Origin of the sequence: Allobosea sp. RCC_152_1, assembly GCF_041360765.1 — a bacterium.
GTDB lineage: Bacteria > Pseudomonadota > Alphaproteobacteria > Rhizobiales > Beijerinckiaceae > Allobosea > Allobosea spartocytisi.
In genome coordinates this window covers 449372-505056 of the sequence record NZ_JBFUPU010000001.1, presented here as the reverse complement: position 1 = coordinate 505056, position 55685 = coordinate 449372, and the positions used below count along the sequence as shown (strand labels likewise).

The following is a 55685-nucleotide window of genomic DNA, read 5'->3' as shown; positions in this document are numbered from 1 at the left end:
ACCTCGTCGTCGTCGATGGCGATCCGCTGCAGGATCTGTCGCTCCTCACGCGGCAGGGGCGACACATGCCGCTGATCATGAAGGGCGGCGATTTCATCAAGCGGACGAGCCTGAACTGAGCGGGGTCGTGGCCGGCTTCTCCCGGGAGACCGGCCGTCGACACGCGCTTGAGGGCATGCGCACTATTTCAGAATACCGGCCGCATCGCTCGGCCGGCCGGCGTGACGGGAGGCGGATATGACGGCGCTGCATTTCAAGAACTTCGCCCTGCTCGAACCGGAATTCGGCGAGCTGCGGCGCGGCTACGAGCTCCTCGTCGAGGGCGACACGATCCGCGAACTGTCGGAAAAGCCGCTGAAGGCTGCGAAGGCCGACGTGATCGATTGCGGCGGGCGCACATTGATGCCCGGCCTCATCGACAGCCACGTCCATGTCTTTCTCTCCGAGATCTATATCCGCAGCATGGAAAGCATGCCGCTGACGCTGATGACGGCGCGTGCCGTCCGGCTGATGAAGGGCATGCTCGACCGCGGCTTTACCACCGTGCGCGACACCGGCGGCGCCGATTGGGGCATCAAGGAAGCGGTCGAGAAAGGCGATGTCGCCGGTCCGCGGCTCTTCATCGCCGGCGCGGCGATCGGCCCGACCGGCGGCCACAGCGACCCGCGCCGGCGCACCGATTTCGGCGGGCGCTGCCATTGCTGCAACGCCATGGCCTATACGATGAACGTGTCGGACGGCGTGTCGTCCGTGCGCAAATCGGCCCGCGAGCAGATGCGGCTCGGTGCCGACCACATCAAGATCATGATGTCGGGTGGTGTCGCCAGCCCCTATGACCCGCTGGATTCGATGCAGTTCAGCGTCGATGAGGTGAAGGCCGCGGTCGAGGAGGCGAAGGCCTTCGGCCGCTATGTCTGTGCCCATGCCTATACGCCGGAGGCGATCACCCGGGCGGCGGAATGCGGCGTGCGCGCGATCGAGCACGGCAATCTGATCGACGACGCTTCGGCCAAGCTGATGGCGCAGAACGGCATGTTCCTGACCGCCAACCTCGTCGCCTATTACGCGATGAAGGAGCGCGCCGCCGAATTCGGCATGACCGGCGACATGCTGGCCAAGAACGACCTCGTCATCGACGGAGGCCTGCGCTCGCTGGAGATCTGCAAGCGCGCCGGCGTGCCGGTCGCCTTCGGCTCGGACCTGCTCGGTCAGCTCCAGGTCGAACAGTCCCGCGAGTTCCTGCTGCGGCGGGAAGTGCTCTCGCCGATCGAGATCATCCGCTCGGCGACGACGGTCGGTGCCCAAATCCTGCGCATGGAGGGCAAGCTCGGCACGTTGAAGGCCGGCGCCTATGCCGATCTCATCCTTGTCGACGGCGATCCGCTCAAGGATCTCGGCCTGTTTCAGGAGCAGGGGAAGCATCTGGCCGCGATCATCAAGGGCGGAGTCTTCCACAAGAACACGCTGCACTGAACGACGCCTGCTTGCCTCCCTCTTGGTCACGACATGGATAAGAAACCGGCTTGACTGTTTGTAACTTGTTGCCCAGCTTCGCGGCCTTAGAGATGGATCAGGGGTACTGTCAGTGGTGAAGGCGATCGGGCGGCGCGACGGCGGCCGGCACTGCGGAACCGCCCGATGACGGGGAGCGGCTCGCTGAAATGGGGCCGCTATGCGCTCAACGGCGCGGCCGCGCTCGCGCTCGGCTTCATCCTGCTGCCGCTGATCTTCGTCACCTGGCTCGCCTTCTTCAGGCAGGAGATCCCCTCCTTTCCGCCGGAGGGCTATTCGCTGCAGTGGTTCACGGCAGCGGCGAACAACAAACCCTTCATCGACGGCTTCATCCTCAGCCTCCAGGTCGCGGTCGCTTCGACGCTGATCGGGCTCGCGCTCGGCGTGCCGGCGAGCCTCGCCCTCGTTCGCCATCGCATTCCGTTCGGGCCGGGCGTCTCGACCTTGTTGCTGCTGCCGCTGGTGATGCCGGGCATCGTGCTGGGCACCGCGACCTATGTCTTCCAGATCGAGGTCGAGATCGCGACTGAGATTCCGGTCATGGGCTCGCTCGGCGGCCTGATCGCGGCGCATACGCTCGTCGTCGTCCCCTGGGTGGTCCGGCTGGTGACGGCGAGCCTCGCAGGCTTCGATCGCTCGATCGAGGAGGCGGCGCAGAATCTGGGCGCGGGACCGTTCACGACCTTCTGGCGCGTGACGCTGCCGAGCATCCGGCCAGGCCTCGTCGCCGCCGCGCTGTTCGGCTTCGTCACCTCCTTCGGCAACCTCGAGATGAGCCTGTTCCTGGTCGGGCCGGGCCGCACGACGCTGCCGATCGCGATCCTGCAATATCTCGAATGGAAGATCGATCCGACCGTGGCGGCCGCCTCGCTGATCCAGATCGTCCTGATCGGCACGGCGATGCTCGTGACCGACCGCTATGTCAAACTGAGCCGGGTGGTGTGAACGGATGGCAGATCTTCTGTAATGGCACGCCTCTCGATCTCGCATCTCAAGAAGCGCTATGGCGAGCTGACGGTCGTCGACAATGTCGACATCGCGGTCGCCGACGGCGAATTCCTCGTCCTGCTCGGACCGTCCGGCTGCGGCAAGACCACGACCTTGCGCATGGTCGCGGGCTTCATCCCGCCGAGCGCCGGGCAGATCACCATCGGCGAGCGCGACGTCACGAATCTTCCGCCCTGGAAGCGGCATTGCGGCCTCGTCTTCCAGAGCTACGCGCTCTTTCCGCATATGAGCGTGGCGCAGAACGTCGCCTTCGGGCTGGAGATGCACAAGGTACCGGCTGCCGAACGCGGCCCGCGCGTCGCGGAGGCGTTGCGGCTGGTTCAGCTCGGCGGCTTCGACGAGCGCTATCCGCGCCAGCTGTCCGGCGGCCAGCAGCAGCGCGTGGCGCTGGCGCGCGCGCTCGCCATGGAGCCGCAGGTGCTGCTGCTCGACGAGCCGCTCTCCAATCTCGATGCGAAGCTGCGGCTGGAAGTGCGCGTCGAGATCCGCGAATTGCAGCGCAAGCTCGGCCTCACCACGATCATGGTGACGCATGACCAGGAGGAGGCGCTGACCATGGCCGATCGCCTCGTGGTGATGGACCGCGGCAAAGTCCGCCAGATCGGCACGCAGCGCGAGCTCTACGAGAAGCCGGCCGACCGCTTCGTCGCAGGCTTCATCGGCCGCAGCGCCTTTCTCGACGGCGAGGTGACGGCGCCTGGCCGCTTCCGCACGGCAGGCGGGCGCGAGATCGCCTGCGCCGCCGCGGGGGCAAGCGGCCCGGCCACGCTGGCGCTGCGGCCCGAGCGCATTGCGATCGGCAGCGGGGCGGACGGGTTGCCCAACCGCTTCGCGACGCAGATCGTGCATGCCTCCTATCTCGGCGCGCAGCTCGACGTGCAGGTCGCGCTCGACGGGCAGGAGCGCATGCTGCTGCAGATTCCGAACCGACCGGGCCTGTCCGAGCCGCGACCGGGCGACACGATCACGATAGGCTGGGCCGAAGATGCCGGGCTCGTTTATCCGCGCGAGGCATGAGCTTCGTTCGGGGTTCAAAAAGAAGGGGATAGGACCATGACCGCATTCGACAGGCGCGAACTTCTGAAGGGCGCGGGCGTTGTCGCGCTCGCCGCCGCGGCCGGCACGCCCGCTCTGGCGCAATCGGGCGGACGCGTCGTCGTCGGCACCTGGGGCGGCGACTATGCCCGGCTGCTGACCAAGAACATCGAGGACCCGATCCTCAAGGCCAAGGGCATCGAGGTGATCCAGGACCAGGCCGGCGACGCGCCGCGCCGGGCCAAGATGGTCGCGGAGAAGCGCCTGCCGCGCGGCACGGTCGACATCCAGGGCTTCTCGGCCGCGAACATGTTCGAGATGAGCGAGGCCGGGGTCACCGAGGCACTCGACTATTCCAAGCTGCCGAACGCGAAGAACCTGCTGCCCTCGATGAAATATCCCTACGGCATCGGGCAGATCTATTCCGGCAACGTCGTCATCTACAATCCCAAGCTGATTTCTCCGGCCCCGACCGGCTTCAAGGACTGGCTCGACCCGAAATGGGGTTCGAAGATCGGCTTCATCGACATCCAGTACCAGTCGATCTTCATCGCGGCCTCGCTGGCCGCGACCGGCGGCAAGGATATGAACGACCTCGACAAGGCCAAGGAGGTCCTGATGGCCGTGAAGAAGGCCGGCGGGCGCGTCTATCCGACCAACGAGGCCTTCGCCCAGGCGATGAAGAACGAGGAGGTCGGCATCAGCGCGATCTGGAAGGCGCGCGTGGTGCAGTGGCAGAATGCCGGCATCCCCTGCGAGGCGGTTTCGCCGGTCGAGGGTATCCCGATCTATGTCTCCGGCTTCGTCATCGCCAAGAACGCGCCGAACAAGGAGAACGCCTACGCTTATATGGATGCCATGCTCGCCAAGCCGCCGCAGGAGGCCTTTGCCGTCGACATGGGCTATAACGGCACGGTCTCCGGGCTTGCCGTCGATCCGGCCCTGCAGAAGCGCATCGGCTTTACGCCCGAGGAGGAGAAGCGCCTGCGGGACCTCGACTACGCCTTCCTCGCCAAGAACGATTCCGCGATGAAGGAGTGGTGGGACAAGGTCTTCAAGGCCTGACATGGCTTGTCCGCTCGATCATTGCGGCCGCCTGACTCGGGGGCGAAGCCGATGACTTCCGCCCCCGAAGCCGTCGCCGGCGCCCGCAAGAACCTCGCAGGCCTGCTCGTCCTGCCGGCGACGCTTTTCGTGGCCGTCGCGCTGATCGGCCCGCTCACGATCCTGTTCCGCTATTCGCTCAACAAATTCGTGCCCGGCCAGTTCATGGTCGATGCGCTGGTGATCGAGAACTACGTCAAGTTCTTCACCGACGCCTATTACCTCAACGTGCTGGCCCGCACCGTGCGCGTCGCGGTGATCTGCACGCTCGCCTGCCTGGTGATGGGATTTCCGCTGGCCTATGTGCTGGCCCGCACCCAGAGCCGTTTCAAGAACCTGATGGTCATCGCGGTGGTGCTGCCGCTTTTCGTCGGCAATGCGGTGCGCGCCGCCGGCTGGATGACCGCTTTCGGCAGCCGCGGCGCGCTCAACGCCTCGCTGATGGGAATGGGCCTGATCGACCAGCCGCTCGAGATCATGTTCACCGAGACGGCGGTGCTGATCGGCATCGTGGCGGTCAACCTGCCCTTCATGGTGCTGTCGCTGCAGAGCGTGATCGAGGGCATTCCGCGCAATGTCGAGGAAGCGGCGTTCAGCCTCGGCGCAGGCCCCGGCGCGATGTTTCGCCGGGTGCTCTGGCCCCTGGCGTTGCCGGGCGTGCTGGCCGGCACGATCCTGACCTTCATCCTGGCGATGAATGCCTATGCCACGCCAGTTCTGCTCGGCGGCCCGAAATTCCAGATGATGGGCCCGCTGGTCTACGGGCAGTTTGCTCAGCAGAACAATTGGCCGTTCGGCGGCGCGATCTCCTTCATCCTGATGACGGCGACGATCCTGTTGACCGCGCTGGCGCACCTGATCGTCCAGGGGCGTTATCGCGCGAACCGACCCGCGGAATGAGCCTCCATCCCTGCCGCTATGCAGGATTCGCCACCGGCAAGAAGGCCCCCGCTCTCCGAGATGGCAACGACAGCGGGGCAAGCCATTGCGCCGAATGAGCCGGAGCGGTCGCGGCTCAACCGGCAGGCGCAGCAAGCCAGATCCGCACCGGCCTCCGGTCCGGATCCGAATTCCGGTCGAATCCGGAGGGATAAGCGCCCTGCCCTGCTATCGCGGCGGACGTGCTTCGGCCTTGCGCAGAACCGCTCGATCAGATGGCTCTCTCGGGAGAGCATCCTCCTGAAGCAGGGCTTCCAGCTTCGATTCCTCTCGGGCGGGATCGGGCGAGCCCCTGGCTTTCAGCCATTCGGCAAAGAGCCATTATTTGTAATAATTATAAACTAGACGATAATAATTGACAGTTTTGGCGCATGAGAATCTAACGCCGGCCTCACCTCTTGATCTGCATCGGCAGGAGAAGGCCGCATGACGTCATACTCGTTTCTTGCTCTTCGGGTCGGCGTGCTCGCCATCTCGCTCGCCGCGGCGGCCACGGTGCGCGCCGAGGACGGCATCACGGTCTACAACGCGCAGCATGCCAGCCTGACCCAGGCCTGGGCCGACGACTTCACCAAGGAGACCGGCATCAAGGTGACGATCCGCAAGGGGTCGGACACCGAGCTCGCCAACCAGATCGTCCAGGAAGGCGCGTCTTCCCCGGCCGACGTCTTCGTCACCGAGAATTCTCCGGCCATGGTGCTGGTCGAGAAGGCCGGGCTGTTCGAGACCCTGCCCAAGGACATTCTCGATCAGGTTCCGGCCCAGTTCCGTCCCGCGAGCGGGCGCTGGATGGGTGTCGCAGCGCGCAGCACCGTCTTCGCCTATGACAAGCGCAAGCTGAAGGAGGCCGATCTTCCGAAGTCGATGCTGGACCTCGCCGACCCCAAGTGGAAGGGGCGCTGGGCCGCCTCGCCGTCGGGCGCCGACTTCCAGGCGATCGTCGGCGCGCTCCTCGTCCTCAAGGGGGAGAAGGTCACGGCCGACTGGCTCAAGGCGATGAAGGATAACTCCAGCGCCTATCGCGGCAACAGCGTCGCCATGAAGGCGGTCAATGCCGGCGAGGTCGAAGGCGCAGTGATCTATCACTACTACTACTTCGGAGACCAGGCGAAGACGGCCGAGAACAGCAACAACGTCGCGCTGCACTATTTCCGCGGGCAGGATCCCGGCGCCTTCCTGAGCACCTCGGGCGCAGGCGTGCTCGAATCCAGCAAGCACAAGAAGGAGGCGGAAACCTTCGTGAAGTGGATGAGCGGCAAGCATGGCCAGGCCGTCCTGCGCGAGGGCGACTCGTTCGAATACGCCATCGGCAACGGTGAGGCTTCCAACCCGAAGCTGGAGCCGATCGCCAAGCTCGACGCACCGAAGGTCGAGCCCTCGCAACTCGACAGCAAGAAGGTCACCGAGCTGATGACCGCCGCCGGCCTGCTCTGACCCGGTTGCGTCGGCTCATGGCGCGTGCGAGAGGCCCCGCACGCGCATTTTGCCCATGACCGTTTCACTTTCCATCGCGATGCCGGCCCTGCCGGATTTGCCGCTCAGGCGGCAACGCAATCTCGCGAGCCGGGCCATGCTCCTGCTCGCCGGGGGCGTCTCCCTCTGCGCCCTGCTGCCGCTGGGATTCATCGCCTGGATCGCGATCGAGACGGGTTGGCAGACCGCGTTCTCGCTGATCTGGCGGCCGCGCGTCGGCGAATTGCTCGTCAACACGCTGCTGCTCGAATTGTGCACGCTGCCGCCTGCGATCCTGCTGGCGGTCGCGCTGGCCTGGCTGACCGAGCGCAGCGACATGCCCGGCGCGAAATTCCTCTCCTGGCTTGCGGTCGCGCCGCTCGCCGTGCCCGCTTTCGTCCAGTCCTATGCCTGGGTCAGCCTCCTGCCGCGCTTCCACGGGCTGCCGGCCGCGGTGCTGGTTTCGGTCCTCGCCTATCTGCCTTTCCTCTATCTGCCCGTCGCCGCGCAGATCCGCCGGCTCGACCCCGAGCTCGAGCATGTCGCCGCTTCGCTCGGGCAGACGCCTCCGCGCGTGTTCCTGCGGGTGGTCCTGCCGCAGCTGCGGCTTGCGATCTGCGGCGGCAGCCTGCTGGTCGGGCTGCACCTGCTCGCCGAATACGGCCTCTACGCGATGATCCGCTTCGACACCTTCACCACCGCGATCATCGATCAGTTCCAGTCGAGCTATAACGGCCCGGCGGCGAACATGCTCGCCGGTGTGCTGGTGCTGAGCTGCTTCGGGCTCATCGCACTCGAATGGCTGCTGCGGGGCAGCGCACGCTATGCCCGGCTCGGCTCGGGCGCGCCCCGCCCTGCCCCGCGCCAGCGCCTGGGAAACTGGCGGCTGCCGGCGCTTGCACTGCCGTTCGCCTTCGCAGTTCTCAGCCTCGGCGTACCCGCGCTGACGCTCACGCATTGGCTCCTGGCCTCGGGAGACGATGTCTGGCGGCAGGGTGCGCTGGCCGCGTCCCTGGCGGAAACGCTGGGCTATGCGGCTGCCGGCGCCCTGGCCACTGCGGCGGTAGCGTTGCCGATGGCCTGGCTGTCGGTGCGCGCGCCCGGCCGGGCAACCCGTTTCCTGGAAAGCTGCCACAGCTATCTCGGCGCGCTCCCGGGCGTCGTGATCGCGCTCGCTCTCGTCACCGTGACGGTGCGCGTCGCCTTGCCGCTCTACCAGACGGTGGCAACCGTGGTCTTCGCCTATGTGCTGATGTTTCTGCCGCGCGCGCTCGTCGGGCTGCGGGCCGGCATCGCGCAGGTCCCGGTCGAGCTGGAACGTGCCGCGGCGGCGCTCGGCCGCAGCCCGGCCCGTGCGCTTCTTGCCGTCACGCTGCCGCTCGCGGCGCCCGGCGTCGCCGCCGCGATGGCGCTTGTCGCGATGGGCGTGGCGACAGAGCTGACCGCGACATTGCTGCTCGCCCCCAACGGCACGCGGACGCTGGCCACCGAGTTCTGGGCGCTCACCAGCGAACTCGACTATGCGAAGGCCGCGCCCTATGCCGTGCTGATGATCCTTCTCTCCTTGCCGATGACCGCGCTGCTGCACGCTCAGGCCCGCAGATCCCTCGGCTCATGACTCAGCTCGTCATCTCGGACGTCGCGAAGCGCTATGGCGCGACAGCGGCGCTGGATCGCGTATCCCTTGCCGTGGAGGCGGGCAGCCGCGTTGCCATCGTCGGGCCGTCCGGCTCGGGCAAGACGACGCTGCTGCGCGTCATCGCCGGCTTCGAGGCTCCCGACTCGGGAACGGTGACGCTCGACGGGCAGGTGTTGGCCGACGGGTTGGCGATCGCCCCCGCGCATCGACGCCGGATCGGCTATGTCGCCCAGGACGGGGCGCTGTTCCCGCATCTCGATGTCGCCGGCAATCTCGGTTTCGGCATCCCGCGAAACGAGCCGGACCGCGCTGCCCGCCTGCGCGAGCTGATGGAACTCGTCGAGCTCGATGCCGCGATGCTGACCCGCAGGCCGCACGAGCTCTCCGGAGGGCAGCAGCAGCGCGTCGCGCTGGCCCGCGCGCTCGCCCGCAAGCCGGCCCTGATGCTGCTCGACGAGCCGTTCTCGGCGCTCGATACCGGGCTGCGCGAGAGTGTCCGGCAAGCTGTCGCGCGCGTGCTGGCCAAGGCCGGCATCACCACCATTCTGGTCACCCACGACCAGGGCGAGGCGCTGTCCTTCGCCGATCAACTCGCGGTGATGCGGGAGGGGCGACTGGTGCAAACGGGCCGGCCAGCCGAGCTTTACTGGCGCCCTGCCGATGTCGAAACGGCTCTGTTCCTTGGCAATGCCGCCCTGTTCAAGGCCGACATCGCGGAGGGGATCGTCTCCTGCGGGCTGGGCGAGTTCGAAGCCGAAACCGGCCGCCGCCGCGGACATGGAACCATCATGCTCAGGCCGGAGCAGTTCCAACTGTCATCGGTGGGGCCTGGCCTGGAGGCGATCGTCGAGGACGTCGCCTTCCGGGGCGGGCAATATGCGGTGACGCTGCGGACAAAGCATGATGGCGCCGAAGCACGCTTCACGGCCCATGTTTCGAGCACCGAGCAGCCACAGCTCGGCAGCACCGTCTTCGTATCGGTCAAAGGCGGCCCGTTCCTGCTGCCCGACATCGTCGCGTGAAGGTGAGCGTCCGGACAGGAAGCAAACGGCGACGGCAAGCGCCGGGCACTGTCCGCCATTCGCTGCTCCGGAAAATCTGCTAGGGCCGCCCCGCCGGACAGAGCATTTCGGCCAAATCGGCCAGGAGGTCGTCGGGATGCTCCAGCCCGACCGAGAGCCGCACCAAACCGGGAGGACAATCGGACTGCTCCCCTTCGGTGCTGCGCCTGTGTTCGATCAGGCTCTCGGGCGATCCAAGCGAGGTCGAGCGGCGGAAGATCCGCGCCCGGGCACAGAGATCGATGGCCTCTGCCGCGTCGCCGAGTTCGAAGGAGAGCATGCCGCCGAAGCCGTCCCGGAATTGTCGGCAGGCCAGTTCGTGCTGCGGATGCTGCGGCAACCCCGGATAATGCACCTTGCCGACGCGCGGATGCTGGGCAAGCCAGCCGGCGAGCGTCTGCGCGGTCGCCGACACGCGCTCCATCCTCAGCGCCAGGGAGCGCATGCCTCGCAGCAGGAGCCAGGCCTCGAAGGGCGGCAGGATGCTGCCATGCATCTCGCGCGCGGTCAGCATCTCCCGCCACCACGCATCTTCTTCCGCCGCAACGAGCACGCCGGCGACCACATCGCCATGGCCGTTGAGATATTTCGTCGCCGAGTGCAGCACGAGGTCGGCACCCAGCGTCAGCGGCCGGCAATGGACCGGCGTGGCCGCCGTCGCATCGACCAGCAGACGCGCACCGTGCCGATGAGCGAGCGCCGCCAAGGCGGCGAGATCCGGCACGCGCCAGAGCGGGTTGCTCGGGCATTCGGCCCAAACGAGTCGCGTGGCCGCGACACCCATGCTGCGGGCGACGCCCTCCAGATCGCATAGATCGACCCGCACCATGTCCAGGCCGAAGCGTTCGGCGAAGGCCCAGATCATCCGTCCGAACTCGTAGTAGAGGCCTGTGTCGACCAGCACCCGGTCGCCGGGCTGCAAGCTCGCCAGCACGGCCTGCGCCACAGCCGCTCCGGCGCCGAAGGCCGCCGCCGCCGCACCCTTCTCCAGCTGGCACAGAATGCTCTCGACGAGCGCGGCGCCGCTGTTGCCCGAGCGGGCGTAACCCGCCGCGATCGCGCTGCCCGGCCGGGCATGGGTCACGCCCGGATGGATCGACGGCACCAGCCCGCCAGTTGAGGGATCGGTGACATGATCGAGCTGGGCCAGGATGGTCGCGGCGTGCATGAGAACAACATTCTGAAGCGGGCCCGCATTTTAGTAAGCTATTGTCGATTGTCGATCCTCGGTCCGATTGCGAGGGCTAAGGATCTGTGCGAGGTTCCGGCGCCGCTTATCGTCCGTCAGAGCTTCTTATGTCTCCCGACCGCCCGAACGACCCCACTCTCGACATCGAGCGCCATGTCGCGGCGATCGAACCGCAATTGATCGCCATCCGCCGCGACATCCATGCCCATCCGGAAATCGGGTTCGAGACCGTCAGGACCGCGGAAATCGTCGCGCAGGAGCTGGAGCGGATCGGGCTCTCGCCGCGGCGCGGCGTCGGGCGCACCGGCGTCGTGGCCGAGATCGCAGGCGGCGCTCCGGGCCCCTGCCTGCTGATCCGCGCCGACATGGATGCGCTGCCGATGGAGGAGCTGACGGGGCTGCCCTTCGCCAGCACCATCCCCGGGACGATGCATGCCTGCGGCCATGACATTCACACCGCCACGCTGCTCGGTGTCGGCTCTGTCCTGCAGGCCATGGCGCCCAAGCTGCGCGGCAGCGTCAGGCTGGTGTTCCAGCCGGCCGAGGAAACAGTGGAGAGCGGCGCCGCCGCGATGGTCGCGGACGGCGCTGCCGATGGTGCCGCCATCGCGCTGGCCTTCCACAACCGGCCCGAGATGGCGGTGGGGCGCTTCGGCTATGTCCGGGGGGCCTCCACGGCATCGAGCGACGAATTCGACGTGATCGTGCGTGGAAAATCGGGCCATGCGGCGCGCCCGCATTCCGCGCTCGATCCGATCGTCGCCGCTTCCGCGATGATCATGCAGCTGCAGACGGCGATTTCGCGCGTCATGGACCCGTCGCGATCTGCGGTGCTCACCGTCGGCCACATCCAGGGCGGCTCGACGCACAACATCATCCCCGACAGCTGTCTGTTCCAGGGCACGGTCCGCTGCCGCTCGCCCGAGAGCCGCGACACGATGGAAGCCAGCTTCCGGCGGATCTGCGACGGCGTCGCCGCGGCGATGGGCGTCACCTGCGAGATCAACTACAAGCGCGGGGCGCCCGCCCTGATCAACGATGACGGCGTCGTCGATGCGGTGATCCGGTCGGTGTCCGAGCAATTCGGCGCCGACAAGGTCGAGCAGCTCGAAGGGCGCTTCGGCGCCGAGGATTTCTCCTATTTCTCGGAGCGCATTCCGTCCTGCCAATTGCTGGTCGGCTCGTCGCAGCCCGGCCGCGACGACCGGGTCCACAATTCTGACTACCAGCCGGACGAGCGCAGCATCGGCCTGGGCGTCGCCGCGCTCGCCCGCACCGCTCTCGACATCCTGTCCTGATCCCGCCCGCATTCGCTACGGCACCGGAGATTCGCCATGACGATCACCCGCTCTGACTTCCTGAAGCTCGGCCTCGGCGCCGCAGCCGGCCTCGCTCTGGGCGCAGCGCCCCGTTCCGCCACGGCCAAGGAATGGAAGCTCATCCGCGTCGCCACCGAAGGCGCGTTTCCTCCCTACAACATGCACGCTCCCGACGGCCGCCTGATCGGCTTCGAGCCCGACCTCCTGCAGGAGCTGTCGACCCGCATGGGCGTCAAGTGCGAGATGATCGCGCAGGCCTGGGACGGCATGATCGCCGGGCTCACCGACGGCAAATACGACGCCATCATGGACGCCGTTTCGATCACGCCGAAGCGCGAGGAGGTCATCGCCTTCTCCCGCCCCTACGCCTCGGCCGGCTCGGGCTTCGCGATCATGAAGGAGGGCAGCATCAAGTCGCTGCCCGGAACGGGCGCGCCACGTGTCCCCTTCACGGATGAGGCCGCCGCCAAGACGGCGATCGACGAACTGGCGAAAGCGCTGACCGGCAAGACCGTCGCGGTACAGGTCGCCACGATCCAGAACGACGTCCTCAACCGCTATTTCAAGGACGTGGTGACCGTCCGCACCTATCCGTCCGGGCCGGATACCTTCCTGGACCTGAAGAGCGGCCGCGTCGATGCGGTGATGGCCTCCCAGATCAACATCCAGGCGAGCGCGAAGAAGTCGAATGGCGAGATGATCCAGTCCGGCTATCTTTTCACGGGCGGCCTTCTGGGCGTCGGATCCGCGGTCGGCCTGCGCAAGGGCGATCCGGAGCTGAAGGAGATGTTCGACAAGGCGCTGAAGTCGACCATCGACGACGGCACGCTCAAGAAGCTGGCGCTGAAGTGGTTCGAGATGGACATCACGCCCGCGAGCTGACGCGGGCGAGCCGAACGGGATGGACGACAGCCTGACATTGCTGGGCTTCGGCCCGGAGGGCTGGGGGCACGCGCTGCTGAACGGCGGGCTGATGACGCTCGCCGTATCGGCCTGCGCCTTCGCGCTCGGGCTCGGCCTGGGCACGCTCTGCGCCTGGGCGCGGATCGCCGGCTCCGCGCCGATCCGGCGCCTCGCGCAGGGCTATGGCGTGGTGATGCGCGGCATTCCCGACCTGCTCGTCATCTACCTGTTCTATTTCGGCGGCCGGCAGATCGCCTCGGTGGTCGCCAAGCAATTCGGGCATGTCGGCCCCGTCGAGATCAGCGGCTTCGCGGCGGGCTGCCTGGCGATCGGCCTGCTCTCCGGCGCCACGCAGGCGGAAGTCCTGCGCGGCGCCTTCCATGCCATCGCGCCCGGAACGCTCGAGGCGGCGCGCGTCACCGGCATGGGCCGCTGGACGATGTTCCGGCGCATCATCGCGCCGCTGGCCCTGCGTACCGCGCTGCCCGGCCTCGGCAACCAATGGCAGTCGGTCATCAAGGAATCCGCGCTGGTCTCGGTCACCGGGCTGGTCGAGACGTTGCGCGCCGTCACGGTGGCGGCGAACTCGACCGAATTGCCCTTCCTGTTCTTCCTCGCCGGCGGTGCGATCTATCTCGCCATCACGACGATCTCCGGGTTCCTCTTCCGCATCGCCGAATGGCGCTCCATGCGGGGGCAGGCCGCGGCGAGAACCGGGAGCTAGCGATGGATCTCGCCTTCATCGCCCAGATCTTTCCCAAGCTGCTCGCCGGCCTGCCGCTGACATTGCTGCTGGCGGTCCTGTCGTTGCTCGGCGGCGGCCTGATCGCGCTCGGGCTGTCGGGCCTGCGCGCCACCTCCTGGCTCGGGGCGCGGGTCGCCGATTTCTACGTCTACATCTTCCGCGGCACGCCGCTGCTGATCCAGATCTTCCTGATCTATTACGGGCTCGCCCAGTTCTCGGCGGTGCGCCACTCGCTGCTCTGGCCGCTGCTGCGCGAGCCTTATGTCTGCGCCGTCCTCGCCCTGATGCTGAACGATGCGGCCTACACTTCGGAAATCCTGCGCGGCGGTCTTCGCGCGGTGCCTTCCGGGGCGATCGAGGCGGCTCGCGTTTCCGGCATGACGCGGCTGACCATGCTGCGCCGGATCGTGCTGCCCCTCGCCTTCCGGCAGGCGCTGCCCGCCTATGGCGCGGAGATCACGAGCATGGTCAAGGCGACCTCGCTCGCCAGCGTCGTGACGCTGATGGAGATCACCGGCATCGCGCGTGCGGAGGTCTCCGAAACCTACCGCGCCATCGAGATCTTCCTGTGCGCGGCAGCGATCTATCTCGTCCTGGTGACGGTGATCGCGCGGGCGGTGGATCTGCTCGAGCAGCATCTCTCCCCCTATCGCCGACCGACCGACGCACGGAGCGTGGCATGACGCCGATCACGGTCAAGCTGACCGACATCCGAAAGAGCTTTGGCGGCCAGGAGGTGCTGCGCGGGATCGATCTCGCCGCCCGGGACGGCGACGTGATCGCCATCATCGGTGCCAGCGGCTCGGGCAAGAGCACGCTGCTGCGCTGCATCCCCCTGCTGGAGATCCCGGACCAGGGCGAGGTCAGCGTCGGCGATGCGCAGATCCGCATCAGGGATGCGGGGCATCGCTTCTCCCGTGCGGAGCGGCAGACCGTCCGCAGGCTGCGCGGCCAGCTCGGCTTCGTCTTCCAGAGCTTCAATCTCTGGCCCCATATGACGGCGCTGCAGAACGTCATGGAGGTGCCGCTCCACGTCCAGGGGCGGCTGCGCGCGGAATGCCGCGAGGAGGCTGAGGCGATGCTCGCCAAGGTCGGGCTCGCCGACAAGTTCGACGCCTGGCCCGCCCATCTCTCCGGCGGCCAGCAGCAGCGCGTCGCGATTGCGCGCGCGCTTGCGATGCGGCCGCGCGCGCTGCTCTTCGACGAGCCGACCTCGGCTCTCGACCCGGAACTGGTCGGCGAGGTGCTGCGCGTCATCCGCGCGCTGGCCGAGGAAGGCCGCACGATGCTGATCGTGACCCATGAGATGACCTTCGCGCGCGAGGTCTCGAACCACGCCATCTATCTCCAGGATGGTCGCGTCGAGGAACAGGGCCCACCCGAGCAGGTTTTTCTCGACCCGCAATCCGAGCGCTGCCGCCGCTTCGTCGGCATGCAACGCGGCGGACAATGAGGACCGCACCGTGCCCCTGACGGACGACCAGCAACCGATCGAACGGCTCAGCCTCGCCGACATGGCGATGCGGCGCCTGCGCGACGAGATCGTCCGCGGCCGCCTGGCCCCCGACGAGGTGCTGACGGAAATCGCGCTGGCAGGGCGGCTCGGCGTCGGGCGCGGGACGGTGCGCACCGCGCTGTTCGCTCTCGAGGCCGACGAGCTGGTGGTCCGGGCGCCCTATTCGAACTGGCGCGTCCCCAGCCTCAACGCCCAGGTGATCTGGGAGATCTATACCTTGCGCGAGGCGATGGAAGGTCTGGCGGCCCGCATTCTCGCCGAGCGCGGCGAGGCGCAGCCCAAAAGCCTGATTGCCGCCGCCTTCGCGCGGCTGGCGCCGGCGGAAACCGGGTCGGTCGATGATCGCGTCGCGGCCGATCTCGGCTTCCACAGGGCGATTGTCGATGCGACGGGCCATCGCCACCTGATCAAGCGCTACAACGCCCTGTCGACGAAGATGGAGTGGCTCTACCGCTGGTCCGAGACGCATTGGCCCGCGCGCTTTCCGCTGGAAGCCGATCATCGCGGGCTGTTCGAGGGCGTGATGCACGGTAGCCCGGATGAGGCCGAGCGTGCCGTGCGTGCGCATATCGCGCCCAGCCTCGCCGCCGATCTGGAGGGGCAGCATGCCCTGGTCGCGGCGAGCGGCGCAGGGGCCGAAGACGAATTCAAGAAGAGCGATCAGGCATGACGGACAAGGTGGTCGTCCTCGACGGCGGCATGGGGCGCGAGCTGAAGCGGATGGGTGCGCCCTTCCGGCAGCCGGAATGGTCGGCGCTGGCGCTGATGGAGGCGCCGGAGACCGTGCTGGCAGCGCACCGCGCCTTCATCGAGGCGGGTGCCGAAGTCATCACCACCAACAGCTATGCGGTGGTGCCGTTCCATATCGGCGAGGAGCGCTTCGCGCAGGACGGCGCGAGGCTTGCCGCCCTGTCGGGCGAATTGGCGCGCCGCGCCGCGGACGAGGAGGCGCAGCGCAGCGGCCGCAAGATCACCGTGGCAGGATCGCTACCGCCGCTGTTCGGCTCCTACCGCCCCGATCTGTTCGATCCCGCGCGGGCCCCGGCCATGCTGGCGGTGCTGGTGGATGCCCTGCTGCCATCCGTCGACCATTTCCTCGCCGAAACACAAAGCTGCATCGCCGAGGCGCTCGCGGCTTGCGCGGCCGTGCGCCCAACCGGCAAGCCGATCTGGGTTTCCTTCACACTGCAGGACGATGGCACTGCCGGAGAGGCCCCCGCCCTCCGTTCGGGCGAAGGCGTCGCCGAGGCCGTCGCGGCGGTCCGCGCTGCCGGCGCCGCCGCCGTGCTGTTCAATTGCAGCCAGCCGGAGGTGATGGGACCGGCCGTCGCGCTCGCACATGACGTTCTTGGAGAGGGTGGAATCCCGATCGGCGTCTACGCCAACGCCTTCCCCGAGAAGACCGGGGAAGCTGCAGCAAATGAGGGGCTGAGCGACCTGCGCGAGGATATCGTGCCGCTTCGCTATCGCGACTTCGGGCGGGACTGGCACCGCCGCGGCGCCCGGATCATCGGCGGGTGCTGCGGCATCGGACCGGATTCCATTTGCGAGCTCCACCGCGCGTTCCGCGCCGATTGAGCTTCCATGCGGTGAGCGGTGTTCCACAGCACGCGCGACGGGAGAAATTCCCCACTGCTGCGCGAATGATGGCTTTCCGACCGAATTCGCGGACAGGGGCTACGGGATCGGCTGCGTGGCGCCCGCGCCGAGCGAGCGCTGCATCATGACGCTGTCGGCCCAGCGACCATAGCGATAGGCGACGCCCGGCAACAGGCCGACCCGGGTGAAGCCGAAGCGCTCGTGCAATGCCAGCGACGTGCTGTTCTCCGCGTCGATATAGCCGATCATCTGGCGGAAGCCGGCGGCGGCGCAGGCGTCGATCAGCGCCTGCATCAGCAGCCGCCCGATGCCGTGCCCGAGATGCTCGTGGTGGACGTAGATCGAGTGCTTCACCGTGAAGCGGTAGGCCGGCCGCTTGCGGAACAGCACGACATAGGCATAGCCCACGACCTCGCCGCCGCGGGTCGCCACCAGATGCGGCAGCTTGCGGTTGCGCAGGTTCTTGCGCCGGTCGCGCAGATCGTCCGGCTGCGGCGTGCCGGTATCCTCGACGCCGGCCTCGATGCCGTGGCGGATATGCCGGCGATAAATCGCCAGCATGGGCTCGACATCGTCGTCGCGCGAGGGGCGGATGATGACGGGGCGGTCGGTTTCCATGCGTCGTCGCGATCCTCAGCCCTGCGCCTGCTCGCTGACGACATAGGTATGGAGCCGCACCTGCCCGGCGGCATCGACCTCGCGGTAGATGCCCTGGATCTCGACCTCGAAGCCGGGGAAGGCATTGAAGCAGGCTTCGAACATCTTGAGATAATCGATCATCGGCTTGGCCCGCTCGGTCAGCCGCTCGCCCGGCACGATGGTAGCGATGCCGGGCGGGTAGACGACGAAGGGCGTCGTCGCGATCCGCCCGGCGATGGCGTCGATGGGGAGATAGTCGACATCGTTGCGCGTCAGGCAGCGCGCCGCGTCATGCGGTGACATCGCCATCTCCGGCAGGTGCTCGGGCGAGAACTGTCGGCTCTGCAGCCCGCTGACGTCATGGTCGCGGAAGAAGCGATGCATATCGCCGCAGAGATCGCGCAGCCGCACGTTGCCATAGCGGCCGGGCCGGCGCCGGTAGAATTCCGGAATCGCGTCTTCCAGCAGGGCGTTGTCGTCATGCAGCTTCTTGAAGGCGACGAGCCCGCTGATCAGCGTGCCGGCCTTGCTGGCCTCGACGCCGGGCGTGAGTAAGAAAAGCAGCGAGTTCAGATCGTTCTTCTCGGCGACGATCCGATTCTCGCGCAGGAACTGCGCGACGATCGGCGCGGGGATGCCATGCTCGGCATAGGCGCCGGTCTCGCGGTCGAAGCCGGGGGTCAGCAAGGTCAGCTTGTTGGGGTCCGTCATGGCGAAGCCCGGCTCCATCCGCGTGAAGCCGTGCCAGCTCGCATCCGCCGCGAGCTGCCAATAGGCAGGATTGCTGGCGAGCTGGTCGGTAGAGACCATCTCCCAGGCGACGTCGTGGACAGCACCCTCGCGCGCAGCATCGGCGATGCTGACCCGATCCGGCACGAAGGGCTCGAAGAACCAGCGCCGCTCGGGCCGGACCTCTTTCTCCTCGAATTCGCGTCGCACGGCCCGGATCTTCTTGCGCAGCTCGATGCCGAGCCGGATCGTATCGTCCCAAAGCACCTCGCCGGAGCGGCCCTTCATCATCTGCGCACCGACATCGAGCGAGGCGAACAGTGGATAGAAGGGCGAGGTCGAGGCGTATTGCATGAAGCTCTCATTGAAGCGTCGATGCTCGACCCGACGCTTCTGGCCCTTGATGTGCCTGTCCTTGATATGGATCTGCGAGGCCTGGCTGAAGCTCGCGAGCTGCTTGTGGGTCGATTGCGTCGCGATGATGCCGGGCGACTCCGGCCCCAGCCCCGTCAGCCCCATGGCGAAGCGACCGGCATAGAGCGGGTGGAACTTCATGAAGCCGGCCCAGGCCTCGTCGAAGAGGATGTACTCGCAGAGATGCCCGATCTTATCGAGGATCATCTGCGCGCTGTGGATCGTGCCGTCATAGGTGCATTGCTCGACCACGGCGACGCGGAACGGGCGCGGCTTCTTCCAGGCATCCGGATCCTTGACCAGCGGATTGGTGCGGATGCGCTCGCGCAGCGCCTCCTCGTCGAAGCTCTCCCAGCGCATCGGGCCGATCAGCCCCCAGGCATTGCGCACTGTGGGGATGTAGACCGGAATGCCGCCGGCGATCAGCAGCGCGCCGTGATGGGCGGCCTTGTGGTTGTTGCGGTCGAACAGGACGAGGTCGCCATCGGTGACCAGCGCGGCGAGCGCGACCTTGTTCGAGGTCGAGGTACCGTTGAGGACAAAATAGGTCTTCTCCGCCCCGAAGATCTGGGCCGCTTCCTTCTGCGCCTTGAGCGCCGGGCCTTCATGGGTCAGGAGGTCGCCGAGATCGAGCACGGAATTGTCGAGATCGTCGCGGAAGACCGCCTCGCCGAGATGCTCCATGAACACCCGGCCGATCGGGCTGCGGCTGTAGAACACGCCGCCATTATGGCCCGGGCAGGTCCAGAGATGGTTCCCCTCCTCGGCATAATCGACGAGAGCGCCGAAAAACGGCGTCTTCAGCGTGTCGGCATATTGCTTCAGCCGGCTGATCAGGCTCTTGGCGATGAAGGGCGGGGTTTCCTCCGAAAGAAAGATATAGCCGTCGATGAAGTCGAGCACCTCGACCGGCACGTCCTCGAAGCGCTTGCGGCGGATCAGCAGGATGATGGGGAAGTCGAGGCCGCGCCGGCGCATCAGGTTGATCAGCGCGGCCGTCTTGCCCTCCAGCCCCTTCTTGCCCCAGTCGACCACCATGCAGCCGATGGCGGCATCGGTCTGGACCGCGATCTCGGCATCTTCGAGCTTTCGCGCCTTGACGACCTCGAAGCCCGATCGCTCGATCTCCTCGACGATCTGATGGAAGCGGATCCCTTCGAGATCCTCGGCATCGAAGTTCGGCGTTGCGAACAGGAAGGTGAAGCGCCTGAAATAGTCCATACCGGCTCCGCTGAGCATGAACCCGCAGCATTGGGTGAGTTTTACGACAATTCGGCGACTGCCGCTCCGGCCAAAGCCGCAGCGGGCGGGCGCCCCGCGGGCCGGAGAACGAGTTTCCAGGATGGGCGTCTCGATGCCGCCAGAACAGTTTGCCGCGGGACCGATCCGGACGACTAGAACCGCTTGGTCGAGAGCACGTCGAAGGTCTTGCCGATCGTCGCGACGGCCTTGTCATAATCGGCCAGCGACAGGCAGGCGATCAGGGCGTCGATGATGGCGAGCTGGGCGATGCGGCTCGTCATCGCCTCGGTGCGGAACTGGGTCTCGCGCGCCATGGTGTTGAGGACGATGTCGGCATAGGCGAGCAGCGGCGACTTGCCGAAATTGGTGATGCAGATCGTCATCGCCCCGGCTTCTCGCGCGAGCCTGGTCGCGGTGACGGTCTCGTGCGTCGAGCCCGAATGCGAGATCGTGATCGTCGCGACATCGGGGCCGGTCAGCGAGGCACTGATCGCCTGCACATGCGAATCGACCACGACCTTGGATTCGACGCCGACGCGCAGGAGCCGGTAATTGGCGTCCTCCGCGATCGGGCGGCGCTGCCGATGCCGTAGAGCTCGACGCGGCGCGCCTTGCGGATCGCCGCGACCGCGCGCTCCATCGCCCCCTGTCGAGCACCTTCATGGTGTCGTGCAGCGCCTGCAGATCGCTGCGGAAGACCTTCTCGATCACCGTCCCGGTGTCGTCGGTGCGGGCGAGATCCTCGTGGATGAACTGCACCGGCTGCACCAGGTCGCGCGCCAATGCGATCTTAACCTGCTGGAAGCCGCGCGCGCCGAGCTGGCGGCAGAGCGAGATCACGCTGCCCTCGCTCGCCTCCGCCCGTTCGGCCACTTCCGTGACTGACATGGCGGTCAGGTCATTGCCGCAAGGCCCATTCATAGGGCGAACCCATGCGATGGGCCGCGCGCATCATGGTGGCGTCCGCCCGCAGGCCCAGCATCAGGCTGAACGAGGCATTCCTTCCTGGAAGGCATCACGGCGTTGGAAGGTTCTTCGTCTTTGCGTTGTATCTTAAAAAGAACATTCGTTTGACTTAACAAACGATCCTTTTGCAAGATTTGGGGAGTCCGGCGCTGGTCGCCGACGACCGTGAATTTGCAGAAGGTGACGACCATGGCCGGCACGACGGGGCACTCCAAGCACTTCGAAGCGAGCCGCCGCGCGCTGCTGAAGCTGTCGCTGCTGCTGCCGTTCATTCCCTCTGCCGCTCGCGACGCAGCGGCTCAGGGGGCGCTTCCCCAGCAGATCCCCGCCGGGACGAAGCTGGTGGCGGCCGATCAGAACGAGGCGCTGCAGACGCTGATCCGCGCCTCGGGCGTGCAGGCGAAGCTCTCGAGCAACGTAACCTATGCCAATTTCCTCGGCGGTCCGGCGATCCTCGAAGCCTTCCGGGCCGGCGCGCTCGACCTCGCCACCGTCGGCAACACGCCGCCGATCCAGGCGCATGCCGCCGGCGAGAAGATCCCGATCATCGCCGCGCGCGTCTCCTCCGAGACCGATTACTTCCTCGCCGTCCGTCCCGGCCTGAAGATCGACAGCCTGGAAGAGCTGAAGGGCAAGAGCATCGCCTATGGCGAGGGCACCGGACGCCAGCCCTTCGTGCTGAATGCGCTCAAGCTCGCCGGGCTGACACGCAAGGACGTCAAGCTCGTGCCGCTTCGGGCCGCCGACTTCCCCGATGCGATCAGGACTGGCCAGGTCGACGTCGCGGCGCTCAACGAGCCGCATTTCTCGCGCTATCTCGCCGACTTCGCCGATCGCGGCGCAAGCGCGCTGCCGAAGGCTCAGAACGACCGGCTGCCCAAGAGCCTGACCTATCTCTACGCCAGCCAGAAGGCCCTCGACGACCCGGCGAAGGCGGCGGCGATCCGTGAATTCGTGGCGGGCTGGATCGATGCCAGCCGCTGGTCGCACCAGAACGTCGATGCCTGGGTCGAGGCCTACTACGTCAAGCGCCAGAACCTGAAACCGGCCGATGCCCGCAAGATCGTCGAGTCCGAAGGCGAGTTCCAGTTTCCGCTGCTGGCCAGCCTGATCGCGAAACAGCAATCGTTGATCGACGTGATCCACGAGGCCGGCGACCTGCCGAAGCGACTCGATGCGCGCGAGGAATTCGATCTGCGCTTCGACGAGATCATCGCCGCCAAGACCAACTGACACCCTGGCCGAGACGGATGGACGCCATGAGTCTCATCACCTATGCCACCGGCTTCCAGCCCAGCGCGGAAACCGAAAGGCATCCTGTCGGAACGCAAGCAGCGCGGCCGCCGCAACTGGCGCCGTCGCGCCTGCCGCGGGGCGGCATCCTGTTCGGGCCGGTCGCATTGGTCGCGATCTGGGAACTCGCCTCGAGGATCGGCTGGCTCTCGCCAAAATTCCTGGCGGCGCCGTCGACGGCCGTCCTGACCGGCATCGAGCTCCTGAGCAACGGCACGCTGGCCGACCATTTCCTCGCCTCGGCCCAGCGGGCCTATCTCGGCCTCGGCATCGGCGTCGCGCTCGGCCTTGGGATGGCGCTCGCCGCCGGTCTCAGCCGCATCGGCGAAGCCTCGCTCGACGGGCTCGTCCAGATCAAGCGGGCCGTGCCGACGCTGGCGCTGATCCCGCTCGCCATTCTCTGGCTCGGCATCGGCGAGGCGATGAAGGTCGCGCTGATCGCCTCCAGCGTGCTCGTCCCGATCTACATCAACACCCATGCTGCGCTCACGGGCATCGATATCCGCCATGTCGAGCTTGCCCGCAGCGTCGGGTTGTCCCGCGGCGCCTTCCTGCGCGAGGTCGCGCTGCCCGGCGCCCTGCCCGGCTTCTTCACCGGCCTGAGGCTCGCCGTCACCACCTGCTGGACGGCGCTCGTCGTGCTCGAGCAGATCAACACCACCGAGGGCATCGGCTATCTGATGAACCGCGCCCGCGACTATGGCCAGACCGATGTCATCGTCGTCGGCCTTGCGATCTATGCCATCCTCGGCCTCGGCTCGGATTTCGCGGTCAGGTTCTGGGAGCGCAAGGCGCTGTCCTATCGCAAGGCGCTGGCATCATGAACGCCTCGGCCCATCCGCTCCACCTGCCGCGAGGCCATGCGCCTGCCGCCGTCAGCCTGCGCGGCGTCACGCGCCGCTTTTCAAGCCGAACCGTGCTGAGCGAGGTTTCGCTCGACTTCGCGCCGGGTGAGTTCGTCGCGCTGATCGGCAAGAGTGGCTCGGGCAAGAGCACATTGCTGCGCGCCCTGGCGGGCCTCGACGATGGCGTCGACGGCGAAGGCCGGATCAGCGTGCCGGAAGATCGCTCGGTCCTGTTTCAGGACTCCCGGCTGCTGCCCTGGAAGAACGCGCTGCAGAACGTCGTCTTCGGCCTGCGCGGGGCTGACGCGGATGAGCGCGGCCGCGCCGCGCTTGCCGATGTCGGACTCGGCGGGCGCGAGGACGCCTGGCCGAATGCGCTCTCCGGCGGCGAACAGCAGCGGGTGGCGCTGGCGCGCTCGCTGGTGCGCCAGCCGCGCCTGCTGCTGGCCGACGAGCCCTTCGGCGCACTCGACGCCCTGACGCGGATCAGGATGCATGAATTGCTCTTCCGCCTGATCCGCCAGCACCGGCCGACGGTCCTGCTGGTCACGCATGACGTCGACGAGGCGATCAAGCTCGCCGACCGCGTCCTGGTCATGGAGGCCGGCCGCATCGTCGTCGACCGCCCGGTCGCCCTGGCGCATCCGCGCCTCAAGGACCCTCATTTCGAAGCCTTGCGCGGCGATCTGCTCGCGGCGCTCGGCGTCTCCGATGCCGTCTAGTGACCCATATCCGACAGGATCGATCCGCCATGGCACGCGAACTTCACCTCAACCTCTTCATCAACGGCCGCGGCCACCACGAAACGGCCTGGCGCCACCCCGCCTCGACGACGAAGGCGTTGAGCGATCTCTCCTATTACCGCGATCTCGCTCTTGCGGCAGAGGCGGCGAAGCTCGACTCGATCTTCTTCGCCGACCAGCTCGCGCTCGGCGACGAGCTCGCCCATGCGGCGCGCGGGGAGCTGGAGCCGGTCACGCTGCTCGGGGCTCTTGCGGCGTTGACAAGCCAGATCGGGCTGATCGCCACGGCATCGACCACCTATAACGAGCCCTACAACCTCGCCCGCCAGTTCGCCTCGCTGGACCATCTCAGCGGTGGCCGGATCGGCTGGAACATCGTGACCTCCTGGGCGCCGGGCGCCGCCGTCAATTTCGGCCAGGAGGCTCAGGTCGGCATCGACCAGCGCTATGCACGCGCGCACGACTTCGTCGAGGCCGTCTCCAAGCTCTGGGACAGCTGGGCGAGGGACGCCATCGTCGATGACCGCGACAGCGGCACCTACGCCCTTCCTGATCGCGTCCGGCGCGCCGCGCATCGCGGCAGCCATTTCAGCGTGGCAGGGGCGCTCAACATCCCGCGTTCGCCGCAAGGCCGCCCGGTCTTCGTTCAGGCCGGCGCGTCGAAGGACGGCCGCGCCTTCGCCGCGCGCTATGCCGAAGCGATCTTCACCGCGCATCTCAACAAGGACAGCGCGATCGAATTCTATGCCGACATCAAGACCCAGGCGCGGGCATTGGGGCGGGGCCCGGATCAGATCGTCATCCTGCCCGGCCTCAGCGCCGCGATCGGCTCGACCGAGGCGGAGGCGAAACGGGTCTGGGAAGAGCTGAATGAGCTCTCCCATCCGAGCGTCGGGCTCGCCAGGCTGTCGAGCCGCTTCGGCGGCCATGACTTCTCGCATCTCAAGCTCGACGACGTTCTGTCGGTGGAGGATTTTCCCGATCCGTCGCAGGTCCAGGCTTCGCGCAGCCGGGCGCAGTCGATCACCGCACTCGTCGCCCGCGAGCGGCCAACATTGCGCGGCCTGCTGCACAGCCTCGCCGGCGCGCGCGGCCACTTCACCGCGACCGGGACGCCGGAGCAGATCGCGGATATCATCGAGGAGTGGTTCGTGTCCGGCGCGGCCGACGGCTTCAACGTCATGCCGCCGATCCTGCCGACGCAATTCGATATCTTTGCGAGCGAGGTCGTGCCGCTGCTGCGCAGGCGCGGGCTGTTCCGAAGCGAATATGGCGACGGGACGCTGCGCGACCGGCTGGGCCTCGACCCGGTTCAGAGCCAGTTCGACCCGGCCGAGCCGGTGAAGCGCTCCGCCTGAGCGGAGCCCCCGGGCGGGAAGCCCGTTTCCGCATCGCACGCTCACGCGCTGGTTTCGTTCTCCCGCAGCCTCGCGATTTGGAAGCAATCACCTCCCATCCGGTGACATAACGCGGATGCGCGCTCTTATGTGAGGCCGCGCGGAGGCGGAGCCTGAGATGATCGATCGTAGAACCCTGCTTGCGCTGGCGGCCGGCTCCGTCGCCGGGATCAGGCCGGGCCTCGCCGAGAGCACGGCGCTGCGCATCGGCTACGTGCCGGTCATCGGGGCGAGCGCCCTGTTCGTCCTTGCCGGCGACGGATCGGCACGCGATGCCGGCCTCGAGCTCAAGCTCACCAAGTTCGATTCCGGCCCGAATGCCATCCAGGCCTTTGCGTCCGGCACGATCGATATCCTGGTCATCGGCGTCGCGCCGGTTGCGGTCGCCCGCTCCCGCGGCCTCGACGCATCCGTGATCGCAGCCGCGGCGGTCGGCGGTACGGCCTTCGTGGCCGGCCCGGCCCTCGCCAAGGCTTTTGCCGAGAACGCCGACGATCCCGCGAAGGCTTTCGCGGCGTTCCGCGCCGCAACAGGCCGCAAGGCCAAGCTCGGCACGCTTCCGCCGGGCGGCGTGCCGACGGTCGCGCTTCACCACTGGCTCTGGACAATCGGCAAGGTCGAGCGGTCCGATGTCGAGATCGTCAATATGGGCATCGAGGTCGTTCAGCAGGCGATGCTGACCGGCGCCATCGACGGCGGCACGCTGCTCGAACCCTCGGCGACGCTGGTTTCCGAACGCGATCCGCGCATCAAGCGCATCGTCAACTCCCCGGACATGTTCCCGAACATTCCCGGCGTCGTCGTTGCCGCCTCGGGCGCCCTCGTCAAAAATCGCCCTGAGGTGGCCGAACGCTTCGTCGGGCTTTTCCATCAAGCGACCGAACGGATTCGCAAGGAGCCGGCCAAGGTCGCCCCGTTCGTGCTGGCCGTGCTCGGCGGCGACCTGGTCGCGGAATCGACGATCGCGAAGGCGCTCGTCTCGCCGGCCGTGAGCTTCGTCAACGACCCCGCCCAGATCCGCAAGGCGACCGAGGCGCTGCTCGCCTATCAGGTGGAGCTCGGCGACTTCCCTCAGGCACCGGCCCTGGACGGCTTGTTCAATCAGGCTCTCTACGAACGCGGGGTGCGATCCTCACCAACCCGCTGAGCGATCCGAGATCCTGATCAAGCATGGCTCGCCGGCGAGGTTTCGTCCCGCTCCCGGATGAAATCCATGTTGAGCTTGAGGCCCAGGCCCGGCAGGTCCGGCACATGCATATGGCCGTCGATCGGCAGCGGCGCGCCGTCGAAGACCTGTGCGGTGATGTCCTCGAACATCAGCAGGCGCTCGAGGAAGAGCGCGTTCGGCACGGCGGCGACGAGATGCAGATGGAGGTTCTCCATCGCATGCGGCGCGAATTTGACGTTCCAGGCCTGAGTCAGGGCGGCGCATTTCAGCATCTCGGTATAGCCGCCGGCCCGCGCGCCATCGACCTGCACGATGTCCGCAGCGTCGTGCATGAGCAGGTCCCTGACGCCGAACTTGGTGTATTCGTGCTCGCCCGTCGCCAGCGGGATGTCGGTGCCGCGCTTGAAGCGGGCGAGCCCGGGAATGTCGTCGGCGAAGACAGGTTCCTCGAACAGGAAGATATCGTATTCGCGAATGCGGTTGGCGAGCTGCACGGCCGTCGCCGCATCGAAGGAATTATTCGCGTCGACCATGAGGTTGATGCCGGGGCCGACCGCCTCGCGGACCTTGCGGACGCGCTCGGCATCGCGCCTGGGATTGCAGCCGCCGTCGAAGCCGACCTTGAACTTCACGGTCGTGAAGCCGCGCGCGACCATGCCCTTGATCTCGTCAACGAGCTGGTCGTCGGAATAGGAGGTCCAGCCGCCGCTGGCATAGACCGGCACCTTGGTCCGGTCCCCGCCGAGCAGCTTGTAGAGGGGGAGATCGACGATCTTGCCCTTGAGATCCCAGAGCGCGATGTCGACGGCGCTGAGGGCGCAATACATCAGCCCCTTGCGGCCGACCCCGCGCAGATAGTGGAAGAACTCCTGCCAGATCGCCTCGGTTTCGAGCGGATCGCGGCCGATCAGCCTGGGCGTCATGTTGCGGTTGATCAGCTCGCAGGTCGCCTCGCCGCCGACCTCGTGATAGGTGACGCCGATCCCCTCCAGTCCCTGATCCGTCGTGATGCGGACGATCACGAAGCCGATCGTCTCGACCTTGCGCGTCGCGTCCGCGAAGCCGCCGAGGACCGGGGCGGAGACGAGGTGGACGTCGATCTTCCGAATCCTGTGATGCATCGGCTTCCCTGCGACAACCCGCGTTGACATCATTATCGATAATGATATCGATATTCATATCGACAGACCTTGTCCAGCGAGGCGCTCGCCTTGATTCCGAAGCTCAGCCGCCCGTCCGACCTGGTCTATGGCATCGTCAAACGGCGGATCATCCTGAACGAACTGACCCCGGAGACGGTCCTGACCGAGCTCGGCCTCGCCCATGAGATCGGCTGCAGCCAGGGCCCGATCCGCGAGGCGCTGCTGCGCCTGCAGGAGGATGGGCTCGTCGTCCGCTCGGGGCGACGGACGATCGTGACCCGGCTGACGGAAGAGGAAGCCGACGAGATGCTGGCGCTGCGCCGCCGCATCGAGACGCGCGGCGCGCTGAAGGCGGCGCTGCATGCCGATGGACGGGCGCTCGACGACCTGCGCGGCATCCTGGCAGCGATGATGGAAGCCGCCGCGGAGGGCGACGAATACCGTGTCATCGAGGCGGACAAGGATTTCCACCTCGCTTTGTTCCGGCTCTCCGGCCTCGATGCCCTCGGGCAGATCCTGGCACGCTGCATCATGCACTCGAACCGCTACAAGCTCTGGGCGCCGGAGCATCGCCGCCCGCTGATCGAGACGGCGCGACGCCACGACATTCTCTACGAGCGCCTCGCTGCCGGCGATGGAAGCGGGCTCGCCGCAGCGCTCGGCTCCCATATCGATACGATCGTCATTCAAGGCGGCGACGAGGTGGCCGCGTGAGCGCCTTCGTCGATCCGCAGATGGCTCGCATCCTCGCCGGTTTCGCGGCGGCGCCGGGCGTCGATTTCAAGACCCTGCCGATCGCGGAGGCCCGCGCCTCCGCCGATGCCGGCTCCATCGCCTGGAACGAAGGCGCGCCCGACCTACCGGCGCGCGATATCGCGGTGCGGATCGACGGCACTTCACTGCGGGGGCGGCTCTATCATCCCAAGCCCGGAACCGCCCTGCCGGTCATCGTCTACGTTCATGGCGGCGGCTGGACCTTCGGCTCGGTCGACACCCATGACGGCACGATGCGGACCCTCGCGGCGGCGTCGGGCTGCGCCGTCTTCGGCTTCGACTATCGCCTCGCGCCGGAGCATCCCTACCCGATCCCGCTGGAGGATACGCTCGGCGCCATCGCCTTCGGGCTCAGCGGCGAACTCGGCTCCGATGTCGATGCGCGGCGTTGGGCGCTTGCCGGAGACTCGGCCGGTGCGACGCTTGCGCTTGCGGCCATGATCCATCGCCGCGATGCCGGGCTTGCCCTCCCCACCGCAGCCGCCCTGTTCTATGGCTGCTACGCCCCCGACTTCGAAACCGGCAGCCATGCGCGCTTCGGCGAGGGATACATCCTGACCACAGCGAATATGCGCTGGTACTGGCACAACTACCTCGGCGCGGCCTTCGACGCCCCTCCGGCGCTCGCCGCGCCGCTGCATGCCGACCTCCGCGGATTGCCGCCGCTTTACCTGACAGTCGGCGGGCTCGACCCGCTGGTCGACGACACCATCCGTCTGGCGGATCGCCTCGCGGCAGCGGGCGTCGCCTTCCGCCACGACCATGTACCCGGCGTCATCCATGGCTGCCTGCGCATGAGCTGCAAACTCGCTCCGGCGCTGGCCATGATCGACGCCGGAGCCGCCTACATCACCGAACGACTATAAAAAAATTCAGGGAGTGAACGTCATGGAACGCAGGACTTTCATGAAACTCGCGGGAGCGGCCGCGCTCTCCTTCGAGGCCACCAGACCAGCCATTGCCCAAGGCAAGGCGACGGTGCGCTGGTGGTATCATTACGACAATCCGCAGAACACGCCAGCCAGCCTCGTCGCGAAGTTCGAAGCGGAGAACCCGGACATCAAGATCCAGGCCGAGCCGATCCCCTGGGGCGGCGGCACCGACTATATCAACCGCACCTTCTCGGCCCTGGTCGCCGGCAACCAGCCCGACTGCGCCATGGTGCGCCTGTCCTATCTCTCGCGCTTCTCGCAGATGAAGGCGCTGGAGCCGCTCGACGGCTTCCTCGCCAATTGGAAAGGCCGCAGCGACATTTCCGACGACGTCTGGACAATCAACCGCTCGCCCGACGGCAAGCAGTACTACATGCCGCTGCACTACGTCGTGATCTATCTCTATTACCGGCAGGACCTGCTTCAGCAGGCCGGGCTTCAGCCGCCCAAGAGCTTCGACGACTTCCTCACAGCCGCCAAGGCGCTGACCAAGGACGGCATCTACGGCTACGGGATGCGCGGCGGCGCCGGCTGCCATGACAATTGGGGGCCGTTCGTGCTGGGCGGCGGCGCCAGCTTCGACAAGGGCGGGATGGTCACGGAGAAGGCGCTCGCGGCCAATCGCTGGTTCGTCGACCTCGCCGTGAAGCACAAGGTCGCGCCGCCCTCGGCGCCGACCGACGCCTTCCGCCAGATCGTCGATGCCTTCAAGGCCGGCCGGACCGGGATGGCGATCCACCATATCGGCTCGGTCGCGGAGATCGTTGGGGCGCTCGGCGACAAGGTCTCGGCCGTGCCGGTGCCGCGCGGGCCGGATGGCCGCGGCTGGACCTATTTTGGCGACGAGTCCAACGCCATCTTCGCAGGCAGCAAGAACAAGGAGGCGGCCTTCCGCTGGATCAGCTTCCTGTCGAGCGCCGAGAACAATGCAGAGCAGGCCAAGCTCAGCGGCCAGCTGCCGATCACCATCTCGGATGCGAAGAGCTGGACCGTGCATCCCAAGCGCTTCGTCGAGGCGAGCGACGCCTCCCTGCCGATCGCAAAGCCCCTCCCCGACCATGTGAAGACGCCGGATTTCGTCGGCCGCGTCCTGCCCACCAACCTGCAGAGGGCGCTGACCGGCGGGATGAATCCCGACGATCTCATGAAGGCGGTCGAGCAGACCTTCCACGGCTGAGGCCGGATCGCATCGCGCGGCGCCGGGCCAAACCCGGCGCCAGCCATCGATCTACAGGGACGAGGCCATGAACAAGACGACGGCGAGCAGCGCGATGCTTCGCGCGGCGACACCCTATGGTTTCCTGCTGCCGGCACTGTTGGTGACGGCGCTGGTCATCCTGTTTCCGGTCCTGCAGACGGCCTGGTACAGCCTGCACGACTACATTCTCTACGACCCCGACAATTTCCGCTTCGTCGGCCTGCGGAATTTCGCGACCGCGCTCTCGGACGAGGTCTTCTGGATCGCGCTACTGAACTCTGCGATCTGGGTCGCGGGCATCGTGTCGCTCCAGCTCCTGCTGGGTCTCGTGGCAGCGCTGCTGCTCAACCAGAGCTTCTGGTGGCGCGGCATGGCGCGCGCGCTCGTCATCATCCCCTGGGCGCTGCCGAGCGTGATCATCGGCCTGATGTGGACCTGGATCTACGACTTCAATCTCGGCGTCTTCAACGACATCCTGCTGCGCCTCGGCCTGATCTCGGCCCCGCATCCCTGGCTCGCCCAGCCCTCCACGGCGCTGGCCTGCATCATGCTGGCGCTGGTCTGGCAGGGCTTTCCGTTCTTCACCGTCACCATCCTCGCGGGTTTGCAGACCGTGCCGGGAGAACTCTACGAGGCGGCCGAGATCGACGGCGCCAGCCCCTGGCGCCAGTTCGTCCACGTCACCCTGCCCTCGATCGCCGGCATCGTCACCACGGCCGTACTGCTGCGCATCATCTGGGTCGCCAATTCGCTCGACGTCATCCTGGTGATGACTGGCGGCGGGCCGGGATATGCCACGCATACGCTGCCGCTCTACGCCTTCCTGCGCGCCTATACCGGCATGGAATTCGGCTATGCCGCCTCGCTCTCGCTGATGCTGACGGCGATCCTGCTCGGCATCGTCTGGCTCTATGTCCGCCGCCAGGCCGGGGAGATGGAGCGATGATCCGGCGCCGTTCCTTCGCCCGCAATCTGATCCAGGTCGAAATCCCCGTCCTGCTGGTGCTCGCCTTCGCGCTGGCACCGTTCGTCTGGATGCTGCTGACCTCGATCAAGCCGAATGCGGACCTCTCGCAGTTCCCGGTGCGCTACCTGCCGAGCAGCACGACCTTCGAGCACTATCAAACGCTGATCCAGCGCACGAGCTTCCCGGTCAACCTGCTGAACAGCCTCGTCATCGCCTGCGGCGCCGTCGTGCTGGGGCTGGCAGCCAGCGTGCCGGCCGCCTATTCGTTCTCGCGCTTCCGCTTCGCCGGGCGACGGATGTTGATGACGAGCTTCCTCGTCATCAACATGTTCCCGATCGTGCTGCTGATCATCCCGCTCTTCGTGCTGATGCGGACGCTCGGGCTGATCGACACCTTCCTCGGCGTCATCATCGGCCATTCGACCTTCTCGATCCCGTTCTCGATCTGGATGCTGGTCAGCTACTTCAACGCGATCCCCAAAGACCTCGACGAGGCGGCGACGATCGATGGCGCGTCCCGCTTGCAGACGATCCGGCTGGTGGTGCTGCCGCTGGTGATGCCCGGCATCGTCACGACGGCGATCTACGTCTTCATCACCTCGTGGAACGAATATCTGTTCGCGATGATGCTGTCGGGCGAGACGGTCAGGCCGGTGACCGTCGCGCTGCAATTGTTCATCGGCGAATTCACGGTGCAGTGGGGCGTCCTCACCGCGGGCGGCACGATCATCGCTTTGCCCGTCACCATCCTTTTCCTTTTTGTGCAGAAGCGGCTCGTCGGCGGGCTGACGGCAGGAGCAGTCAAATCATGACCAATGCGATCGGGGTGATCTCGATGTTCTACGCGCGCCCCTTCGGGCGCGAGCATTTCCCCACCTTCCGGCGCATGAAGCAGGCCGGGGCCGATGTGGTCGAACTGCTGGTGCCGGAGCCGGGCGAGCTCGACCTTGCCGAGACGAAGGCCGCCGCCACCGATGCCGGCCTCTCGATCGTACTGGCGGCGCGGGTGAACCTGACCCGCGATCTCGCCAGCGCCGACCCGGCCGCGCATGCAGCCGGCATCGCCTATCTCGAGCAATGCGTCGACATCGCTGCCGCGTTGGGGGCGGGAATCGTCGGCGGGCCGCTCTATGGCGCGCCGCTCGTCTTCGCCGGCCGGGCGCCGCAGCCGGTCGAGCCGGCCGAGCGCCGCCGGCGGGTCGATGCCGTCGTACGCGGACTGACGCAGGCCGCGAAACGCGCCGCCGACAAGGGCGTCGTCCTCGGCGTCGAGCCCCTGAACCGGTTCGAGACCGACATGTGCAACACCTGCCGCCATGCGCTGGATTATGTCGAGGCCGTCGCCTCACCTGCCGTCGGCGTGATGCTCGACACCTTCCACATGAACATGGAGGAATACGATCTCGCCGCCTCGATCCGGCTGGCGGGATCGCGGCTGGTGCATTTCCAGGCGAACGAGAACAATCGCGGCTTCGTCGGCTCGGGCCATATCGACTGGCCGTCGATCGCACGGGCGCTTGCGGCCTCCGGCTATCAGGGCCCGATCGTGCTGGAGCCGTTCCGGCGCGACGACGAGGCGGCAGGCGTGACGCTGGCGCAATGGCGCGCGCCCACCCGGAACGAGGATGCGGAGCTCAAGGCCAGCATCGACTATCTCAAGGCGACGCTCGCCTTCGCCGACCGGCTCGCGACGACGAAGGGAATTGCGTGATGACATCCCCCTTGCGCCTCGGCTGGATCGGCTGCGGCACCCATGCCAATGAGATGCTGCTGCCGCAGGTCACACGGCACGACGTCGTCCTGCAGGCGATCTGCGACATCTCGCCCGACAACCTCGCCTCCACTGGCCGGCGCTACGGTGTCGCGCCCGAGAACCAACTGAGCGACTGGCGCGCTTTGCTCGCCCGCACGGATATCGACGCCGTCGGCCTCGCCATGGGTCCGCGACAGCATCATGAAGTCGGCCTCGCCGCGATCGCGCGGGGATTGCCGCTGTTCATCGAGAAGCCGCCGGCCGCGACCTCGCGGCAAGCGCAGGAGCTGGCGGATGCCGCCAAGGCCCGAGGCGTTCCGGTCGTCGTCGGTTTCATGAAGCGGTATTCCACCGCCAATCGCATCGCGGCCAATGTCATCCACACCCCGGAATTCGGGGAAACCGCGAGCTTCCTCGGCCAGTACATGACGGCGCCGACCTACTTCGCGGGGGATGTCGACTATACCGGCTTCTATCTGCATCACTGCGTGCATTATTTCGACCTGATCCCCCATCTGATGGGCGAGGTCGCGACGGTCGGCGCACGCCGGCACGAGCTGGAACCCGGCAAGCTGCTGCTCCATGTCGATTTCCGCTTCCGCAACGGCGGCATCGGCACGCTCGTCATGGGGACGCATCAGTCGCGCGGTACGCCGATGGAATGGTGGCAGGTGATGGGCGACCATCGCCGCGTCGAGGTGCGCAACCTGCATGAGGTTCGCTACTTCCGCAGCCCTCCCTTCAAGGTGTCGCGCCCCGACGCCAGCCTTGTCGACGGCGAAGATACGCTGGTCTGGGAGCCCAATTTCACGGTCGCCGCCAACGAGGACCACAAGGGCTATCACGCGATCCTCGGCGATTTCGTGCGGGCGGCGCGCGGCGAGACACTGGACTTTCCCGATGCGGCGGCGGGCGCACGGGCGCTCGCCCTCCTCGAACAGGCCATCGCTTCCGCCGAAGCCGATGCGCATCGGTGATCGATGCCCGGACATGAAGGGGCAATGTCCGGGGCCGACAGCTCTCCATCGCTAGGCTCAGGGCCGAATCATTTGGCCTGAGATGCGATTCACGGTGTCTGGAAAGAGCCGTGATAGGTCATTCGTTTCTGCCTGCCAGGGGTCGATGACCGGCGCGTGGTGAGCGGTATCCCTGTCACCGGCTCACTCCCAGTTCAGCGCGCCGCCGTTCTGGTATTCGATGACGCGGGTCTCGAAGAAGTTCTTCTCCTTCTTCAGGTCCATCGCCTCGCTCATCCAGGGGAACGGGTTCTCGGTCTCGCCGAAGACCGGCGGCAGGCCCAGCTGGGCGCAGCGGCGGTTGGCGATGAAGTGCATGTATTGCTCGCAGAGCGCCGCGTTCAGGCCGAGGAAGCCGCGCGGCATCGTATCGCGGCCATAGGCAGCCTCAAGCTCTGCGGCTTCCCGCAGCATGCCGCGGATCTCGTCCTGGAAGGCCTTGGTCCAGAGATGCGGGTTCTCGATCTTGATCTGGTTGATCACGTCGATGCCGAAGTTCAGATGGATCGACTCGTCGCGCAGGATGTACTGGTACTGCTCGGCGATCCCCACCATCTTGTTGCGCCGGCCGAGTGACAGGATCTGCGCGAAGCCGGTGTAGAACCACATCCCCTCGAAGATCACGTAGAAGGTGATCAGGTCACGCAGCAGCGCCTGGTCACTCTCCGGCGTTCCCGTCTTGAAGTCCGGATTCTCGATGCTCTGGGTGTGCTTCAGCGCCCAGGCCGCCTTGTCGGTGATCGAGGGCACTTCGCGGTACATGTTGAACAACTCGCCCTCGTCAAGGCCGAGGCTCTCGACGATGTACTGGAATGTATGGGTGTGGATCGCCTCCTCGAAGGCCTGCCGCAGCAGATACTGCCGGCATTCCGGGTTGGTCAGGTGTCGGTAGATCGCCAGCACGATGTTGTTGGCGACGAGAGATTCGGACGCCGCGAAGAAGCCGAGATTGCGCTTGAGCATGCGCCGCTCGTCCTCGCTGAGGCCGTCCTTCGACTTCCACAGGGCGATGTCGGCCTGCATCGAGACCTCGGTCGGCATCCAGTGGTTGTTGCAGCCGGAGAGGTACTTTTCCCAGGCCCATTTGTATTTGAGCGGCAGAAGCTGGTTCACGTCGGCGCGCGCATTGATCATGCGCTTCTCGTCGACGGTGACGCGCCCGCCATTGCGGTCGATCGCGCCGAGGCCGGTGGCGTCGGCGGCGGGAGGAGGATTGGTCAGGATGGCGGGGTTGGCCGGGGGCGCCGGCTTGGTGTCGGACCAGTCGAGCATGGGGATATTCCGTTCTTGATCTGAGGGCGCGGGCGCCGGGGGCCACCCGGGGCGCTGTCATCGCGAAGAGTTCGAGCCGAAGCAGCCGTTACTGGCAGGCTTCGCAGGTGGGATCGTCGAGCGAGCAAGCGTTGGGCACGGCCATGCCATTCTCCAGCGGGATATCGACGATGATCGGCGCGGCGGCCTTGGCCGCGACCGGCACGGTGGCCGAGACCGCATTGAGCTTGCCGTCCGTGCCCTTCAGCGTCGATTTCTCGACATGGGTCGCCGAAAGCGCGCGCAGGTAATAGGTCGTCTTCAGGCCGAGCCTCCACGCCAGGCGATAGGCCTCGTCGAGCTTTCGGCCGGACGGCTGCGCCATGTAGAGGTTCAGCGACTGGCCCTGATCGATCCATTTCTGCCGGCGCGCCGCCGCCCTGATCAGCCATTCCGTCGGAATCTCGAAGGAGGTGGCATAGAGCGCCTTGAGATCGGCCGGGACGCGATCGATCCCACTGACCTTGCCGTCGTAGTATTTGAGATCCGAGACCATCACCTCGTCCCAGAGCCCCCTCGCCTTCAGGTCATGAACGAGCCCGGCATTCACCACGGTGAAGTCGCCCGACATGTTCGCCTTAACGTAGAGCTGGCTGTAGCTCGGCTCGATCGACTGCGAGACGCCGACGATGTTGGAGATCGTCGCGGTCGGCGCGATCGCCATGGTGTTGGAGTTGCGCATGCCGGTCGTGACGACCCGCTCGCGCAGGCCCTCCCAGTCCAGCGTCGAGGAGCGGTCGAGTTCGACATCGCCGTCGCGGGCGTCCGAGAGGATGTCGAGCGAGTCGATCGGCAGGATGCCCTTCGACCAGAGCGAACCCTCGAAGCTCGGATAGCGCCCGCGCTCGGCGGCGAGATCGACCGAGGCCTGGATCGCATGGAAGCTGATCACTTCCATCGACGTATCGGCGAAGGCGACGGCGCCTTCCGAGGCCGCCGGCAGACGCAGTGTCTGGAGCGCGTCCTGGAAACCCATCAGCCCCAAGCCCACCGGGCGATGGCGCAGGTTCGAGCGGCGTGCCTCGGGGATCGTGTAGAAATTGATGTCGACGACGTTGTCGAGCATGCGCATCGCGGTGGTCACGGTGCGGGCCAGGCGAGCCTGATCGAGCCCATCGGGCGTCACATGCGCGGCGAGGTTCACCGAGCCGAGATTGCAGACCGCGACCTCGTCGGCCGAGGTGTTGAGCGTGATCTCGGTGCAGAGGTTCGAGGAATGCACCACGCCGGCATGCTGCTGCGGCGAGCGCAGATTGCAGGCATCCTTGAAGGTCATCCAGGGATGGCCGGTCTCGAACAGCATGGTCAGCATGCGCCGCCAGAGGTCGAGCGCCTTCACCCGTTTGAAGACCTTGATCTGGCCAGCGGCTGCCTTCGCCTCATAAGCCTCGTAGGCCGTCTTGAATGGCTTGCCATAGAGGTCGTGCAGGTCCGGCACCTCATCGGGCGAGAACAGCGTCCAGTCGGCGCCGGCCTCGACGCGCTGCATGAACAGGTCGGGAATCCAGTTCGCCGTGTTCATGTCATGGGTGCGGCGGCGGTCGTCGCCGGTGTTCTTCCGGAGATCGAGGAACTCCTCGATATCGACATGCCAGGTCTCGAGATAGGCGCAGACCGCGCCCTTGCGCTTGCCGCCCTGATTGACGGCGATGGCCGTATCGTTCGCGACCTTCAGGAACGGCACCACGCCCTGGCTCTCGCCATTGGTGCCCTTGATATGGGCGCCGAGACCGCGCACCGGCGTCCAGTCATTGCCGAGGCCGCCCGAGTACTTGGCGAGCAGCGCATTGTCCTTCACCGCCTTGAAGATACCGTCGAGATCGTCAGCGACGGTGGTCAGGAAGCAGGAGGAGAGCTGCGGGCGCAGCGTCCCGGAATTGAACAGCGTGGGGGTCGAGGCCATGAAATCGAAGGATGAGAGCAGATCGTAGAATTCGATCGCCCTGCCCTCGCGATCGATCTCGCGGATGGCGAGACCCATGGCGACACGCATGAAGAAGGCCTGCGGCAGCTCGAAGCGGTTGCCCCGGACATGCAGGAAATAGCGGTCGTAAAGCGTCTGGAAGCCGAGATAGTCGAATTGCAGATCGCGCTCGGGCTTGAGTGCAGCGGCGATGCGGGCGATGTCGAAGCGGCCGAGCTCGGGGTCGATCAGCTCGTTCGCGATGCCGGTCTTGAGATAGGCATGGAAGTAGTCGGCATAAAGCACTGACATCTCTTCCTGCGTCGCCTGCTCGGCGCGGCCATGGACGAAGCTCAGTGCCTCGCGACGGAGCTTGTCCAGCAGCAGGCGCGCGGAGACCTTCGCATAGTTCGGCTCGCTCTCGATCAGCGTGCGGGCGGCAAGGATCGGCGCCAGCGCCAATTCGTCGAGCAAGATGCCGTCATAGAGGTTGCGGCGCGCCTCGGTGAGGACCGGCTCGGCCGAGACGCCGTCGAGATCGGCACAAGCCTCGCGAACCACCTTGTCGAGGCGGCCGGCGTCGAGCGGGATAAGCGTCCCGTCGGCGAGCTTCATGTGCAGCAAGGGAGCTGCGGAGGCGACAGGCTTCGTCTCGGCAACCGCCCTCGCCCGCTCGCGCGCCCGCTCCTCGCGATAGAGCACATAGGCACGGGCGACCTTGTGGTGTTCGCCGCGCATCAGGGCGAGCTCGACCTGGTCCTGCACATCCTCGATATGGAAAGTGCGGCCGGTCGCGGCCCGGCGGGTCAGCCCCGCGACGACCTGCTCGGTCATCTCCGCGACGGCTTCGTGGATGCGGCGCGAAGCGGCGGCGTTCGATCCTTCGACGGCGAGGAACGCCTTGGTCAGCGCCACGGTGATCTTCGAGGGATCGAACGGCGTCACCGCGCCGTTGCGGCGAATGATCTGGTAGCCGGGCTCGCTCGCAGCGAGCTTCGACAGTGTCGGCTCTGCGGCTGACGGAGCGGCGGCAGGCCGCTCGGCTTCAATGGAAAGAGACATCGGCATCAACCCCAAATGTTGGGGGCAAAGGCCAGAGCGGTTGCGTCGAGAAGGCGCGCGGCACCACAAGGCCGCGACCTGCCAAGCGCACCACCGGGACACCCCGCCCGAGGACGTATACGAGGTCGCGGCAGGTCTCCTGGCTCACGGGTCAGCGCTCTCGTCCCGTCTTCCCAAGGCCTTGCAGCCTCAGTGACTTAATCCTGGACGTGAACTCGCCGCTTACAGTTGCGGGGGCAGCGCCGGTCTCTCACCGGCTTCCCTCTTAGCTCTCGATCTTGCGATTCGAGAGACCATCGACCACCAGATCTAGTAGCTAAGGGGCATCGCCTGTCAACAGGTCGTGATGCCGCCGTCCGGCGCCTGTGAAGATCGGGGATCACCGCGCGGCCTCCGGCCTATCCTGTTCGTGCTGTTCGGCAATGACGTCGGCTCTGCCTTCGCTTCGGCGAAACCGCGTCGAGCGATGCTTTACGCCTCAAGCGCTAGCGCCCCTTCGCCGCCCGCCATGATCGACGCACGCCCCGTTCCCGAGCTTCGCGCAATTCGCGACCGCCACGAGCTGTCTGCGATGGCTGCCGAGCCGCCCCAGCATATCGCGATGGCGCGTCTCAGGCCGGGTCACACGGTTGCTGTCGGTCGATTTGGCGCCCGGCTGATTTTCCGAAAATATTGCGAGATAAAACCTTCCATTTGACAATGTGTCTTATAAGTACCATGATAGAAACATCGATCTAGGCCGAACGAATTGGCCCCGCGCTTTCATCGCGCACTGCTGACGAACTTCCTGCTCAAATCGAAAAATGCGCTGCACCCGCGGCGCATGAACAATAGCCTTTACAGGAGGTCAGCATGGCCAGTGGCACAGTTAAGTGGTTCAACACCGACAAGGGTTTTGGTTTCATCCAGCCGGAAGACGGCGGCCAGGACGCCTTCGTCCATATCAGCGCCGTGGAGCGTGCCGGTCTGCGCACGCTGAAGGAAGGCCAGAAGGTCTCCTATGAGCTGGTGCAGGACAAGCGCTCCGGCAAGGTGTCTGCGGACAACCTGCAGGCCGAGTGAGCTAGACGCCATCCGGCGCGTCAATCGAGATCAGCGGCGACCGCGGATGTACCGGCGCCCGTTCGATTGAGCGGCGGATAGCCACGGAGGGGTCGGGATCAACCCGGCCCTTTTTGTTTGCATCAGAAGGGAAATTCGAATGCAGGTTCTCGTTCGCGACAACAACGTCGACCAGGCGCTTCGCGTCCTCAAGAAGAAGATGCAGCGTGAAGGCGTGTTTCGCGAGATGAAGGCGCGTCGCGCCTACGAGAAGCCGTCCGAGCGGCGAACCCGCGAGAAGGCCGAAGCCATCCGCCGCGCCCGCAAGGCAGCACGCAAGCAGGCTCAGCGCGAAGGATTGCTGCCGATGCCGAAGCGCGTGGAACGGCCGGCACGGCCCGGCCAGGCCCCCGCGCAGGCACGATAGGCGAGGATTTGGGCCTGGGCTTCAATCCGCAGGATTTCGCCGAGGGCCGGGCCTGCTCGCCAGGCCGAACCGGCGAGGATCGAAGCCGAGCCCCACGCAAGGTTCTGCCCGAAGCCGTTCGATCCATGCAGGAGCGTGCTGCCGGAAAACGCCGCTGACGCCCTGGCGTCCTGCGTTCGAGAAGGAGTTTGCCGATGTCGAGCAACAGAATTCCGCCGGAAGAGGCGCAATTGCGGGCCCAGAGCAGAGCGACGCTCGCAGCGCAACGCCGCGCCGAGGCCGAAACGGCCCTGGAAGCGTTGCGGGTGGAGCAGATCGCCGTCCGCGAACGCACCGCAAAACTGCGGGCCTTGCGGCTCGCCAAGGAAGCCGCCGACGCCGAGGCCGCCGCGGCGGTGCCGCCAGCCAAGACGCGAGCCAAGCCCGCCAAGACCGTTGTTCGGCGGAGAACCGCTTCTTCCTGATCTCCAACCGGAGGATGGCGCGCGAGGCGTTGCCGTCAGTCTTGGTCAGCAACCCGGCAGCCGAACTCGGCCGCCGCTGCGGCAAACCAGGACCAGAAGCTTCCTGCCATGCTGCGTGCGACCATGATCTCGAAGACGGGTCCGTCCGGCCCGTCGGCGAGCCGCCATAGCTGCACGCCGAGATAGGCCACGCTTGTCACGGCGGTCTCGCCGACGCCAAAGGCCGAAGGATGCAGGTCGAGCATCACGCCCTTTGCCAGCAGATCGCGGGTCCTGGGACCCTGAAGCCGGAAGGCGGCGCGCGCATCGCTCTGATCGCTGACAGCGGCATGGGTCGCGAATTCATCGAGCAATGGCTGGAAGCCGTCGCGCGAAGCCGCGCGCAGCAGCCATTGGTCCGGCCCCGCCCAGATCGCGTCATGGACCCCGCCCGATACGATCCTCGGCATCTCCGGCAGCGCGATGCCGAGCCGGCCTTTGACGGCCCGCGACAGGGCCATCGCCGCACCCGGTTCAGCGATCAGGGTCGCCAGGCCGAAACCATCCAGCAGCGTCGCAACGACGCCGGTCTCGCCCTTCGCGCCGAAGGAGCCGGGTTGCGCGATGCCCGCCCAGGCGCTGCGCGGGCGCCATGAGGTCGCGATCTCAGCCATGGAGGCGGTTTCCTTCCGGATCGACGAAGACGGGCGAGCAGATCTCGACGACGATGTCGCCGTTTCGGACGGGATCATAGGCGCGCACGCGCTCGCCGATGCGACCGGCGCCGTTCCGGATCAGGCCGAGGCCGATCCAGTGGTTGAGATGCGGCGAATGGGCGACCGAGGTCATGTAGCCCTCGTCGTTCTCCATCACCGCCGCCTTGCCGATGCCGATGAAGTGGGCGCCGGCCCGCAGGCGCTGGGAGGGATCGACCGGCTTGAAGCCGACGAAGGACGGCCGGTCCCGCTCGATCAGGGCCGGCCTGCCCGCCATCAGGCGGCCGATATAGTCCTTCTTCGAAGACATCATCTTGCCGAGGCCGAGATCGCGCGCCGTGGTCTGGCCGTTGAGCTCGTTGCCGGCGACATGGCCCTTCTCGATGCGCATCACCCCGAGCGCCTCGGTGCCATAGGGCGTGATGCCGAAGGGCTGGCCGGCCTGCATCAGGGCGCGCATCATCGCATCGCCATAGGCGGCCGGAACCGCCAGTTCATAGGCCAATTCGCCCGAGAAGGAGATCCGGAACAGCCGCGCCGGAATGCCGCCGCCGACCGTCACGGTGCGCGCCGCGAGATAGGGGAAGGCCTCGTTCGAGAGGTCGTGCTCGTGATCGACGACGCCGCGTAGGGTTTCGCGCGCCTTGGGCCCGGCGATGGAAGCTTGTGCCCATTGCTCGGAGACCGAGACCATGCGGACATCGAGTTCCGGCCACAGCACCTGATGGCAGAACTCCAGATGCTGCATCACCTTGCCGGCATTGGCCGTCGTGGTCGTCATCAGGAAATGGTGCTCGCCCAGACGCGAGGTGGTGCCGTCATCCATGACGAAGCCGTCCTCGCGCAGCATCAGGCCGTAGCGCGCCTTGCCGACCGGCAGGGCCTTCCAGCCATTGATGTAGACGCGCTCCAGGAACTCGGCGGCCTCCGCCCCCTGGATGTCGATCTTGCCGAGCGTCGAGACGTCGCAGAGGCCGACGCTCGCGCGCACGGCCTTGACCTCGCGATCGACCGTCGCCTGCCAGTCGTTTTCGCCGGGGCGCGGATAGTACTGCGCCCGCAGCCATGGGCCGGCCTCGACGAAGACGGCGCCCTGCTCCCGCGACCAGTCATGGGTCGGTGCCAGCCGCACCGGCCTGAATTCCTTGCCGCGATGATGGCCCGCGAGCGCGCCGATCGCGACCGGCGTATAGGGCGGCCGGAAGGTCGTGGTGCCCGTCTGCGGGATCGTCCTGCCCGTCTGCTCGGCCATGATGGCGAGGCCGGAGAGGTTCGAGGTCTTGCCCTGGTCCGTCGCCATGCCGAGCGTGGTGTAGCGCTTGAGATGCTCGACCGGCCGGAAGCCCTCGCGTGCGGCGAGTTCGACATCCCTGTCGGTGACGTCGTTCTGGTAGTCGACGAAAGCCTTGCCCTTCGTTCCCTTCACTCGCCAGAGCGGCCGCAGCGCGGTCGTCTCGGGATCGGTCGCAGGCACGGGTGCCGGCGGCGCAGGCGTCAGCCCGGCTTCGGCCGCAGCCTCGCGGCCGAGCCGCGCGCCGTCCTCCAGCGCCTGCGCCAGCGTGAAGCGCCCGGCCGCGCTGCCGGCGACAGCAAGGCCCGCCGGCAAGGAGCCCGGCACGAAACATTGCAGGCCGTCGTCCCAGGCCGGCTTGCCGTTCTGATGCGAGGTCAGATGCAGCGTCGGGTTCCAGCCATTGGAGACGGCGAGCAGGTCGCAATCGACAGCCGTCGTCGCGCCGGATGCATCGCGGATGGTGACGCTGCTGAGGTGGCGGCCGCCGCGCGTGCCTTCGACCGCGCCGCCTGCGAACAGCCTCGCACCAAGCTTGTCGGCGAGCGCCTTGCGGGCGGGATCTGAGTCGCCGCCGGCATCGACGATGGCAGCGATGCGGCTACCGGCTGCGGCGATATCGCGTGCCGTGGCCCAGCCATCGTCCCCGGCCGTGAACAGCACCGCCTCGCGGCCCGGCAATGCGCCGTAGCGGTTGACGTAGGTGCGTGCCGCTCCCGCCAGCATGACGCCCGGCGTATCATTGCCGGGGAAGACGATCGGCCGTTCCAGTGCGCCTGCGGCGAGGATCGCGCGCTTGGCATGGATGCGCCAGCCGCGCTGTCGCGGCTGATGCGGCGCCGGCTCGGGCAGGTGATCGCCGACACGCTCGACCGCGCCATAGATGCCGTGGTCGTAGAGGCCGAAGACGGTGGTGCGCGGCATGATCCGCACTTCGGGCAGGCTCTCGAGCTCGGCCAGCGTCGCCGCCAGCCATTCGGCCGCCGGCTTGCCATCGATCTCGCGCCTCTCGGCCAGCAGGCGCCCGCCGAGGCGAAAATCCTCGTCGCAGAGGATGACCCGGGCGCCGCTGCGCCCCGCTGCGAGCGCGGCGGAAAGGCCGGCCGGACCGCCGCCGATCACCAGCACGTCGCAGAAGGCGAAGGCCTTCTCGTAATGGTCAGGGTCTTCTAAGCCGGCCGCGCGGCCGAGGCCCGCCGCACGGCGGATCAGCGGCTCGTAGAGCTTTTCCCAGAAGGCCGCCGGCCACATGAAGGTCTTGTAGTAGAAGCCCGCGACCAGGGCCGGCGAGAGCAATCCGTTGATCGAGAGCAGATCGAAGGCGAGCGAGGGCCAGCGGTTCTGACTGGCCGCGTCGAGCCCCTCGAACAGCTCGACCACCGTGGCGCGCGTGTTCGGCTCGCGGCGGGCCCCGGAGCGCAACTCGACCAACGCGTTCGGTTCCTCCGGGCCGGCCGAGAGGATGCCGCGCGGGCGGTGATATTTGAAGGAGCGGCCGACGAGCCGCACGCCATTCGCCAGCAGCGCGGAAGCCAGCGTATCGCCGGCAAATCCGCGATAGGACCTGCCGTCGAAGCTGAAGCTCAGCGGCCGGCTGCGATCGACAAGGCCGCCGGAGGCGAGACGGAAGGGCTGCCCGCTCATGCCGCGGCTCCCGCCTTGCGCGCCCTGGCGGCCTCGACCGAGGCGATCGCGTGGGTGCGGGTGTCGCGGGTCACGACCAGCCAGGCATGGCAGCCGGCCCCGTGATACCAGAGCTCGCGGTGACTGCCGGCCGGATTGTCACGCAGATAGACGTACTCGGTCATCGCCGCTTCCGTCGCTGCCATCCCGTCGGGTCGCTGCGGATCGGCCGCGCCGAGATAGGTGAATTCCTGGGCGTCGCGCGCGCCGCAATGGGGGCAAGTGATGCGCATGGGGGATCCTCGGGCAGCGCGCGGTCAGTGCAGATTGGGCTGGGCGCCGGCGCCCTTTTCGTCGATCAGGCGCCCGGTGGCGAAGCGATCGAGCCGATAGGCGCTCGCGACCGGGTGCGGCTCTCCCGTCGCGATCAGATGCGCGAAGCAGAAGCCGGAGGCCGGCGTCGCCTTGAAGCCGCCATAGCACCAGCCGGAATTGAGATAGAGCCCCTCGATCGGCGTCAGGTCGATGATCGGCGAGCCGTCCATCGACATGTCCATCACGCCGCCCCAATGGCGCAGCATCCGCACCCGGCCGAGCCCCGGCCAGAGCGCCATGGCCGATTCCATCACGTCCTCGATCACCGGCAGATTGCCGCGCTGGGCGTAGGAGTTGTAGCCGTCGATGTCCCCGCCGAAGACCAGCCCGCCCTTGTCGGACTGGCTGATGTAGAAATGCCCGGCGCCGAAGGTGACGACGCCGTCGATCAGCGGCTTCAGCCCCTCCGAGACGAAGGCCTGGAGGACATGGGTCTCGATCGGCAGGCGCAGGCCCGCCATCGCGGCCACCCGCGACGAATTGCCGGCGACGGCCATGGCGATCTTCTTCGCCCGGATCGGTCCCCGCGATGTCTCGACGCCGACGGCCCGCCCGCCGGCCATGGTGATGCCGGTGACCTCGCAGTTCTGGATCATGTCGACGCCGCGGCTGTCGGCGGCCCGTGCATAGCCCCAGGCGACGGCGTCATGCCGGGCCGAGCCGCCGCGGCGCTGCAGGAGCCCGCCCCGGATCGGGAAGCGGGCGTTGTCGTAGTCGAGATAGGGCAGCATCGCCCTTACCTGCTCGCTGCCGAGCAGTTCGGCATCGACCCCGGCGAGCCGCATCGCATTGCCGCGCCGGGCGAAGGCATCCCGCTGCGCGTCGGAATGAAAGAGGTTCAGGACACCGCGCTGGCTGACCATGGCGTTGTAGTTCAGGTCCTGCTCCAGCCCTTCCCAAAGCTTCATCGAGAGCTCGTAGAAGGGCGTGTTGCCGGGCAGCAGGTAATTCGAGCGGATGATCGTGGTGTTGCGGCCGACATTGCCGGAGCCGAGATAGCCCTTCTCCAGCACCGCGACATTGGTGATGCCGTGCCGGCTGGCGAGGTAATGCGCCGTCGCCAGGCCATGCCCGCCGCCGCCGATGATGACGACGTCGTATTCGTGCTTGGGCGCGGGATCGCGCCAGGCCGGGGTCCAGCCCTTGTGACCCTGAAGGGCCTGGGCGAGCAGCGAGAAGACGGAATAGCGCATCGAGGGGTCCGGGCGGTCTTGTCATCCGGAGATTGACCGACATAGGCTCCGCGACATGCTCGATAGCGACATCCGATTGCCCGTTAGCGACGACAGCGCACCGACCCATGTCGGCTTCCTGCTGATCCCGGATTTCGCGCTGCTGCCCTATGCCTCGGCGATCGAGCCGTTGCGTGCGGCCAACCGGCTCTCCGGCCATTCGCTCTACCGCTGGAGCCACATCTCGATCGACGGAACGCCCGCCCCGGCCTCGAACGGCGTCGCCATCGCACCGGACGCCAATATCGGTGCCGAGCTTCGGCTCGACTATCTTTTCGTCTGCGCCGGAGGAAATCCGGCGCTCTTCCATCATCAGCCGACCTTCTCCTGGCTCCGGCAGCAGGCTAGGCGCGGCGTGCGGATCGGCGGCGTTTCGGGGGGGCCCTATCTGCTGGCGCGGGCCAATCTGCTGAGCGGCTACCGGTTCACCATCCACTGGGAGCACGCGGCCGCGTTCCTGGAAGAATACCCCGACCTCGATCTGCGCCGCTCGCTTTACGAAATCGACCGCGACCGGCTGACCTGCAGCGGCGGCACCGCCCCGCTCGACATGATGCATGCCGTGATCGCCCGCGAGCATGGCAGCGACCTCGCTTTGGCCGTCAGCGAATGGTTCCTGCAAACCCAGGTCCGGGAGGGCGCAGACCCCCAGCGCATGAAGCTGCGCGAGCGGCTCGGTATCGCGCATGCTCCGCTGCTGCGGGTCATCGGCCGCATGGAGCAGACGATCGAGAACCCCGAGCCCCGCGAAGCCCTCGCCCGGCTCGCCAATGTCTCGCTGCGCCAGCTCGAGCGCCTGTTCCGGCAACATCTCGGCCGTTCTCTCGGCGAGCACTACCTGGGGCTGCGCCTCGACCGCGCGCGCGACCTGCTGCGGCAGACCAGCCTTTCCGTCCTGGAAATCGCGCTCGCCTGCGGCTTCGCCAGCGCCAGCCATTTCTCCCGCAGCTATAGCGGGCGCTTCGGCCATCCGCCACGATCCGAGAGACTGCCGCAGCACCCCATCGCTCGACGCTGAATGTCAAGAAAGCGTCGCATGGGGTCAATTCCACGCATCGATCCACCGGAAGTCTAGGGCTTCAAAAAAAGACAGGGGATCGCGACCGATGAAACGTTTGACCGCTCTGGCGCTCGCTGTAGCCGCCACGCTCGCCGCCATGCCCGCCCTCGCGCAGGACACGCTCGCCAAGATCAAGGAGAAGGGCGTCCTCACCGTCGGCGTCAAGAACGACTACAAGCCCTGGGGCTTCCTCGATCCGTCGGGCAAGATCGTCGGCCTCGAGATCGATCTCGCGCAGGAGGTCGCGGACAAGCTCGGCGTCAAGCTCGAGATGGTCCCCGTCATCGCCGCCAACCGCATCGAGTTCCTGCGCCAGGGCCGCATCGACATGATCCTGGCGACGCTCGGCGACACGGCCGAGCGACGCAAGCAGATCGGCATGATCGAGCCGAACTATTATGCCGGCGCCACCAATGTGCTCGCGCCCAAGAGCGCGGGGCTGAAGAAGTGGGAAGACCTCAAGGGCCGCAAGGTCTGCGCCGTGCAGGGCGCCTATTACAACCGCCGGGTCTCGCAGATGTATTCCCCGGACCTCGTCGTGTTCCCCTCGGTGCCGGACGGGCTCAACGCCCTGCAGGGCAACAACTGCGTCGCCTTCCTCTTCGACGACACGCTGATCGTCTCGACGCTGTCGAGCGGCGATCCGAAATGGGCCAATTACGAGATGCCGCTGACCTCCGAGGACCCGCAGCTCTGGGCGATCGGCGTGCGCCTCGACGATCTCGACGGCGGCTTCGGCAAGCTGCTCAAGGACATGTCGGTCGAGTGGCACAAGAGCGGCAAGCTGCTCGCGCTCGAGAGCAAATGGGGCATCAAGCAGAGCCCGTACCTGATCGAGACCAACAAGAAGCTGAAGGGCGGCGCGTAACCTCGGGCGTCATTCTCGGCTTGCGCCTGAGAATCTCATGACCAGAGGGCTCTGGTTTCCGAGATGGTCGGGTCAAGCCCGACCATGACGCACCAAGGCCGCCCGAGGTTTCGGACATGATCGCCGCCTTCTTCGAGCGCCTGAACGATGTTCATGGCCTCAATTTCTCGATCTTCTACGACGCTTTCGACCGCTCCCGCTTCCTGACCGGGTTGTGGACCACGAGCTATATCTGCGTCGTGTCCATCCTGGCCTCGCTCGCGATCGGACTTGTCGGTGTCTGGGTCGCCGGCAGCCATTCGCGGCTCGGTCGGCTTCTGGTGCGGGCTTACGTCCAGTTCTTCCGCAACACGCCGCCGCTGGTGCAGCTCTCCTTCTTCTACTTCGCCGTCGGCGGCCTGCTGCCCACCGTGTCGGACGGTTTCGGCGGGCAGTCCCCCTTCGTCAGCGGCACCGGCTGGGCGATCATCGCCTTCTCGCTCTTCGCCGGAGCGTTCAACGTGGAGATCTTCCGCGCCGGGATCGAAGCGGTGCCCGAGACCATGGTCGAGGCGGCAGAATCGCTCGGCTACACGCGCTTCCAGCTCTGGCGCCAGATCGTGCTGCCGCTGGCCTTCCGCATCTGCCTGCCGGCGCTGAACAACAACCTCGTCAACCTCGTGAAGACCACCACCCTCGCCTACGCGATCGGCGTGCCGGAACTGCTCTATGCGGCCTCACAGATCTGGTCCGAGGTCTTCAACGTCCGCGAGATGATGAACGTGCTGCTGGTGACCTATGTGCTGCTGGTCGCGGTGCTGGTCTGGGTGATGCATCGCTGGGAGAAGGCCATGCGCATTCCGGGCTACATGCCATGAAGACCGGCGCCACCGACCTCCCCGTCCTGAAACCGTTTCGCGCAGTGCCGATCGCATCGAGCGGGCTCGCCGCGCCGGCGATCCTGAGCTTCGGTGTCGTCGCCAGCATCGCCCTGCTCTTCGCCGCCTCGCTGGCTGTCGCCCAGGCCACCGGGCCGGCCCCCCGCGACGGCGCGTTCACGATCCTGCTGCGCTGGGCGCCGCTGATCTTCCAGGGCTTCCTGTTCAATCTGCTGATCAGCTTCCTCTCGATGGCGCTGGGCACGGCTGTCGGCGTGCTGTTCGGCATCGGGCAGGTCTCGCCCTCGGCGGCTCTGCGCAAGCCCGCCTGGGCCGCGACGCAGTTCTTCCGCAACGCGCCTGGCTCGTCCTGCTGTTCTACGCGATGTTCCTGCTGCCCTTCGAGATCAGGCTCGGCCCGTTCACCATCGCCTTTCCGGCCTGGGTCAAGGCGATCATCGGGCTCGCGCTGCCGGTCGCGGCCAATGTCTCCGAGATCGTGCGCGGCGGCATCCGCTCGATTCCCTCCGGCCAATGGGAATCGGCCGAGGCGCTCGCCTTCACGCGGCGTCAGACGATGTGGATGATCATCCTGCCGCAGGCCTTCAAGCGGATGATTCCGCCCTGGATGAACCTCTACGCCATCCTGACCATGGCCACGACACTGATCTCGGTCGTCGGCATCCAGGACGGGCTGACGGTGACGCGCGCCGCGCTCGTCGCCGAGAGCCGGCCCGATCTGATGCTGCCGATGTACCTGCTGCTTCTGCTGATGTTCTTCGCCTATTGCTACCCGATCGCCCGGCTCACCATGGCGATCGAGCGCCGCTTCAACGTGAAGGGATGACCATGGCTGCCAAGCATGAACTCGGCGAGCCGGTCGTCGTGGTCGAGGGCGTCGAAAAAGCCTTCGGCGCCTTCCCGGTGCTGAAGGACGTCAGCCTGACCATCCGCCGCGGCGAGACCGTCTGCATCATCGGCCCCTCGGGCTCGGGCAAGTCGACGCTGCTGCGCTGCATCAACGCGCTGGTGCCGATCAGCAAGGGCTCGATCACGGTCGCCGGCCGGCAGGTCAACGACCCCGCGCTCGACAAGCTGGCGCTGCGCCGCGATGTCGGCATCGTCTTCCAGCAGTACAATCTCTTCCCGCACAAGAGCGCGCTGCAGAACGTGATGATGGCGCCGGTCCATGTGCTGAAGCAGGACCGCGCCGAGGTCGAGGAGCGGGCCAGGCGCCTGCTCGCCAAGGTCGGCCTCTCGCATAAGCACGACGCCTATCCGGGCGAGCTCTCGGGCGGGCAGCAGCAGCGCGTCGCCATCGCCCGCTCGCTGGCGATGAACCCGAAGGTGATGCTGTTCGACGAGGTCACCGCCGCGCTCGACCCCGAGACCAAGAAGGAGGTGCTGGTCACCATCCGCGATCTCGCTGCGGAGGGCATGACCTGCATCCTCGTCACCCATGAGATGGGCTTCGCCCGCGAGGTCGCCGACCATGTCTATTTCACCGATGGCGGCGTGATCGTCGAGCACGCGCCGCCGGCCGAATTCTTCGGTGCGCCGCGCGAGACGCGCACCCGTGCCTTCCTTGAACAGGTTCTGTGACGCGCCATGCCGTCTCCGGGCGGGCCGATATCGCATTTTGGCCAGCCGCCACAGGCCATCGACCCAGGAATGAACGGCATCATTCGAGAGGGGTACCCATGAACATCCCGGCCTCAGATCCCAAATCCGTCACCGGCAAGCCCCTGACCATCGACGAAAATGTCGATGTCCTCGTTGTCGGCGCCGGTCCGGCCGGCCTCGAAGCCGCAATCGGGGCGGCTGCGCGCGGGTTCGGCGTGCTACTGGTCGACGAGAACCCCGTGCTGTTCAAGACGATGGGCGATGAGGTGCCGCTGCATTTCGGGCAGGGCATGGCGGCCAGCGCCCGCAATCGCAACGCCATGATGGAGGCATTCGTGGCCTCCGAACCGCGGATCGCAGAGGCTTTCGAGGCCGGCATCGATGTCCGCCTCGGCACCACTTGCTGGGGACTCTACGCCAATGGCCTCGCTCTCGGCTGGATGCCCGGCCTCGTCGCGGGCTTGGCCGATGAGGAGCGCAGCTTTCTCGTCCAGGCGCGGCACGTCATCCTCGCCTGCGGCCGGCGCGACATGGGACTCGGCTTCCCCGGCTGGGAGAAGCCGGGGGTGATGGGCGCCACCGCCGCGCTCGCTCTGGCGACGCGCTACGGCGCGCTCGGTCCGCGCAAGCTCGTCGTTCTTGGCTCGAGCACGGAGTCGCTGACCACGGCGCTCGCCTTGCGGGAGGCCGGCGCCAGCATTGCGGCGGTCGTCGAGCAGGCCGCGGAGATCGTTGGCGACGCGGCGCTGCTGGCCAGCCTGCGCGAGGGCGGAACCGAGATCCTGACCCGCCATGTCGTGCGCGAAGCAGCCGGCCGCGACGGTGTCGAGGCGGCATTGCTCGCAAGGCTCGACGAGGCCGGAAAGCCTTCGGCCGAGGAACGCAGCCTCGCCTGCGACGGCATCGTGCTCGCCGTCGGCACGACCGCGGTCATCGACCTGCTCGATGCCGCTGGCGGCAAGGTCGCGTTCCAGCCCGAGCGTGGAGGCTATGCGCCGGTCCTCGATGCGAACCAGCGCACCAACATCGCGAATGTCCATGCGGTCGGCGACTGCGCCGGCATCTGGGCCGCGAAGACCCGCGACCGCGCGATCGCCGAGGCTGAAGCCGCCTGCGCCGTCGCGGCCCTCGACGCGGAGGCGATCACAGCAACAGCCTCGCAACCGCCGGCGCCGGAATACGATATCAGCGCCTATCGCCTGGCCTGGGTCCGTGCGAGCGTCGTCGAGGCCCGCACGGAGTTTCATGTCTGCCAATGCGAGGAGGTGACGGCCCGCGAGATTCTCGAGGTCCGGCCGCCGCGTTATCTGGACTGGCAGAACGAGCGCCGCAATGATCGTTCGCTCGCGGCGCTGCTCGGCGACGGCCCGCCCAATCCCGACCAGGTCAAGCGCCTGACACGCGCCGGCATGGGCCCCTGCCAGGGTCGCCGCTGCCGCGAGCAGGTCGCGGCCCTGCTGGCGCTGGGCGCCGCGCAACCACTCTCGGCGATCCCCCTTGCCGGCTACCGGGCTCCGACTCGCCCGATGCCGTTGTCCATGACGCTATCCGTCCCGGAAGCGCCCGAGCAGGCCGAGCATTGGGACACCTGGTTCGGCATGCATGCGCAGTGGCGACCGTTCTGGGAGGTGCCGGAACGCTACACCGTCGCGGGCAACGACGCGACCGGCCCCGTCGCGAGCGAGTGAGAGCCATAATGAACGAGATCAAGGGAGCTTCGGTCGTCATCGTCGGCGGCGGCGTCACCGGCCTCTCCGCCGGCTGGTGGCTGGCGCGCGATGGCGTCGATGTGCTGGTGCTGGAGAAGGGCCTGATCGGCTGGGAGGCTTCCGGCCGCAATGGCGGCGGCTGCTCGCACCACCACTCGCCGCTCTTTGCCGAGGAGCAGCGGCTCTGGCCGATCCTGGACGAGATGCTCGGCTATCCCACGGAGTTCCGGGGCGAGCGCATCCGCCTCGCCTCCAGCGAACACCAGATGGCGCTTTACGGCCGCGCCTTGCGCAATGCCGAGCGGCAGGGCTTCCAATCCGAGGTGCTCGACGTCAGGCAGGCCAAGGAGATGGTGCCGCTGGCGGCCGACACCATCGTCGGCGGCTACCACTACAAATTCGGCGGCCATGCCAACCCGCACCGCACGCTGCAGGGCTATGCCTGGGCGATGCAGGATCATGGCGGGCGTCTCCTGCAGCACACGACCGTCACCGGCTTCCGCAGCGAAGGCGGGCGCGTGACCGCCGTCGAGACCGATCGCGGCGTCATCGGCTGCGACAGCCTCGTGCTCGCCGCCGGCCCGCAGACCGGGCGGCTCTCGGCGATGCTCGGGCAGGAGGTGCCGGTGCAGTCGGCCCGCTGCGAGATGATCGTGACCGAGCCCTTGCCGTTGATGCCGCTCGGCGGTGTCGATGGCTGCGGCCTCTATGGGCGCCAGACGCTCCGCGGTAACCTCGCCTATGGCGGCGGCCCGCATGAATGGCTCGCACTCGCCGAGCAAGGCACGCCTGCCAAGCCGACCACGCCGCTGATGCTGCATATGGGCAAGCGCCTGGCCGAGCTTCTGCCCAAGGCGGCTCATGCCCGGATCATCCGTTCCTGGGCCGGTGTCATCGAGAACACGCCCGATGGCCGCCCCGTCATCGACCGGCTGGATTCGCAGGCGAATGTCGTCGTGGCGACTCTTTCGAGCGTCGGGTTCGGGCTCTCACCGGCCAGCGGCCACGCGATCCGCGATCTGGTCGTCGACGGCGAATGCGGCTTCGCCGACATTTCGAGCTTCAAGCTGTCGCGCTTCGCCGCGCTGGAGCCCAACTGGCGCGAATTGCAGGGCTGGCAGGTGACGGCGGCAGCGGAAGTGCTGGCTGCATGAGAAGGTGATCGCCGGCGACGTGGCCGGAACCTCAAGCGGTTGTCGGGAGGTTATCGCCGCCGTTCGTCATGAGAGCCTGCGGTCGTGGATGTCGTCGATCCTGTCGAGAGCGGCACGATGCTCGACGAGCAGTTCCTGAAGGGGCCCCATTGCCCTGAAGGCATGCAGGTCCTGCTCTTCCTCACCCTGTTGCTGCCAGGCCAGGATGGCGGCCTCGGCCAGGGCGACCTGCTCCTCGGAAAGGCCGTCGCGGGTCGATTCGCCGCGCTCCAGCGCGAGGCGCTCACCGATCCGGCGGCGCAACTCCTGCTCATAGGCGACGATCGCTGCAAGCTCGTCCGTATAGCGAGCCATTGCGGGCCTCAATGCACCGTCGCGATGTCGTCCTCGTCGGGATCGATCAGCTTGGCCAGGCCGAGCTGGCGGACCCCGTCCATGAACTCGGCGAAGGCTTCGGCATCGGTGGCGAAGCTGTCCTGCCAGACCGTCGAGCCGCCCTCGGCATCGACCAGTTCGAGCGTCCAGCCCTCGGTCCCCTCGAGGCGATAGATCTCGACCTGCACGGTGATGCCATCATGCGTGATGGTCTGCGAGAGAGGCGAGCGGATGATCCCGGGAAAGTCGGCCATTCCTCAAAATAGCGCATCGTGATCGTCAGGAAACCCCCCAGCCTTGACGATGAACAACCATCCGCGCGCATTGCTGGACCCGTGCCGCTCAAAGCCGGATCGGTGACGTCCGGCACTGGACGCGAACCGCGAAGCTGCGGGAGAATAATCACGCGGCTCGATGAAAAAACCGGGCACCGACGATGCCGGCGGTGCATGATCGTATCGTGCGGAACATGATCGTTCCGATGCAGGAAGCTATGGAGCCCCCCATGCCTGAGAATGCGACGCAGCAGGATCTGGATGCCCGGATCGCCATCGCCCGGCGCAACATTGCCGAATTGACCGAGCAGGCCACCGGCGCAGCCGGCGCTGCGGTGGAGGAAACCATCGCCAACCGGATCGCCGAGCAGCAGGATCTGCTCAACGAACTCCTGAAGCGACGCGAGGCTCTCGGGTAGAGCCTGCCTGCCGGCGCCGGTCCGCAGGCGCCGGCCTATTCCTCACTCCTCCTTGTCGCGCGAGGGCGCGGCCTCGTCGCTCTGCTCGAGCGGCTCGCCGGGAATCACATAGCTGCCCTTGAGCCAGCGGCCGAGGTCGATATCGGCGCAGCGCGGCGAGCAGAAGGGGCGATAGCGTTCCACTGCCGGCTTGCCGCAGATCGGGCACGGCCGTTCGGCCGGCGGCTTCTTCTCGGTTTCAGCCATATTTAAGCGTAATGCCTCCGTCGACGACGAGCTCGATGCCCGTGACATAGCGCGCCTCGTCGCTGGCAAGGAAGAGCGCGGCGTTGGCAACGTCCCAGGCCTCGCCCATATGGCCCATCGGCACCTGCGCCGCGCGGGCAGCCCACATCGCCTCGATATCGCCGTCGCCATAGGCCTGCGCCAGCCCGGCGGAATGCTCGACCATCGGGGTCTTCATCAGCCCCGGCAGGATGGCGTTCACCCGGATTTTCTGTGGAGCATATTGCGCCGCCGTGGTGCGGGTGAGCTGGTTGAGACCGGCCTTGGTGGTGGAATAGCTCGCATAGGGCACGCCGGTGTGGCGGATCGAGGCGATGGAGGAGATGTTGATGATCGAGCCGCCCTCGCCGGTCTCCTCGAACTGGCGCAGCATCACCGGAATCACATGCTTCATCGCCAGGAAGGCCCCGGTGAGGTTGACGCGGAAGACGCGCTCCCAGGTCTCCTCGGGCAGATCGACGACGCTGCCGACCTCGGCGATGCCGACATTGTTGTCGAGGATGTCGATGCGGCCATAGCGGCCGAGCGCGCGGCCGACGAGATCGGCGACCTGGTCCGCCCTGGTGACGTCGGCCTGCACGGCGAAGGCCTGGCCGCCCTCGTTCTGGATGATGGCAGCGGTCTCCTCGGCGGCGTCGCGGTTGATGTCGGCGCAGATCACCTTGGCGCCCTCGCGGGCGAAAACCGTCGCGGTCGCCTTGCCGTTGCCCCAGCCCGGCCCGATCGACCCGGCCCCGGCCACGATCGCGACCTTGCCCCTGAGACGCCCCGTCATCGCTGCCTCCCGAAGGGTCCGCCCTGTTGGGACGGACCGATGCGACATTGTCGCGCGCCTTGTCAGGCTGGCGCGCTGCGGGCGAGAGGATCGGGGCAATGGAGACGAGAGGCAACCCCCGCGAGCCGCGGAGATCAGGCCGCGTTCATCCAGCCGAAGCGGATCGGGAAGCCCTCGCCGCCCAGCAGGTTCACCGTCTCGTAGAGCGGCAGGCCGACCACACCGGTATAGGAGCCGACGAGCTTGATGACGAAGGAGCCGGCAATGCCCTGGATGGCATAGCCGCCCGCCTTGCCGCGCCATTCGCCGGAGGCGAGATAATGCTCGATATCCTCGGTCGACAGACGCTTGAAGCGCAGCCGCGTCTCGACGATCCGGTCCCGAATCGCGCCCGAGGGCGTGACCAGCGCCACGCCGGTATAGACGCGGTGGGCACGGCCCGAGAGCAGGCGCAGGCAGGCGGCGGCCTCGTCGACGATCTCGGCCTTGGGCAGGATGCGCCGGCCGACGGCGACGACGGTGTCGGCCGCGACGATGTAGCAGCCTTCGAGGTCGGCGCGCGCCTTTGCGCCCTCCCGCGCGGCTTCCGCCTTCTCGCGGGCGAGGCGGCGGGCGAGATCGC

General features: G+C 66.9%; 55 protein-coding genes, 1 pseudogene and 1 riboswitch (2 of these 57 running past the window's edge). Of the genes and pseudogenes, 39 read left to right on the top strand and 17 right to left on the bottom strand.

The features are described from left to right. The 9 genes from AB6806_RS02395 to AB6806_RS02355 all read left to right on the top strand — a co-directional run. Window positions 1-119 carry the 3' end of a metal-dependent hydrolase family protein gene (locus tag AB6806_RS02395; protein ID WP_142020468.1) on the top strand. 1117 nt of this gene lie to the left of the window's left edge, so 119 of the gene's 1236 nt are visible here — the last part of the coding sequence; its start codon lies beyond the left edge, outside the window; the stop codon is at window positions 117-119. A gap of 118 nt (window positions 120-237) precedes the next feature. Further along, complete coding sequence (locus AB6806_RS02390; protein ID WP_142020467.1) at window positions 238-1473, top strand: metal-dependent hydrolase family protein; 1236 nt, start codon at window positions 238-240, stop codon at window positions 1471-1473. Between the two features lie 165 nt (window positions 1474-1638). Beyond that, window positions 1639-2457, top strand: a complete 819-nt coding sequence (locus AB6806_RS02385) for an ABC transporter permease (protein ID WP_142020466.1) — start codon at window positions 1639-1641, stop codon at window positions 2455-2457. A gap of 21 nt (window positions 2458-2478) precedes the next feature. After that, window positions 2479-3537: an ABC transporter ATP-binding protein gene (locus tag AB6806_RS02380; RefSeq protein WP_142020465.1), complete on the top strand. Its 1059-nt coding sequence runs from the start codon at window positions 2479-2481 to the stop codon at window positions 3535-3537. 36 nt (window positions 3538-3573) lie between these two features. Beyond that, window positions 3574-4620: an ABC transporter substrate-binding protein gene (locus AB6806_RS02375; RefSeq protein WP_142020464.1), complete on the top strand. Its 1047-nt coding sequence runs from the start codon at window positions 3574-3576 to the stop codon at window positions 4618-4620. Between the two features lie 51 nt (window positions 4621-4671). Beyond that, window positions 4672-5559, top strand: coding sequence for an ABC transporter permease (locus tag AB6806_RS02370; protein WP_038361970.1), 888 nt, complete (start codon window positions 4672-4674; stop codon window positions 5557-5559). Between the two features lie 465 nt (window positions 5560-6024). Then, window positions 6025-7032 (top strand): iron ABC transporter substrate-binding protein, encoded by a 1008-nt coding sequence (locus AB6806_RS02365; RefSeq protein ID WP_112764129.1) that lies wholly within the window; start codon window positions 6025-6027, stop codon window positions 7030-7032. A 55-nt stretch (window positions 7033-7087) separates the two neighbouring features. Further along, complete coding sequence (locus AB6806_RS02360; protein WP_370954036.1) at window positions 7088-8668, top strand: ABC transporter permease; 1581 nt, start codon at window positions 7088-7090, stop codon at window positions 8666-8668. Continuing rightward, complete coding sequence (locus AB6806_RS02355) at window positions 8665-9711, top strand: ABC transporter ATP-binding protein (RefSeq protein WP_370954035.1); 1047 nt, start codon at window positions 8665-8667, stop codon at window positions 9709-9711. Before AB6806_RS02360 ends, AB6806_RS02355 begins: the two co-directional genes overlap by 4 nt. A 79-nt stretch (window positions 9712-9790) precedes the next feature. Here AB6806_RS02355 and AB6806_RS02350 read toward each other — a convergent pair whose 3' ends face one another. Then, entirely contained in the window at window positions 9791-10918 is a 1128-nt protein-coding gene (locus tag AB6806_RS02350; protein WP_370954034.1) for a trans-sulfuration enzyme family protein, read from the bottom strand. A gap of 128 nt (window positions 10919-11046) precedes the next feature. Between AB6806_RS02350 and AB6806_RS02345 the strand changes: the two genes are divergently transcribed. The 7 genes from AB6806_RS02345 to AB6806_RS02315 are packed head-to-tail and all read left to right on the top strand — an operon-like array spanning window position 11047 to window position 17000. Further along, window positions 11047-12237, top strand: coding sequence for a M20 metallopeptidase family protein (locus AB6806_RS02345; RefSeq protein ID WP_370954033.1), 1191 nt, complete (start codon window positions 11047-11049; stop codon window positions 12235-12237). 36 nt (window positions 12238-12273) lie between these two features. Next, window positions 12274-13140, top strand: a complete 867-nt coding sequence (locus tag AB6806_RS02340; protein WP_038361954.1) for a transporter substrate-binding domain-containing protein — start codon at window positions 12274-12276, stop codon at window positions 13138-13140. 19 nt (window positions 13141-13159) lie between these two features. Further along, on the top strand, window positions 13160-13885 hold the full coding sequence (locus AB6806_RS02335) for an ABC transporter permease (protein ID WP_142020459.1): 726 nt from the start codon (window positions 13160-13162) through the stop codon (window positions 13883-13885). A gap of 2 nt (window positions 13886-13887) precedes the next feature. Continuing rightward, entirely contained in the window at window positions 13888-14589 is a 702-nt protein-coding gene (locus AB6806_RS02330; protein WP_142020458.1) for an ABC transporter permease, read from the top strand. Beyond that, window positions 14586-15359 carry an ABC transporter ATP-binding protein gene (locus AB6806_RS02325; RefSeq protein ID WP_142020457.1) on the top strand — a complete coding sequence of 258 codons (774 nt, stop codon included), beginning with the start codon at window positions 14586-14588 and terminating at the stop codon, window positions 15357-15359. Before AB6806_RS02330 ends, AB6806_RS02325 begins: the two co-directional genes overlap by 4 nt. 10 nt (window positions 15360-15369) lie before the next feature. Next, a complete protein-coding gene (locus AB6806_RS02320; RefSeq protein WP_185747798.1) occupies window positions 15370-16092 on the top strand; it encodes a GntR family transcriptional regulator in 723 nt (240 codons plus the stop codon). Beyond that, window positions 16089-17000 carry a homocysteine S-methyltransferase family protein gene (locus AB6806_RS02315; protein WP_142020455.1) on the top strand — a complete coding sequence of 304 codons (912 nt, stop codon included), beginning with the start codon at window positions 16089-16091 and terminating at the stop codon, window positions 16998-17000. The genes AB6806_RS02320 and AB6806_RS02315 overlap by 4 nt, the downstream gene beginning before the upstream one ends. 99 nt (window positions 17001-17099) lie before the next feature. Here AB6806_RS02315 and AB6806_RS02310 read toward each other — a convergent pair whose 3' ends face one another. The 4 genes and pseudogenes from AB6806_RS02310 to AB6806_RS02295 all read right to left on the bottom strand — a co-directional run. Continuing rightward, the gene (locus tag AB6806_RS02310) at window positions 17100-17639 is read right to left on the bottom strand and encodes a GNAT family N-acetyltransferase (protein WP_142020454.1); all 540 of its coding nucleotides are present in this window, start codon (window positions 17637-17639) and stop codon (window positions 17100-17102) included. A gap of 15 nt (window positions 17640-17654) precedes the next feature. Continuing rightward, a complete protein-coding gene (locus AB6806_RS02305; protein WP_370954032.1) occupies window positions 17655-20024 on the bottom strand; it encodes an Orn/Lys/Arg family decarboxylase in 2370 nt (789 codons plus the stop codon). A 173-nt stretch (window positions 20025-20197) separates the two neighbouring features. Then, complete coding sequence (locus AB6806_RS02300) at window positions 20198-20560, bottom strand: MurR/RpiR family transcriptional regulator (RefSeq protein ID WP_370954031.1); 363 nt, start codon at window positions 20558-20560, stop codon at window positions 20198-20200. Window positions 20561-20870: 310 nt separating this feature from the next. Continuing rightward, window positions 20871-20933: pseudogene (locus AB6806_RS02295) on the bottom strand (hypothetical protein); the annotation flags it as partial. 243 nt (window positions 20934-21176) lie between these two features. Between AB6806_RS02295 and AB6806_RS02290 the strand changes: the two are divergent. The 5 genes from AB6806_RS02290 (at window position 21177) to AB6806_RS02270 (ending at window position 26436) form a co-directional block, all read left to right on the top strand. Continuing rightward, window positions 21177-22244, top strand: coding sequence for an ABC transporter substrate-binding protein (locus AB6806_RS02290; protein WP_370954030.1), 1068 nt, complete (start codon window positions 21177-21179; stop codon window positions 22242-22244). Between the two features lie 26 nt (window positions 22245-22270). Next, on the top strand, window positions 22271-23128 hold the full coding sequence (locus tag AB6806_RS02285) for an ABC transporter permease (RefSeq protein WP_370954029.1): 858 nt from the start codon (window positions 22271-22273) through the stop codon (window positions 23126-23128). Next, window positions 23125-23871 carry an ABC transporter ATP-binding protein gene (locus tag AB6806_RS02280; RefSeq protein ID WP_370954028.1) on the top strand — a complete coding sequence of 249 codons (747 nt, stop codon included), beginning with the start codon at window positions 23125-23127 and terminating at the stop codon, window positions 23869-23871. Before AB6806_RS02285 ends, AB6806_RS02280 begins: the two co-directional genes overlap by 4 nt. Before the next feature lie 29 nt (window positions 23872-23900). Continuing rightward, window positions 23901-25250 carry an LLM class flavin-dependent oxidoreductase gene (locus tag AB6806_RS02275; protein WP_370954027.1) on the top strand — a complete coding sequence of 450 codons (1350 nt, stop codon included), beginning with the start codon at window positions 23901-23903 and terminating at the stop codon, window positions 25248-25250. Window positions 25251-25407: 157 nt separating this feature from the next. Then, window positions 25408-26436, top strand: a complete 1029-nt coding sequence (locus tag AB6806_RS02270; RefSeq protein WP_370954026.1) for an ABC transporter substrate-binding protein — start codon at window positions 25408-25410, stop codon at window positions 26434-26436. A 17-nt stretch (window positions 26437-26453) separates the two neighbouring features. Here the strand turns inward: AB6806_RS02270 and AB6806_RS02265 are convergent, their stop codons facing one another. Beyond that, a complete protein-coding gene (locus tag AB6806_RS02265) occupies window positions 26454-27578 on the bottom strand; it encodes a mandelate racemase/muconate lactonizing enzyme family protein (RefSeq protein ID WP_370954025.1) in 1125 nt (374 codons plus the stop codon). A gap of 90 nt (window positions 27579-27668) precedes the next feature. Between AB6806_RS02265 and AB6806_RS02260 the strand changes: the two genes are divergently transcribed. From AB6806_RS02260 to AB6806_RS02230, 7 genes are all read left to right on the top strand, one after another. Continuing rightward, a complete protein-coding gene (locus AB6806_RS02260) occupies window positions 27669-28313 on the top strand; it encodes a GntR family transcriptional regulator (RefSeq protein WP_038362567.1) in 645 nt (214 codons plus the stop codon). Beyond that, window positions 28310-29239: an alpha/beta hydrolase gene (locus AB6806_RS02255; RefSeq protein WP_370954024.1), complete on the top strand. Its 930-nt coding sequence runs from the start codon at window positions 28310-28312 to the stop codon at window positions 29237-29239. Before AB6806_RS02260 ends, AB6806_RS02255 begins: the two co-directional genes overlap by 4 nt. A 22-nt stretch (window positions 29240-29261) precedes the next feature. Beyond that, complete coding sequence (locus tag AB6806_RS02250; RefSeq protein ID WP_370954023.1) at window positions 29262-30482, top strand: ABC transporter substrate-binding protein; 1221 nt, start codon at window positions 29262-29264, stop codon at window positions 30480-30482. A gap of 67 nt (window positions 30483-30549) precedes the next feature. Continuing rightward, complete coding sequence (locus AB6806_RS02245; protein ID WP_142020444.1) at window positions 30550-31449, top strand: carbohydrate ABC transporter permease; 900 nt, start codon at window positions 30550-30552, stop codon at window positions 31447-31449. Next, window positions 31446-32282 carry a carbohydrate ABC transporter permease gene (locus tag AB6806_RS02240; protein WP_142020443.1) on the top strand — a complete coding sequence of 279 codons (837 nt, stop codon included), beginning with the start codon at window positions 31446-31448 and terminating at the stop codon, window positions 32280-32282. Before AB6806_RS02245 ends, AB6806_RS02240 begins: the two co-directional genes overlap by 4 nt. Continuing rightward, window positions 32279-33181, top strand: a complete 903-nt coding sequence (locus AB6806_RS02235; RefSeq protein WP_142020442.1) for a sugar phosphate isomerase/epimerase family protein — start codon at window positions 32279-32281, stop codon at window positions 33179-33181. Before AB6806_RS02240 ends, AB6806_RS02235 begins: the two co-directional genes overlap by 4 nt. After that, complete coding sequence (locus tag AB6806_RS02230; RefSeq protein WP_142020441.1) at window positions 33181-34200, top strand: Gfo/Idh/MocA family protein; 1020 nt, start codon at window positions 33181-33183, stop codon at window positions 34198-34200. The genes AB6806_RS02235 and AB6806_RS02230 overlap by 1 nt, the downstream gene beginning before the upstream one ends. A 183-nt stretch (window positions 34201-34383) precedes the next feature. On the opposite strand, the gene AB6806_RS02225 is transcribed toward AB6806_RS02230, so the two are convergent. Further along, window positions 34384-35511 carry a ribonucleotide-diphosphate reductase subunit beta gene (locus tag AB6806_RS02225; RefSeq protein WP_142020440.1) on the bottom strand — a complete coding sequence of 376 codons (1128 nt, stop codon included), beginning with the start codon at window positions 35509-35511 and terminating at the stop codon, window positions 34384-34386. Between the two features lie 88 nt (window positions 35512-35599). Then, complete coding sequence (locus tag AB6806_RS02220; RefSeq protein ID WP_142020439.1) at window positions 35600-38515, bottom strand: ribonucleoside-diphosphate reductase subunit alpha; 2916 nt, start codon at window positions 38513-38515, stop codon at window positions 35600-35602. A 112-nt stretch (window positions 38516-38627) separates the two neighbouring features. After that, window positions 38628-38829, bottom strand: a riboswitch (cobalamin riboswitch). Window positions 38830-39367: 538 nt separating this feature from the next. On the opposite strand from AB6806_RS02220, the gene AB6806_RS02215 reads away from it, so the two are divergent. From AB6806_RS02215 to AB6806_RS02205, 3 genes are all read left to right on the top strand, one after another. Then, the gene (locus tag AB6806_RS02215) at window positions 39368-39577 is read left to right on the top strand and encodes a cold-shock protein (protein ID WP_038361902.1); all 210 of its coding nucleotides are present in this window, start codon (window positions 39368-39370) and stop codon (window positions 39575-39577) included. Window positions 39578-39716: 139 nt separating this feature from the next. After that, complete coding sequence (rpsU, locus tag AB6806_RS02210; protein ID WP_038361899.1) at window positions 39717-39983, top strand: 30S ribosomal protein S21; 267 nt, start codon at window positions 39717-39719, stop codon at window positions 39981-39983. A 194-nt stretch (window positions 39984-40177) separates the two neighbouring features. After that, the gene (locus AB6806_RS02205; protein ID WP_038361897.1) at window positions 40178-40447 is read left to right on the top strand and encodes a hypothetical protein; all 270 of its coding nucleotides are present in this window, start codon (window positions 40178-40180) and stop codon (window positions 40445-40447) included. A gap of 35 nt (window positions 40448-40482) precedes the next feature. Here the strand turns inward: AB6806_RS02205 and AB6806_RS02200 are convergent, their stop codons facing one another. Genes AB6806_RS02200 through AB6806_RS02185 form a run of 4 tightly spaced genes read right to left on the bottom strand, consistent with a single transcriptional unit; the run spans window position 40483 to window position 45624 of the window. After that, complete coding sequence (locus AB6806_RS02200) at window positions 40483-41100, bottom strand: sarcosine oxidase subunit gamma (protein ID WP_142020438.1); 618 nt, start codon at window positions 41098-41100, stop codon at window positions 40483-40485. Continuing rightward, window positions 41093-44077, bottom strand: a complete 2985-nt coding sequence (locus AB6806_RS02195; protein WP_142020437.1) for a sarcosine oxidase subunit alpha family protein — start codon at window positions 44075-44077, stop codon at window positions 41093-41095. Before AB6806_RS02195 ends, AB6806_RS02200 begins: the two co-directional genes overlap by 8 nt. Next, the gene (locus AB6806_RS02190; protein ID WP_133561664.1) at window positions 44074-44349 is read right to left on the bottom strand and encodes a sarcosine oxidase subunit delta; all 276 of its coding nucleotides are present in this window, start codon (window positions 44347-44349) and stop codon (window positions 44074-44076) included. The genes AB6806_RS02195 and AB6806_RS02190 overlap by 4 nt, the downstream gene beginning before the upstream one ends. A gap of 24 nt (window positions 44350-44373) precedes the next feature. Continuing rightward, window positions 44374-45624 carry a sarcosine oxidase subunit beta family protein gene (locus tag AB6806_RS02185; RefSeq protein ID WP_113253233.1) on the bottom strand — a complete coding sequence of 417 codons (1251 nt, stop codon included), beginning with the start codon at window positions 45622-45624 and terminating at the stop codon, window positions 44374-44376. 55 nt (window positions 45625-45679) lie between these two features. On the opposite strand from AB6806_RS02185, the gene AB6806_RS02180 reads away from it, so the two are divergent. The 7 genes from AB6806_RS02180 (at window position 45680) to AB6806_RS02150 (ending at window position 52934) form a co-directional block, all read left to right on the top strand. Beyond that, window positions 45680-46681: a GlxA family transcriptional regulator gene (locus tag AB6806_RS02180; RefSeq protein ID WP_142020436.1), complete on the top strand. Its 1002-nt coding sequence runs from the start codon at window positions 45680-45682 to the stop codon at window positions 46679-46681. Window positions 46682-46769: 88 nt separating this feature from the next. Further along, on the top strand, window positions 46770-47591 hold the full coding sequence (locus AB6806_RS02175) for a transporter substrate-binding domain-containing protein (protein WP_142020435.1): 822 nt from the start codon (window positions 46770-46772) through the stop codon (window positions 47589-47591). Window positions 47592-47707: 116 nt separating this feature from the next. Further along, window positions 47708-48448 carry an amino acid ABC transporter permease gene (locus tag AB6806_RS02170; RefSeq protein ID WP_038361881.1) on the top strand — a complete coding sequence of 247 codons (741 nt, stop codon included), beginning with the start codon at window positions 47708-47710 and terminating at the stop codon, window positions 48446-48448. Between the two features lie 385 nt (window positions 48449-48833). Further along, window positions 48834-49295, top strand: coding sequence for an ABC transporter permease subunit (locus AB6806_RS02165; RefSeq protein WP_370954022.1), 462 nt, complete (start codon window positions 48834-48836; stop codon window positions 49293-49295). A gap of 2 nt (window positions 49296-49297) precedes the next feature. Then, window positions 49298-50050 carry an amino acid ABC transporter ATP-binding protein gene (locus AB6806_RS02160; protein WP_038361875.1) on the top strand — a complete coding sequence of 251 codons (753 nt, stop codon included), beginning with the start codon at window positions 49298-49300 and terminating at the stop codon, window positions 50048-50050. Window positions 50051-50148: 98 nt separating this feature from the next. Further along, window positions 50149-51759, top strand: a complete 1611-nt coding sequence (locus AB6806_RS02155; protein ID WP_370954021.1) for an FAD-dependent oxidoreductase — start codon at window positions 50149-50151, stop codon at window positions 51757-51759. A gap of 8 nt (window positions 51760-51767) precedes the next feature. Continuing rightward, complete coding sequence (locus AB6806_RS02150; RefSeq protein ID WP_370954020.1) at window positions 51768-52934, top strand: NAD(P)/FAD-dependent oxidoreductase; 1167 nt, start codon at window positions 51768-51770, stop codon at window positions 52932-52934. A 66-nt stretch (window positions 52935-53000) separates the two neighbouring features. Here AB6806_RS02150 and AB6806_RS02145 read toward each other — a convergent pair whose 3' ends face one another. Both AB6806_RS02145 and AB6806_RS02140 read right to left on the bottom strand, forming a co-directional pair. Beyond that, window positions 53001-53288, bottom strand: coding sequence for a hypothetical protein (locus AB6806_RS02145; RefSeq protein ID WP_112764100.1), 288 nt, complete (start codon window positions 53286-53288; stop codon window positions 53001-53003). Window positions 53289-53296: 8 nt separating this feature from the next. Beyond that, on the bottom strand, window positions 53297-53563 hold the full coding sequence (locus tag AB6806_RS02140; RefSeq protein WP_038361865.1) for a hypothetical protein: 267 nt from the start codon (window positions 53561-53563) through the stop codon (window positions 53297-53299). Between the two features lie 251 nt (window positions 53564-53814). Here AB6806_RS02140 and AB6806_RS02135 point away from each other — a divergent pair, with 251 nt between their 5' ends. Continuing rightward, window positions 53815-54003 carry a hypothetical protein gene (locus AB6806_RS02135; RefSeq protein WP_038362563.1) on the top strand — a complete coding sequence of 63 codons (189 nt, stop codon included), beginning with the start codon at window positions 53815-53817 and terminating at the stop codon, window positions 54001-54003. 42 nt (window positions 54004-54045) lie between these two features. On the opposite strand, the gene yacG is transcribed toward AB6806_RS02135, so the two are convergent. From yacG to AB6806_RS02120, 3 genes are all read right to left on the bottom strand, one after another. Beyond that, entirely contained in the window at window positions 54046-54249 is a 204-nt protein-coding gene (gene yacG / locus AB6806_RS02130; RefSeq protein ID WP_038361863.1) for a DNA gyrase inhibitor YacG, read from the bottom strand. After that, window positions 54242-55063 (bottom strand): SDR family NAD(P)-dependent oxidoreductase, encoded by an 822-nt coding sequence (locus AB6806_RS02125; protein WP_133561680.1) that lies wholly within the window; start codon window positions 55061-55063, stop codon window positions 54242-54244. The genes yacG and AB6806_RS02125 overlap by 8 nt, the downstream gene beginning before the upstream one ends. Before the next feature lie 134 nt (window positions 55064-55197). Next, window positions 55198-55685 carry the 3' portion of a Maf-like protein gene (locus tag AB6806_RS02120; protein WP_112764098.1) on the bottom strand. 121 nt of this gene lie beyond the right edge of the window, so 488 of the gene's 609 nt are visible here — the last part of the coding sequence; its start codon lies beyond the right edge, outside the window — the gene reads right to left on this strand; its stop codon occupies window positions 55198-55200.

Bases quoted from the DNA above. Each gene is read 5' to 3' on its own strand.
- AB6806_RS02390 (WP_142020467.1), top strand. From the start codon at position 238: ATGACGGCGCTGCATTTCAAGAACTTCGCCCTGCTCGAACCGGAATTC.
- AB6806_RS02385 (WP_142020466.1), top strand. From the start codon at position 1,639: ATGACGGGGAGCGGCTCGCTGAAATGGGGCCGCTATGCGCTCAACGGC.
- AB6806_RS02380 (WP_142020465.1), top strand. From the start codon at position 2,479: ATGGCACGCCTCTCGATCTCGCATCTCAAGAAGCGCTATGGCGAGCTG.
- AB6806_RS02375 (WP_142020464.1), top strand. From the start codon at position 3,574: ATGACCGCATTCGACAGGCGCGAACTTCTGAAGGGCGCGGGCGTTGTC.
- AB6806_RS02370 (WP_038361970.1), top strand. From the start codon at position 4,672: ATGACTTCCGCCCCCGAAGCCGTCGCCGGCGCCCGCAAGAACCTCGCA.
- AB6806_RS02365 (WP_112764129.1), top strand. From the start codon at position 6,025: ATGACGTCATACTCGTTTCTTGCTCTTCGGGTCGGCGTGCTCGCCATC.
- AB6806_RS02360 (WP_370954036.1), top strand. From the start codon at position 7,088: ATGACCGTTTCACTTTCCATCGCGATGCCGGCCCTGCCGGATTTGCCG.
- AB6806_RS02355 (WP_370954035.1), top strand. From the start codon at position 8,665: ATGACTCAGCTCGTCATCTCGGACGTCGCGAAGCGCTATGGCGCGACA.
- AB6806_RS02350 (WP_370954034.1), bottom strand. From the start codon at position 10,918: ATGCACGCCGCGACCATCCTGGCCCAGCTCGATCATGTCACCGATCCC.
- AB6806_RS02345 (WP_370954033.1), top strand. From the start codon at position 11,047: ATGTCTCCCGACCGCCCGAACGACCCCACTCTCGACATCGAGCGCCAT.
- AB6806_RS02340 (WP_038361954.1), top strand. From the start codon at position 12,274: ATGACGATCACCCGCTCTGACTTCCTGAAGCTCGGCCTCGGCGCCGCA.
- AB6806_RS02335 (WP_142020459.1), top strand. From the start codon at position 13,160: ATGGACGACAGCCTGACATTGCTGGGCTTCGGCCCGGAGGGCTGGGGG.
- AB6806_RS02330 (WP_142020458.1), top strand. From the start codon at position 13,888: ATGGATCTCGCCTTCATCGCCCAGATCTTTCCCAAGCTGCTCGCCGGC.
- AB6806_RS02325 (WP_142020457.1), top strand. From the start codon at position 14,586: ATGACGCCGATCACGGTCAAGCTGACCGACATCCGAAAGAGCTTTGGC.
- AB6806_RS02315 (WP_142020455.1), top strand. From the start codon at position 16,089: ATGACGGACAAGGTGGTCGTCCTCGACGGCGGCATGGGGCGCGAGCTG.
- AB6806_RS02310 (WP_142020454.1), bottom strand. From the start codon at position 17,639: ATGGAAACCGACCGCCCCGTCATCATCCGCCCCTCGCGCGACGACGAT.
- AB6806_RS02305 (WP_370954032.1), bottom strand. From the start codon at position 20,024: ATGGACTATTTCAGGCGCTTCACCTTCCTGTTCGCAACGCCGAACTTC.
- AB6806_RS02285 (WP_370954029.1), top strand. From the start codon at position 22,271: ATGAGTCTCATCACCTATGCCACCGGCTTCCAGCCCAGCGCGGAAACC.
- AB6806_RS02280 (WP_370954028.1), top strand. From the start codon at position 23,125: ATGAACGCCTCGGCCCATCCGCTCCACCTGCCGCGAGGCCATGCGCCT.
- AB6806_RS02275 (WP_370954027.1), top strand. From the start codon at position 23,901: ATGGCACGCGAACTTCACCTCAACCTCTTCATCAACGGCCGCGGCCAC.
- AB6806_RS02270 (WP_370954026.1), top strand. From the start codon at position 25,408: ATGATCGATCGTAGAACCCTGCTTGCGCTGGCGGCCGGCTCCGTCGCC.
- AB6806_RS02265 (WP_370954025.1), bottom strand. From the start codon at position 27,578: ATGCATCACAGGATTCGGAAGATCGACGTCCACCTCGTCTCCGCCCCG.
- AB6806_RS02250 (WP_370954023.1), top strand. From the start codon at position 29,262: ATGGAACGCAGGACTTTCATGAAACTCGCGGGAGCGGCCGCGCTCTCC.
- AB6806_RS02245 (WP_142020444.1), top strand. From the start codon at position 30,550: ATGAACAAGACGACGGCGAGCAGCGCGATGCTTCGCGCGGCGACACCC.
- AB6806_RS02240 (WP_142020443.1), top strand. From the start codon at position 31,446: ATGATCCGGCGCCGTTCCTTCGCCCGCAATCTGATCCAGGTCGAAATC.
- AB6806_RS02235 (WP_142020442.1), top strand. From the start codon at position 32,279: ATGACCAATGCGATCGGGGTGATCTCGATGTTCTACGCGCGCCCCTTC.
- AB6806_RS02230 (WP_142020441.1), top strand. From the start codon at position 33,181: ATGACATCCCCCTTGCGCCTCGGCTGGATCGGCTGCGGCACCCATGCC.
- AB6806_RS02225 (WP_142020440.1), bottom strand. From the start codon at position 35,511: ATGCTCGACTGGTCCGACACCAAGCCGGCGCCCCCGGCCAACCCCGCC.
- AB6806_RS02220 (WP_142020439.1), bottom strand. From the start codon at position 38,515: ATGTCTCTTTCCATTGAAGCCGAGCGGCCTGCCGCCGCTCCGTCAGCC.
- AB6806_RS02215 (WP_038361902.1), top strand. From the start codon at position 39,368: ATGGCCAGTGGCACAGTTAAGTGGTTCAACACCGACAAGGGTTTTGGT.
- rpsU (WP_038361899.1), top strand. From the start codon at position 39,717: ATGCAGGTTCTCGTTCGCGACAACAACGTCGACCAGGCGCTTCGCGTC.
- AB6806_RS02205 (WP_038361897.1), top strand. From the start codon at position 40,178: ATGTCGAGCAACAGAATTCCGCCGGAAGAGGCGCAATTGCGGGCCCAG.
- AB6806_RS02200 (WP_142020438.1), bottom strand. From the start codon at position 41,100: ATGGCTGAGATCGCGACCTCATGGCGCCCGCGCAGCGCCTGGGCGGGC.
- AB6806_RS02195 (WP_142020437.1), bottom strand. From the start codon at position 44,077: ATGAGCGGGCAGCCCTTCCGTCTCGCCTCCGGCGGCCTTGTCGATCGC.
- AB6806_RS02190 (WP_133561664.1), bottom strand. From the start codon at position 44,349: ATGCGCATCACTTGCCCCCATTGCGGCGCGCGCGACGCCCAGGAATTC.
- AB6806_RS02185 (WP_113253233.1), bottom strand. From the start codon at position 45,624: ATGCGCTATTCCGTCTTCTCGCTGCTCGCCCAGGCCCTTCAGGGTCAC.
- AB6806_RS02180 (WP_142020436.1), top strand. From the start codon at position 45,680: ATGCTCGATAGCGACATCCGATTGCCCGTTAGCGACGACAGCGCACCG.
- AB6806_RS02175 (WP_142020435.1), top strand. From the start codon at position 46,770: ATGAAACGTTTGACCGCTCTGGCGCTCGCTGTAGCCGCCACGCTCGCC.
- AB6806_RS02170 (WP_038361881.1), top strand. From the start codon at position 47,708: ATGATCGCCGCCTTCTTCGAGCGCCTGAACGATGTTCATGGCCTCAAT.
- AB6806_RS02165 (WP_370954022.1), top strand. From the start codon at position 48,834: ATGTTCCTGCTGCCCTTCGAGATCAGGCTCGGCCCGTTCACCATCGCC.
- AB6806_RS02160 (WP_038361875.1), top strand. From the start codon at position 49,298: ATGGCTGCCAAGCATGAACTCGGCGAGCCGGTCGTCGTGGTCGAGGGC.
- AB6806_RS02155 (WP_370954021.1), top strand. From the start codon at position 50,149: ATGAACATCCCGGCCTCAGATCCCAAATCCGTCACCGGCAAGCCCCTG.
- AB6806_RS02150 (WP_370954020.1), top strand. From the start codon at position 51,768: ATGAACGAGATCAAGGGAGCTTCGGTCGTCATCGTCGGCGGCGGCGTC.
- AB6806_RS02145 (WP_112764100.1), bottom strand. From the start codon at position 53,288: ATGGCTCGCTATACGGACGAGCTTGCAGCGATCGTCGCCTATGAGCAG.
- AB6806_RS02140 (WP_038361865.1), bottom strand. From the start codon at position 53,563: ATGGCCGACTTTCCCGGGATCATCCGCTCGCCTCTCTCGCAGACCATC.
- AB6806_RS02135 (WP_038362563.1), top strand. From the start codon at position 53,815: ATGCCTGAGAATGCGACGCAGCAGGATCTGGATGCCCGGATCGCCATC.
- yacG (WP_038361863.1), bottom strand. From the start codon at position 54,249: ATGGCTGAAACCGAGAAGAAGCCGCCGGCCGAACGGCCGTGCCCGATC.
- AB6806_RS02125 (WP_133561680.1), bottom strand. From the start codon at position 55,063: ATGACGGGGCGTCTCAGGGGCAAGGTCGCGATCGTGGCCGGGGCCGGG.